This window comes from Peptococcaceae bacterium 1198_IL3148 (assembly GCA_036763105.1).
GTDB lineage: Bacteria > Bacillota > Desulfotomaculia > Desulfotomaculales > Desulfohalotomaculaceae > JBAIYS01.
In genome coordinates this window covers 115,344-164,545 of record JBAIYS010000006.1, presented here as the reverse complement: position 1 = coordinate 164,545, position 49,202 = coordinate 115,344, and the positions used below count along the sequence as shown (strand labels likewise).

At 40.8% G+C, this 49,202-nt stretch carries 50 protein-coding genes and 3 tRNA genes (1 of these 53 only partly in view); 33 read left to right on the top strand and 20 right to left on the bottom strand.

Annotated features, from left to right (window positions below; genetic code table 11):
• Window positions 1–51: 51 nt before the first annotated feature.
• The 4 genes from V6C27_07950 (at window position 52) to V6C27_07935 (ending at window position 1,828) form a co-directional block, all read left to right on the top strand.
• A tRNA-Gly gene (locus tag V6C27_07950) sits at window positions 52–126 on the top strand.
• Between the two features lie 17 nt (window positions 127–143).
• Window positions 144–219: transfer RNA gene (locus V6C27_07945), tRNA-Asp, on the top strand.
• A gap of 6 nt (window positions 220–225) precedes the next feature.
• Window positions 226–300 (top strand) — tRNA-Gly (locus V6C27_07940).
• A gap of 979 nt (window positions 301–1,279) precedes the next feature.
• Window positions 1,280–1,828, top strand: a complete 549-nt coding sequence (locus V6C27_07935; GenBank protein ID MEG6616355.1) for a hypothetical protein — start codon at window positions 1,280–1,282, stop codon at window positions 1,826–1,828.
• Window positions 1,829–1,869: 41 nt separating this feature from the next.
• Here V6C27_07935 and V6C27_07930 read toward each other — a convergent pair whose 3' ends face one another.
• Complete coding sequence (locus tag V6C27_07930; protein ID MEG6616354.1) at window positions 1,870–3,150, bottom strand: ATP-binding protein; 1,281 nt, start codon at window positions 3,148–3,150, stop codon at window positions 1,870–1,872.
• 166 nt (window positions 3,151–3,316) lie between these two features.
• Here V6C27_07930 and V6C27_07925 point away from each other — a divergent pair, with 166 nt between their 5' ends.
• Genes V6C27_07925 through V6C27_07915 form a run of 3 tightly spaced genes read left to right on the top strand, consistent with a single transcriptional unit; the run spans window position 3,317 to window position 4,976 of the window.
• Window positions 3,317–4,093, top strand: coding sequence for a spore coat associated protein CotJA (locus tag V6C27_07925; GenBank protein MEG6616353.1), 777 nt, complete (start codon window positions 3,317–3,319; stop codon window positions 4,091–4,093).
• Between the two features lie 22 nt (window positions 4,094–4,115).
• On the top strand, window positions 4,116–4,388 hold the full coding sequence (locus V6C27_07920; protein ID MEG6616352.1) for a spore coat protein CotJB: 273 nt from the start codon (window positions 4,116–4,118) through the stop codon (window positions 4,386–4,388).
• 15 nt (window positions 4,389–4,403) lie between these two features.
• Complete coding sequence (locus tag V6C27_07915) at window positions 4,404–4,976, top strand: manganese catalase family protein (protein ID MEG6616351.1); 573 nt, start codon at window positions 4,404–4,406, stop codon at window positions 4,974–4,976.
• Between the two features lie 99 nt (window positions 4,977–5,075).
• On the opposite strand, the gene V6C27_07910 is transcribed toward V6C27_07915, so the two are convergent.
• The 6 genes from V6C27_07910 to V6C27_07885 all read right to left on the bottom strand — a co-directional run bounded on the left by V6C27_07910 (window position 5,076) and on the right by V6C27_07885 (window position 11,331).
• On the bottom strand, window positions 5,076–5,660 hold the full coding sequence (locus V6C27_07910) for a DUF6657 family protein (protein MEG6616350.1): 585 nt from the start codon (window positions 5,658–5,660) through the stop codon (window positions 5,076–5,078).
• 17 nt (window positions 5,661–5,677) lie between these two features.
• Entirely contained in the window at window positions 5,678–6,649 is a 972-nt protein-coding gene (locus tag V6C27_07905) for a TIGR01212 family radical SAM protein (GenBank protein ID MEG6616349.1), read from the bottom strand.
• A 139-nt stretch (window positions 6,650–6,788) separates the two neighbouring features.
• Entirely contained in the window at window positions 6,789–7,754 is a 966-nt protein-coding gene (pdaA, locus tag V6C27_07900) for a delta-lactam-biosynthetic de-N-acetylase (GenBank protein MEG6616348.1), read from the bottom strand.
• 171 nt (window positions 7,755–7,925) lie between these two features.
• Window positions 7,926–9,689: a VWA domain-containing protein gene (locus V6C27_07895; protein ID MEG6616347.1), complete on the bottom strand. Its 1,764-nt coding sequence runs from the start codon at window positions 9,687–9,689 to the stop codon at window positions 7,926–7,928.
• 44 nt (window positions 9,690–9,733) lie between these two features.
• Complete coding sequence (locus tag V6C27_07890) at window positions 9,734–10,582, bottom strand: AAA family ATPase (protein ID MEG6616346.1); 849 nt, start codon at window positions 10,580–10,582, stop codon at window positions 9,734–9,736.
• A 197-nt stretch (window positions 10,583–10,779) separates the two neighbouring features.
• Window positions 10,780–11,331, bottom strand: coding sequence for a MarR family transcriptional regulator (locus tag V6C27_07885; protein MEG6616345.1), 552 nt, complete (start codon window positions 11,329–11,331; stop codon window positions 10,780–10,782).
• Window positions 11,332–11,475: 144 nt separating this feature from the next.
• On the opposite strand from V6C27_07885, the gene V6C27_07880 reads away from it, so the two are divergent.
• Window positions 11,476–11,907, top strand: a complete 432-nt coding sequence (locus V6C27_07880) for a peptidylprolyl isomerase (protein ID MEG6616344.1) — start codon at window positions 11,476–11,478, stop codon at window positions 11,905–11,907.
• Window positions 11,908–11,942: 35 nt separating this feature from the next.
• Here the strand turns inward: V6C27_07880 and V6C27_07875 are convergent, their stop codons facing one another.
• The gene (locus V6C27_07875) at window positions 11,943–12,323 is read right to left on the bottom strand and encodes a hypothetical protein (protein ID MEG6616343.1); all 381 of its coding nucleotides are present in this window, start codon (window positions 12,321–12,323) and stop codon (window positions 11,943–11,945) included.
• Between the two features lie 126 nt (window positions 12,324–12,449).
• Between V6C27_07875 and V6C27_07870 the strand changes: the two genes are divergently transcribed.
• The gene (locus tag V6C27_07870) at window positions 12,450–12,692 is read left to right on the top strand and encodes an Rdx family protein (protein ID MEG6616342.1); all 243 of its coding nucleotides are present in this window, start codon (window positions 12,450–12,452) and stop codon (window positions 12,690–12,692) included.
• Window positions 12,693–12,730: 38 nt separating this feature from the next.
• Here V6C27_07870 and V6C27_07865 read toward each other — a convergent pair whose 3' ends face one another.
• Complete coding sequence (locus V6C27_07865) at window positions 12,731–12,979, bottom strand: hypothetical protein (GenBank protein MEG6616341.1); 249 nt, start codon at window positions 12,977–12,979, stop codon at window positions 12,731–12,733.
• A gap of 210 nt (window positions 12,980–13,189) precedes the next feature.
• Between V6C27_07865 and glgP the strand changes: the two genes are divergently transcribed.
• From glgP to V6C27_07845, 4 genes are all read left to right on the top strand, one after another.
• A complete protein-coding gene (gene glgP, locus V6C27_07860) occupies window positions 13,190–15,733 on the top strand; it encodes an alpha-glucan family phosphorylase (GenBank protein ID MEG6616340.1) in 2,544 nt (847 codons plus the stop codon).
• A 524-nt stretch (window positions 15,734–16,257) separates the two neighbouring features.
• Window positions 16,258–18,087 carry a translational GTPase TypA gene (gene typA / locus V6C27_07855; protein MEG6616339.1) on the top strand — a complete coding sequence of 610 codons (1,830 nt, stop codon included), beginning with the start codon at window positions 16,258–16,260 and terminating at the stop codon, window positions 18,085–18,087.
• A 24-nt stretch (window positions 18,088–18,111) separates the two neighbouring features.
• Window positions 18,112–18,567, top strand: coding sequence for a YaiI/YqxD family protein (locus tag V6C27_07850; protein ID MEG6616338.1), 456 nt, complete (start codon window positions 18,112–18,114; stop codon window positions 18,565–18,567).
• Window positions 18,568–19,050: 483 nt separating this feature from the next.
• Entirely contained in the window at window positions 19,051–20,403 is a 1,353-nt protein-coding gene (locus tag V6C27_07845) for a glucose-6-phosphate isomerase (GenBank protein ID MEG6616337.1), read from the top strand.
• Between the two features lie 316 nt (window positions 20,404–20,719).
• On the opposite strand, the gene V6C27_07840 is transcribed toward V6C27_07845, so the two are convergent.
• From V6C27_07840 to V6C27_07830, 3 genes are all read right to left on the bottom strand, one after another.
• Window positions 20,720–21,475 (bottom strand): amino acid ABC transporter ATP-binding protein, encoded by a 756-nt coding sequence (locus V6C27_07840; GenBank protein MEG6616336.1) that lies wholly within the window; start codon window positions 21,473–21,475, stop codon window positions 20,720–20,722.
• A gap of 15 nt (window positions 21,476–21,490) precedes the next feature.
• Window positions 21,491–22,165 carry an amino acid ABC transporter permease gene (locus V6C27_07835; protein MEG6616335.1) on the bottom strand — a complete coding sequence of 225 codons (675 nt, stop codon included), beginning with the start codon at window positions 22,163–22,165 and terminating at the stop codon, window positions 21,491–21,493.
• Between the two features lie 64 nt (window positions 22,166–22,229).
• Window positions 22,230–23,078 (bottom strand): amino acid ABC transporter substrate-binding protein, encoded by an 849-nt coding sequence (locus V6C27_07830; GenBank protein MEG6616334.1) that lies wholly within the window; start codon window positions 23,076–23,078, stop codon window positions 22,230–22,232.
• A 214-nt stretch (window positions 23,079–23,292) separates the two neighbouring features.
• On the opposite strand from V6C27_07830, the gene V6C27_07825 reads away from it, so the two are divergent.
• On the top strand, window positions 23,293–25,134 hold the full coding sequence (locus V6C27_07825; protein ID MEG6616333.1) for a cell division FtsA domain-containing protein: 1,842 nt from the start codon (window positions 23,293–23,295) through the stop codon (window positions 25,132–25,134).
• Between the two features lie 38 nt (window positions 25,135–25,172).
• On the opposite strand, the gene V6C27_07820 is transcribed toward V6C27_07825, so the two are convergent.
• Complete coding sequence (locus V6C27_07820; protein MEG6616332.1) at window positions 25,173–25,934, bottom strand: TatD family hydrolase; 762 nt, start codon at window positions 25,932–25,934, stop codon at window positions 25,173–25,175.
• Window positions 25,918–26,742, bottom strand: coding sequence for a glutamate racemase (gene murI / locus V6C27_07815; protein ID MEG6616331.1), 825 nt, complete (start codon window positions 26,740–26,742; stop codon window positions 25,918–25,920). The genes V6C27_07820 and murI overlap by 17 nt, the downstream gene beginning before the upstream one ends.
• Window positions 26,743–26,882: 140 nt before the next feature.
• Between murI and V6C27_07810 the strand changes: the two genes are divergently transcribed.
• Together V6C27_07810 and V6C27_07805 are read left to right on the top strand one after the other, a co-directional pair.
• Entirely contained in the window at window positions 26,883–27,191 is a 309-nt protein-coding gene (locus tag V6C27_07810) for a helix-turn-helix transcriptional regulator (GenBank protein ID MEG6616330.1), read from the top strand.
• 121 nt (window positions 27,192–27,312) lie between these two features.
• Entirely contained in the window at window positions 27,313–27,972 is a 660-nt protein-coding gene (locus V6C27_07805; GenBank protein ID MEG6616329.1) for a thiamine diphosphokinase, read from the top strand.
• 259 nt (window positions 27,973–28,231) lie between these two features.
• Here V6C27_07805 and V6C27_07800 read toward each other — a convergent pair whose 3' ends face one another.
• Entirely contained in the window at window positions 28,232–29,299 is a 1,068-nt protein-coding gene (locus V6C27_07800; protein MEG6616328.1) for a hypothetical protein, read from the bottom strand.
• A 164-nt stretch (window positions 29,300–29,463) separates the two neighbouring features.
• Here V6C27_07800 and V6C27_07795 point away from each other — a divergent pair, with 164 nt between their 5' ends.
• Genes V6C27_07795 through V6C27_07760 form a run of 8 tightly spaced genes read left to right on the top strand, consistent with a single transcriptional unit; the run spans window position 29,464 to window position 36,557 of the window.
• Entirely contained in the window at window positions 29,464–30,411 is a 948-nt protein-coding gene (locus tag V6C27_07795; GenBank protein MEG6616327.1) for a Gfo/Idh/MocA family oxidoreductase, read from the top strand.
• 12 nt (window positions 30,412–30,423) lie between these two features.
• The gene (locus V6C27_07790) at window positions 30,424–31,389 is read left to right on the top strand and encodes a GNAT family N-acetyltransferase (protein MEG6616326.1); all 966 of its coding nucleotides are present in this window, start codon (window positions 30,424–30,426) and stop codon (window positions 31,387–31,389) included.
• 15 nt (window positions 31,390–31,404) lie between these two features.
• Window positions 31,405–32,364, top strand: a complete 960-nt coding sequence (locus tag V6C27_07785) for a glycosyltransferase (protein MEG6616325.1) — start codon at window positions 31,405–31,407, stop codon at window positions 32,362–32,364.
• 1 nt (window position 32,365) lies between these two features.
• Window positions 32,366–33,217, top strand: a complete 852-nt coding sequence (locus tag V6C27_07780; GenBank protein MEG6616324.1) for a UDP-3-O-acyl-N-acetylglucosamine deacetylase — start codon at window positions 32,366–32,368, stop codon at window positions 33,215–33,217.
• Complete coding sequence (locus tag V6C27_07775) at window positions 33,214–34,296, top strand: DegT/DnrJ/EryC1/StrS family aminotransferase (GenBank protein MEG6616323.1); 1,083 nt, start codon at window positions 33,214–33,216, stop codon at window positions 34,294–34,296. The genes V6C27_07780 and V6C27_07775 overlap by 4 nt, the downstream gene beginning before the upstream one ends.
• Entirely contained in the window at window positions 34,289–34,990 is a 702-nt protein-coding gene (locus V6C27_07770) for a WbqC family protein (protein MEG6616322.1), read from the top strand. Before V6C27_07775 ends, V6C27_07770 begins: the two co-directional genes overlap by 8 nt.
• Complete coding sequence (locus V6C27_07765; protein ID MEG6616321.1) at window positions 34,977–36,008, top strand: ATP-grasp domain-containing protein; 1,032 nt, start codon at window positions 34,977–34,979, stop codon at window positions 36,006–36,008. Before V6C27_07770 ends, V6C27_07765 begins: the two co-directional genes overlap by 14 nt.
• A gap of 30 nt (window positions 36,009–36,038) precedes the next feature.
• Window positions 36,039–36,557: a hypothetical protein gene (locus tag V6C27_07760; GenBank protein ID MEG6616320.1), complete on the top strand. Its 519-nt coding sequence runs from the start codon at window positions 36,039–36,041 to the stop codon at window positions 36,555–36,557.
• Between the two features lie 287 nt (window positions 36,558–36,844).
• Here V6C27_07760 and V6C27_07755 read toward each other — a convergent pair whose 3' ends face one another.
• Window positions 36,845–37,279: a hypothetical protein gene (locus tag V6C27_07755; protein MEG6616319.1), complete on the bottom strand. Its 435-nt coding sequence runs from the start codon at window positions 37,277–37,279 to the stop codon at window positions 36,845–36,847.
• 103 nt (window positions 37,280–37,382) lie between these two features.
• Here V6C27_07755 and V6C27_07750 point away from each other — a divergent pair, with 103 nt between their 5' ends.
• Entirely contained in the window at window positions 37,383–37,643 is a 261-nt protein-coding gene (locus V6C27_07750; protein ID MEG6616318.1) for a hypothetical protein, read from the top strand.
• Window positions 37,644–37,762: 119 nt separating this feature from the next.
• On the opposite strand, the gene V6C27_07745 is transcribed toward V6C27_07750, so the two are convergent.
• Window positions 37,763–37,921: a hypothetical protein gene (locus V6C27_07745; protein ID MEG6616317.1), complete on the bottom strand. Its 159-nt coding sequence runs from the start codon at window positions 37,919–37,921 to the stop codon at window positions 37,763–37,765.
• A gap of 266 nt (window positions 37,922–38,187) precedes the next feature.
• Here V6C27_07745 and V6C27_07740 point away from each other — a divergent pair, with 266 nt between their 5' ends.
• Together V6C27_07740 and V6C27_07735 are read left to right on the top strand one after the other, a co-directional pair.
• A complete protein-coding gene (locus V6C27_07740) occupies window positions 38,188–39,783 on the top strand; it encodes an NAD(P)/FAD-dependent oxidoreductase (GenBank protein ID MEG6616316.1) in 1,596 nt (531 codons plus the stop codon).
• A gap of 57 nt (window positions 39,784–39,840) precedes the next feature.
• On the top strand, window positions 39,841–40,107 hold the full coding sequence (locus V6C27_07735; protein MEG6616315.1) for a hypothetical protein: 267 nt from the start codon (window positions 39,841–39,843) through the stop codon (window positions 40,105–40,107).
• A 49-nt stretch (window positions 40,108–40,156) separates the two neighbouring features.
• On the opposite strand, the gene V6C27_07730 is transcribed toward V6C27_07735, so the two are convergent.
• Window positions 40,157–40,333 (bottom strand): hypothetical protein, encoded by a 177-nt coding sequence (locus V6C27_07730; protein MEG6616314.1) that lies wholly within the window; start codon window positions 40,331–40,333, stop codon window positions 40,157–40,159.
• A gap of 84 nt (window positions 40,334–40,417) precedes the next feature.
• Between V6C27_07730 and V6C27_07725 the strand changes: the two genes are divergently transcribed.
• The 3 genes from V6C27_07725 to V6C27_07715 all read left to right on the top strand — a co-directional run bounded on the left by V6C27_07725 (window position 40,418) and on the right by V6C27_07715 (window position 43,898).
• Window positions 40,418–41,068, top strand: a complete 651-nt coding sequence (locus tag V6C27_07725; protein MEG6616313.1) for an O-methyltransferase — start codon at window positions 40,418–40,420, stop codon at window positions 41,066–41,068.
• A 275-nt stretch (window positions 41,069–41,343) separates the two neighbouring features.
• Window positions 41,344–42,246, top strand: coding sequence for a respiratory nitrate reductase subunit gamma (locus V6C27_07720; GenBank protein ID MEG6616312.1), 903 nt, complete (start codon window positions 41,344–41,346; stop codon window positions 42,244–42,246).
• 32 nt (window positions 42,247–42,278) lie between these two features.
• Window positions 42,279–43,898, top strand: coding sequence for a (Fe-S)-binding protein (locus V6C27_07715; GenBank protein MEG6616311.1), 1,620 nt, complete (start codon window positions 42,279–42,281; stop codon window positions 43,896–43,898).
• Window positions 43,899–43,941: 43 nt separating this feature from the next.
• On the opposite strand, the gene V6C27_07710 is transcribed toward V6C27_07715, so the two are convergent.
• On the bottom strand, window positions 43,942–44,889 hold the full coding sequence (locus V6C27_07710; GenBank protein MEG6616310.1) for a DUF4365 domain-containing protein: 948 nt from the start codon (window positions 44,887–44,889) through the stop codon (window positions 43,942–43,944).
• A gap of 190 nt (window positions 44,890–45,079) precedes the next feature.
• A complete protein-coding gene (locus V6C27_07705; protein ID MEG6616309.1) occupies window positions 45,080–46,354 on the bottom strand; it encodes an Ig-like domain-containing protein in 1,275 nt (424 codons plus the stop codon).
• A 304-nt stretch (window positions 46,355–46,658) separates the two neighbouring features.
• On the opposite strand from V6C27_07705, the gene steA reads away from it, so the two are divergent.
• The 3 genes in view from steA to V6C27_07690 are tightly spaced (at most 12 nt apart) and all read left to right on the top strand, a layout consistent with a single transcriptional unit that may run on beyond the window.
• Complete coding sequence (gene steA / locus V6C27_07700; GenBank protein MEG6616308.1) at window positions 46,659–47,780, top strand: putative cytokinetic ring protein SteA; 1,122 nt, start codon at window positions 46,659–46,661, stop codon at window positions 47,778–47,780.
• A 12-nt stretch (window positions 47,781–47,792) separates the two neighbouring features.
• Window positions 47,793–48,677 carry a copper transporter gene (locus tag V6C27_07695; protein ID MEG6616307.1) on the top strand — a complete coding sequence of 295 codons (885 nt, stop codon included), beginning with the start codon at window positions 47,793–47,795 and terminating at the stop codon, window positions 48,675–48,677.
• On the top strand, window positions 48,678–49,202 hold the 5' portion of the coding sequence (locus V6C27_07690; protein ID MEG6616306.1) for a glycosyltransferase family 2 protein. 159 nt of this gene lie beyond the right edge of the window; only the first 525 of its 684 coding nucleotides appear in the window; the start codon lies at window positions 48,678–48,680; its stop codon lies off the right edge, out of view.

Genomic DNA, 49,202 nt, shown 5'->3' with positions numbered 1-49,202 from the left:
CCTGTCAAGCCGGAGATCGCGGGTTCAAGTCCCGTCAGTTCCGCCATTTATGCGGAAGTGGCTCAGTGGTAGAGCATCGCCTTGCCAAGGCGAGGGTCGCGGGTTCGAATCCCGTCTTCCGCTCCAGTTAAAAAATTTAAAGTGGAACTGTGGTGTAGTGGTTAACATGCCGGCCTGTCAAGCCGGAGATCGCGGGTTCAAGTCCCGTCAGTTCCGCCATTTTATGCGGAAGTGGCTCAGTGGTAGAGCATCGCCTTGCCAAGGCGAGGGTCGCGGGTTCGAACCCCGTCTTCCGCTCCAGTTGGAGAACATCAGGATGATAATTCCTGGTGTTTTCTTTTTATATTTTCAGCATAGGGGTGAGCCAATGGAACTAACCCACCGGGTAGCAAACGATAGCGTTGGACACACTGTAGAAAGCCTGTTGCATAACAAGTTGGGATTCTCTCGCAGCATGATTCGTAAACTTAAGCGGCATGCAGGGGTAGAGATTAATGGGCAGAGGGTGCATTTAAATCAACGGGTGCAATTGGGAGATGTAATTCATATCAATATAAAACCCAGTGAAGCAACCGACATCACCCCCCAGCCAATGGAGATAGACATTATTTATGAAGATGAACACCTACTGGTGACAAACAAGCCCCCCGGTATGCTGGTACACCCGTTAAAACATGAACCATGTAATACGTTGGCCAATGCAGTGTTATATCACTATCAACAGCAAAAACAGCCGTTGTGTTTTAAACCGGTTTCAAGGCTGGACCGAGATACTTCCGGTTTGGTGGTGATTGCTAAAAACGCCTATGTTGGTTATCAACTGGCCCAACAGTTGCATACCAACAAGTTTGTTCGACAGTATACAGCGGTGGTGCAGGGGAGGGTCAGACAACCCCGGGGTGTAATCGCACTGCCCATTACCCGTTGTCCCGATAACAAAATTAAACAAATGGTCTCCATGGATGGGCGGCATGCAGTAAGCCATTATCAAGTGGAACAACATCTAAAGGACAACACGGTGGTTAAGGTAAGGCTGCAAACAGGGCGCACCCATCAAATTAGAGTGCATATGAGCTTTATTGGTTATCCACTTTTAGGAGATAATTTATATGGCGGACAAAGGAACACCATAAATCGTCAAGCGCTACATTGCCATTATGTTATGTTAACTCACCCCATAAATAAAGAGCCACTGCAGCTAACTGCGCCACTGCCGATGGATATGCAGCAATTATTAATTGGTTGACATTAAAATTATATATTTTAGGAGACGGTTCTGATGTCTAAAAATAAAATAGATTATCAAAAACTTTATCAATTAACCGCCGATGTTACCCCACTAAGCGGTGACTGTGGCCAGTTGTGTGGTGGTATCTGCTGTCGTTCTGACAGTGATAATTCTTTAGGTATGTACCTTTTTCCCGGCGAAGAAGTGATGTTTAGCCAAAGAGAAGATTGGCTGCAATGGGAGCAACGGGACCCCCGGGAGGATAATTTCCCAGAATCTTGGCAGGCACCGGTTAACTTTGTTAGCTGCACAAAACCTTGCCCGCGGGAAAAACGCCCGCTAAGTTGTCGCTTTTTTCCTCTGGCGCCGCACTTATTAAAAGATAATACCCTATTGTTAATTCATGAAACCTTAGCGTTACCATATACCTGCCCCCTGATTGAAGACAATATGGCATTAAGGCCAGATTTTATTGAGGTGGTGGCCCAGTGTTGGCAGGAATTATTGAAAAGCCCGGACATCCGCGATTTGGTGGAGATGGATTCTCGGGAAAGGGAGCGCGACGGGCTACTGCCCACCGTTTTGTGGTGGGGTGATTAGCAAAGAGGCTGCTGCAAAACTTTGCAACAGCTTCTTTTGTTCTATTTAAGTGTACCCTCCAAATAATCCACAAACTGTCGCGCAACTCTGCCTGAACGACCGCTGTGTCGCAATTCCCATTGTATTGCTTGGCGATGTAACTCTTCTTTAGGAATATTTAATCCCCTACCGGTGGCCAATCCTTCCACAATGGCTAAATACTGCTGTTGATTAGGCGAAATAAAGGTGACCGTTAATCCGAACCGATCAGACAGTGACAGCTTTTCCTGCATAGTGTCACCGGCATGCACGTCATCCTGTTGGCGTTCACTATGGCTTTCCCTAATTAAGTGACGCCGGTTAGAGGTGGCATAAATTAAAACATTTTTAGGTTTGGTCTCCACGCCACCCTCTAAAACTGCCTTTAAGGCCTTGTATTCCACTTCAAAATCTTCAAATGACAAATCATCCACAAATAAAATGAAGTATTGGTGCAGTGTACTTAGTAGGCGAATAATTACCGGAAAATCTGCCAAGTACTGTTTGGGTACTTCAATCAATCTTAGGCCATCGGTACCATAACTATTCACCAGTGCTTTGACGGTGGAAGACTTACCTGTGCCGCGATCACCATAGAGCAAAACGTTATTTGCTGGGTAACCCTTTATAAATGCTTCGGTGTTATCAACGATTTGTTTTCTCTCCCAATCATAGCCAATTAAATCCGATAGCTTGATGGGATCCGGGTTATTGACACCGATAACATTCTGCTTTTCGCCATCCCACAATAGCGTGTGAAAACGGCCAAATATTCCTACTCCAGCTCGGTGATAGTGATTGATTAATAAATCTACGCAATCTCCCCAATCTGCTGCATTGATTAAGGCGCTCGCTGTATTGGAGGCGCTAAAATTTTGCTTTGATAATTTACCAACATGATAGAGGTTGTCCCACAAAGGAATATTAATTAAATTTTTACATATTTTTTGGGCGTTTAAGTTAAATAAACTTTGCAGAAAGCGGAGGTCCTGGATAGCAGCATTTCGTAGGGATGGACTAATGTTAACCCCGTAAGTGGCTGCTTGCCGGGTGAAGGGGTTATTCGCCATGATTATTAAATTTAAGAGGTGATTTTGCCAACCATCATTTACATAATGATCATCATTTTCCATTGCTGTGCTCAGTATAAAAAACAACTGGCCATACTGGGGCTGAGCATTATTTTTATTAATGCTATTTATAAATGCTAACATTGCCTGTAGCACATCATCATTAAGCAAGTCACGGTAAACGGTGAGTTGGTTTATATAATTTACTGTATCTAATCCGTTGTAACTATCCATTTAGTCCTTCACTCCTGTTGACAATTGATTAAGTTAACTATTAAATTATAAAACTTTAAAGATAATACCACAAGTAAAGTTCCAAATTAATTAATATTGTGTTATTTGTGGCAATCCATGGAATGAGTGCATATTATATCAAAAATGTTTCGAAGGAGGTACCTTTATGCAAATAACCTTCAAGCCAAACAACGATAGACCTCAAAAGAAGGTTAAGGAAGTTCCAGACAAATTATTTGGTTCTCCCACTAAAGAGAAAATTAATATTGAAGAACCTATAGAAGAACCTATAGCAGAAGAAACACCAAAACAAAAGGCCGGATTTGTGGTTGATGACACTGTGCCGGCAGAGGAACAGTTTGTATCTGAAAATGCTGGGCAGTGGGATAATAGCAATCAATGTCCAGGTCAGCCGGATGGTCCTCAATGCCCGGGACACAAACCGGGCTGGGAATACCCAGATTGCCAACCGGGGTATCCCGGCTATCCTGAATACCCTGAAGAAGAGCCAGAATATGATTATCCGGATTATCCAGATTATCCGGAGTGTCCTGAAGAAGAACCAGAGTATGATTACCCAGAATACCCAGATTGCCCTGAAGAAGAGCCGGAATATGATTATCCAGAGTGCCCAGAGGTTGATCCAGATTATGACTATCCAGAATGTCCTGCCCCTGGCCCTGAGCCTGATTGTCCCAATGGTCACAGATGCGAGCCCTATCCTTATCCGGGTAGATACTATCCCTTACAGTGCTTAGGTTACGCTTATATCCCTTGGCAGATATTTGGACGCACCTATTCGCCCAATGAAGCCCTTAGAAGAGGAACGATGTTCCCTGAATTATATAGTCCTTACTATTTAGATAGAAAGCCTCCAGTAATACCTGAGCCTTACCTAAACTACAATCAGCGCCTACGGATGAAGTCTAAAAAACGGCGTTAATTTTATGGAGGGAGGTAAAATAATGTCTAATCAAACTTTAGATAGAAGATGCATGAGATTATTGCAGGAGTTAATGGAATGGGGCTTTGTGCGCTACGAGTTACAGCTTTTCTTAGATACACACCCCAGAGATAGAAGGGCCTTTGAGGAATATTGCAGAGCAGCCCGCAGAGTTCACGAACTAACTATGGAGTATGAACGGTATTGTGGACCGTTAATGCTTCACGGTCATTGCCCCGAGGGCTATCCTTGGCAGTGGATTGAAACACCATGGCCATGGGAAATAGAATATTAGGAGGGAAGCTACCCTATGTGGATATATCAAAAGAAACTTCAATACCCAGTGCGTGTGAGCCAACCGGATGTTAAAATGGCTAAGTTTTTGCTTACACAGTACGGCGGCCCGGACGGGGAGCTTTCAGCAGCATTGCGCTATCTGAATCAGCGTTACACCATGCCCACCAAAATAGCCCGCGGCCTGCTGACAGATATTGGCACAGAAGAATTGGCGCACCTGGAAATGATTGCCACCATGATTTATAAACTGCTAAAGGGTGTACCGGTGGAAGTACTAAGGCGCGAAGGGCTAGGTGGCCACTACGCGATCCATGACAGTGCACTGTTTTATGTAGACCCCAATGGCGTACCTTGGACCGCAGCTTACATTCAAGCCCAAGGTGACCCGGTTGCTGATTTAACGGAGGATATGGCTGCGGAGCAAAAGGCCCGGCAAGCCTATGAACAATTGCTTAGCCTAACGGATGACCCACTGTTGAAAGATGGCATCCGTTTCCTGCGGGAGCGGGAAGTGGTACACTTCCAACGTTTTGGTGAGGCGCTGAACAATGTGCAAGGGTTTATGAATTCAAAGAAATTTTTTTAGGAAAGATAAAGAGAGGCTAGGGGCTGTTACAAATTTTTTTGCAACAGCCCCTTTATGTATTGTTAATAACGAAACCCAGGTGTCTTTTACCTTTGCCCTTTATTTAATTGCTTTAATTTTATCCTTTGTTGCTTGTAATGCTCCCTCGAAACGCTGGTTCAATTGACCAATAACCTTTAACATTTCGTTTCTATACTCGGGATGTTTTTCCATGTCAAAGTCCACTTGCTGACCATATTGGGCTTCCAACTGCTGTCTGGCGGCTTGAAATTTTTGAAATAGTTGAGCCTGTACCGAGGCTTTGGTTTGTTCAACTGCTTGTCGGTAGTAATTAAATAGATGCTGTAGTTCTTCCACAACAGGTTGTAAAGCTAGTTTATCTTCTTTTATCAGATAAAAACCTTCCAACGCTTTAATATTTGAGTGCATGGTGTTATCGTCTTCCGGTAGCGCAATATTTTTTAACAGCGTATCTTCCATGCCTTGGTAAATATATACCAATTTATCTGCAGAGTAACTGGCCAGCTCATCGGTGATGCCATTATTATTCAAAAACTTTCCTGCCAAAACTTGACCCTTTGGTACATATTCCATCCGCTGTAATTCTTCGTCAGATAACCTAGGAAAAGTAGCTGCCCGTTCCAATGCTTTCTCTAAAGCAGATTTTATCTTGCCGTCACCCATAACTATAACCCCCGTTTTTAAAATTCTTTAAACTTAGCTTTAATTGCTTTGCCATTTAAATAGTTGAATTTTTTGCCTTGGTAAGTATCAATATGCTTTAATCTGTTTTCGATGCTTTCTTTAATTAACCACCAACTGATGCCCCAATTGGAGAAGAGGTTTTTCTCTCTGGGACCTTTACCAACTAAACGTTGAATGACAATGTTGGGATCTAAGTATTCAAGAAAAGTAACCACATGGTCTATGTATTGGTCCAGTGATATAATCTCAAATTCGCCCCGTTGGTACATCTCTCCCAGTGGGGTGTTTTTAACCACATACAGTGAATGTAGTTTGACATAATGGATGCCCAGTGCCGATAAAATTTTGGCGTTTTCAATGACATCGTCTTTGTTGTCCCAGGGTAGATCTAAAATGATATGGACACAAATTTCAAACCCCCGGGCTTTAATGCGGTTAACGGCATCGATAAACTCAGCCAGTGAATGGCCGCGGTTTATTTTTTTTAATGAGTGGTAGTTAACCGTTTGTAAGCCCAGTTCGATATTAATATCCAGTGACTGCGGATGATTTTGCTGCAAATCATATAAAAAATCAAGGTAATGATCATTAATGCAATCGGGTCTGGTGGATATGGAAATGCCTACAATATCTGAATCCGATACAGCTGCCTGGATATTGGCCTTAAATTGTGATAACGGCATATATGTATTGGTGAAGGCCTGAAAATAGGCAATGAATTTATGGGCGTTAAAGCGCTTTTTAAAAAAATTTTTATTGGTTTTGATTTGTTCTATCACAGATAAAGTATTGGGCAAGCATTGAAAACCGGCACCTTCTTCATCACAGAAGATACAACCGCCGTTACCGACAGTACCATCTCGGTTAGGGCAATTGCCTGGCATATTAACCGGTAGTTTATATACCTTTTGGCCAAACTTTTGTTGCAAGTGGGTAGAATATACCCGGTAGCGCACTTCTTCAGTCATGATAATGCTCCTTTGTTATAAGAACATTTCTGATACTATCATCCTTAAAAAATATAGGTACTAAAAGTCTGCTTTTAGTACCTATAAATATTATTGCACATTTTATATTAATTAGCCACCTGATATAACAATATTATCATTACCTGCCGATTACACCAAAGGTATAACCCGCGCTTTTTAGGTCTTTAATGATTTGATCTAAGGCATTGGCATTGTCGGAGGAAACGGCGTGCAACAATATTACTGCACCATTATGAATGTTGGACATAACGTGGTTATGGGCATATTGCCAACCCTTTTGTTGATCCACCAACCAGTCTTGATAGGCCATACTCCAAAATACTGACTTATAGCCTAAATCTTCGGTGATCTTCAGAGTTCTTTCACTCCATTCACCCCGGGGTGGCCTAAATAAGTACATGTCATAGTTTATCAATTCATTTAATTGGCTCTCCAGTCCTTGGATCTCTTGTTTTACCTGTTCGGTGGAAACCTCCGGCAAACTGGGGTGATTTACCGAATGGTTACCCACAATATGTCCTTCGGCAATCATGCGCTTTACCAATTCAGGTTGATCTTTCAGGTAAGCAGCAGTAATAAAGAAGTGTGCTTTAACGCCATTGGCTTTCAATACGTCCAATATTTGTTTAGTATAGCCATTTTCGTATCCTTCATCAAAGGTTAAATAGATGGTTTTTTCATTGGTATTGCCTAAATAAAAACCGTTGTATTTAGTGACCACCGGTCCTACCCAACCAACACTGGGTGGTTGATGTTGATCGTTGCGAGTAAAACCCCAACCGTGTTTGGTATTGTCATACTGGGCGTAACTTTGATCAGTATCCGGTTGAACCGGAGGGGTTTGTTCTTTTGGTTCTGCGTTTTTATCAGTTTTGATTTCTTTTTCAGCCACCGGTTCTTTAACCGCTTCATTAACAGGTTTATTTTGCTTTGCCGGTGGTTCAACGTTGTCGTTGGTGGCCTGTTGGGCAATGACATTACTTTCCACCTGGGGTACAGAGTTATCCTGTAACAAAGATTGGTTGGCAAAGGCCAATATACCCAGTGAGAATGCTCCAACGAGAAGTATAATTGGTTTTTTCAATTTCATCACCCCTTTGTCAAACATTATATAGGGAAAAAGTTACAAAAGTTTTACATATTATATAGCATTACACATTTTTTGAGATTTATCTATGATATTTTAAATTAAGCTTTAATAATATTATGACAAAAAAAGGCACTAATTCAGTCAGAATTTAGTGCCTTTAATAAATTACTCCGATTCCACTAAGGTTTTAAGCAGTTTGCCAAATTGGTTTATCACTGTATAGTAATCGCTCCAAGGGATGCTGTGTTGGTAACCATAGGGTGATACCTGTTCACTGATGGATATGTGGATTAATTTGCAACCCATGTTTTGTAAGCGCCGGGCCTGTTCTTTAACTAAATTCTTTTCTCGGCCCGGGTTGGGGTTGCCGTCTGCCAGTACAATTAATATTTTAGGTACCCACTGGCGACCTTCCTTCAGCAACCGATTGGCACAGTGTTTTAGTGCACTGCCTTCGGGGGTAGTACCGTCTGCCTCCACCGTTCCCAGCCGTTGTTTATTGTTCAGAGTGGGGGAGTAAAGTTCCGTTATATCCACCAGTACCTTTTGACTGAATCCATAGACCCAGGTTTGGACTGAATTTATGGGCTCCATGGCCTCCACAAAAAGTGTAGCCAAGTTACGGGCCAAGTCTAAGCGGGTGATATTGTCAGTTATTTTGCTAGTCATGGATGCACTGCAGTCCATCAGTAAAGCCATGTCTAAATTTCGTGTCCGGGTTTCAATAATTTGGGAGCGACTAAATATTTTATTGGAAAATGGTGCTTGGTATAGCGCATCATGATCTAATTCACCACTGGGTAAACCATATTGATTAAAGACTTGCCTGGTATTGGCCCAGCTTAGTTTGTTTCTTAACCGAATAATATGCGGGTAAATGGTTTCGCGAGATTGTCGGTAAATTTCTGGCGCATCCTCAGTAATCACTGGTTTTCTAAAGGTAACCATGGCAGCAGGGGGAGTGTCCGGTTCGTGGTAGCCCTGACTGTTTAGTTCATCTAGGTTAGCTAAATGCACTTCCTCCTGCCGCAGATTTTGTACCATCTGTTGCATGTTTTCTGAGATGCTGGCGTTATTATCCTGGGTATTTTTAGAACCATTATATTTATTTTGATCGTTATACTGGTCAATAAAATTTACCGGCTTGCTGTAGGCAACGTCATGTTGAATAATGTTGCCAAATAACTCGTTATATACTCTTAGTGCCAAGTTTCTGGGGTTTACTTTAAGCAAATGCTCAAACTTTGATGCCGTCAAACGGGCGTCAACCACTTCCGCCGCCTTGCGCACCCTAGCGATATCAGATACATAACCGGTGGTTGATTGTAACATCAATATCAAATCAACGGTTCGTTTGTTCAATTCATAATCCATTAAATTTTCACCTTTAATTTCCGGGGGATGCTTTTTACCCAGATCAAAGGTGTAATAACGATATTTTTTAAAATAACCTTGGTAGCCAGGGTATAATAGCGTAGTTAACCTCTCAACATAAATATCTTCCACCAGGTTGCGCACCGCCCCCATAAAGGGGTTACCTGGTATTTCGGTATAAAAGGTAACATCTGTGTATTGGGCGTGAGCCGCTTCGTGTAAAGCCATGCCGGTGAGCACATCCACAGAATCTGCCAGCGAGTATCCCCCGGGAGGGTTGATGATGGGTTTGGCATTTAACGTAATAATCCCCTGGGAAAGGTCCGTTACCATATCTTTGGATGAAAAGTTTACTTTAAATTTTTGTTTCCCATGCACAATATCCACAATTCTGGCCACAGCATTTAGTACTGCCACCAGAGTATAGGCTTGGGATTCGTCAGCGTCCTGCTGGTCGCTAGTTTCGGTAGAAAAAAGTTTGGCATGACTGGTTACTTTGCTGGGTGTGGCATCCAAACCACTGCCGGTGAGCCAGAAATCTGATAAACTGGCCATTTGCATCACCTCCTGGCGCAATGCTAAACAACTGACGGGTTTGATTAAGGCAAATAAGCTTGGATAACCTGCAACACTGTTGTTTGCTCGCTGTCCATCCCACCGTCCGGTGAATAACGATGCACATAGGTGTATTTCAGTGCTGTTTTCAATGGCTGATCACGGCGAAGCAATGCTGCAGCAGCAATGGCTGGTCTAAAACCGGTGGCTTTGCTGAGACTTTCTTCGTGGTAAAGATCATTTAATTTGTGGGTAATACGGGCTAAGAGTTGTGCCTGCTCTGTATTCACCCCATGGTTATTAACCAGTAGTTCGGTCATGATATCAACCGGAGGCAATTCCAACCTAACGGTTTCAAAACGGTCTTCCACCGCGGCGTCCTCCATAAAAATCCCGGTATGACTACGGCCCCGGTTTTCGGTGGCGATAAATATACACTGGGGGTGTACTTTAACGGTTTCCTTAGTTTCTTCAATAAATACTTCACGGTTATGGTCAAGGATAGTGTATATGGAGTTGTGAATATCCGGTGTTACTCGGTTAAACTCATCTAAAGCAACGATGCCCGGGCGTTGAATGGCATCGACAAATTGTGATTTAACAAAAACAGTTTTACCATCGACAAATTCCCAATGGCCGAACCAATCCCTGGGGGTACGGATTGCCCCGACGTTTACCCGATGAAAGGGCAATTTGTGTGCATTGGCTAACCTTTGGCAAAGTTCGGTTTTTCCTGTGCCAGGATCGCCCGTTAGCATAACGTTTAACTTTGAAAACATTAAGTCTTGTATTACCGATAGTTTCTCGCTATCTATATAAAAACCAGGCAATGTGTCTACATTGCTTCCCCAATCTTGAGGATCAATTACTTTGATGGAATTTTGTGTAGACATTTTGAATCCCCCTTATTAACCAAAATTTATACAAGTATTGTACAGCAAAATAAATTAATTTTTGATGATTTATGTCATACATATGTATTGGCTTAAGTATACTATTTTGGTGTATATTTTGCAATTGATTTATTAAAATTCACATTAAAAAAATGCCAAGATAGAGGCCGGTTAAATACATGCCCTCTTTGGCATTTTTAGTGACTTAAAGGAGATAAATTGTCTTGTTTTTCCTTGGCGGTACACTCCAACGGACAACTGTCTTGGTGCTCGATGCCACACTTCAAACAAATTTCATTATAGTCCCGAATATCAATCAGACCAGATTTAATAAAGGCTTGAATGCCTTGCATTAACGCATCCCTTTGGGTTTCACTCATGCGGTCAATAACTTTTTTCCAACCATTTGTTTCGGCCTGGGTAGCTTTAGAAACCAGTTCTTTTCCGAGGGCTGTTAACTTTAGTACGGTGGCCCGTCTATCACCGGCATGATTAACCCTTTTAACCAGTCCCTTTTTTTCTAACCGATCGGTCATTTTGGTTACTGCTGCATTACTGATTAATAATCCTTCGGCTAAATCACTTAGTAAATTACTGTCATGTTGATTTAGGTATTTTAGGGCGGTAAATTGCGAAGGGGTGATGTCAATTTCTTCACACAGGTGGCGGCGTGATTCTATTTTTATTTTTTCAAAAACCCGCACAAAAAGCTCCGCCAGGTTACGTGACTTTTTTATTTGATTACTCATTATTTTCACTCCTGATAGAGATGACTTATATTAGAGTTTAACTAAGTTAAATAAGATTGTCAATATTTATTATATAGGTAGTATTTGTCAAAAAGTTAGGATATAATAGTATTGTGTGAAAAATGATGGGAGGTTTTACAACCAATGAAAAAGGCAATTATCGAGACAGATAACGGGAACATCGTTATAGAATTATTTGAAAAAGATGCCCCCGGCACTGTGGCAAATTTTGAATCTTTAATTAAAAAAGGATTTTATGATGGTCTTAACTTCCATCGGGTTATTCCTGGTTTTGTGGCCCAAGGCGGCTGCCCCTATGGCACCGGCACTGGTGGCCCCGGTTATACCATAAAATGTGAGACCGAGGGCAATCCTAATAAACACGTTCGTGGTGCATTATCCATGGCCCATGCCGGTAAAGATACCGGTGGTAGCCAATTCTTTATTGTTTATGAACCCCAACCCCACTTGGATGGCGTGCATACAGTGTTTGGTCAAGTAATTGAAGGTATGGATGCAGTGGATAAAATTAAGCCCGGCACTAAGATGAATAAGGTAACAATTGTAGAAGAATAAGGAATAACCGAAAGGAACCGCTTGCGGTTCCTTTTTTAATGGCTAGTTTTTTTCCGTTTTTTCACTTTTCTAGTACTTTGGCCATTAACATTAAAGGGCAATTGTACCTGATCTCCCTTTGGCAAATATCTACGGGAATATGGTAAAGAGTCACCTCGCTGTTTCAATAATAATACGCGTTTGAAATCTAAACCCATTATCGAGCAAACCACAGACAGAATGGATTGTTGCTGGTGGTTTTCTAAGCCTTGGTCATAGAAAGTAAATTGCATGGCCAAAATATCATTCTTCTTTATATGCCGATATACAGTGACCAAATGTACATCGGTAAGATTATGAAGTTGTTCGGCAATGGAGCTATCTTCAGTGTAAGTTGCCCAATGTCCTTTTCCCAAATACCAAATATCATTAATCATCATAGTAAAAATATACTAGCCTGCAGAGCGCTTTTCCTGCCTAATAAATAAAAGTTGGCCTAAATTGATTGATTAATATTTGTTTGGTATGATGGATAAAAATAAAATAAAATAGGGGATGATGTTGTGGCTAACAAAATTATTATTGAGTACTGTATTGCTTGAGGGTATTTAGCTAAAGCTGTCAGTTTGACAGAAAAATTATTGCGGCAATACAAACACAACCTGTCTGGACTAGAGTTAATTCCTTCGGGTGGCGGGGTCTTTGAAGTGAAATTTAACGAAAAACTGCTTTTTAGCAAGAAAAAACTAGGCCGTTTTCCCCAAGATGGTGAGGTAGAACAGTTAGTGCAAGCAGAGCTTGCCTAATAAAGCCGGGAGTTATCCCGGCTTTATTATTTTTAGTATTAAAATATTAATTTATCCAAGTGATCTAAAATATCATTATCCATATCATTAACCAAATGTTTAATTCGATTATAACCGGTGGGTGCAGTTCCATCCATGCGATCTATAAAGTATAGGTCATTGCGTTTAAAAATTTTAACCCGGTTATTCACAGGTCCAATAATGAAGTCTTCAAAAACTTGGGTGTTGTAATCTATATACAGCAACATTTTTACCTTTTTCCTATTTTTAAATCCCGCCCGTGCCATTAGATCACCCCTTTTTTATATTTTGTGAAATTTTTCTATTGTTAATCTAATTAGACATGGCTTTAACAATTCCTCTTTTTATAATCAAAAAAAAAGCAAAAAATAGTATAGTAGAAAATTTGCGAAAAACTTGATGAATTGATGGTACATTTTATTGGCACAATACATATAAATTTTTAATGAAGATTATATTTTCTGGAGGTTGTCGGAATGTATTATTTTAGGGCAGTTACAGTAAATCCAAAAGTACCGGAGCGCATTGGCAGATTGCAGGAATTGGCTTACAACCTGTGGTTTAGCTGGAACCCGTTGGCTACGCAACTTTTTAGAAAAATTAATGAAAAACTTTGGGAGGATGTTTACCACAATCCAGTAAAGTTTTTGATACATGTACAACAGCAAGATCTGAATAGAGTAATTAATGACCAAGAGTTTCTACAGGCGTACGACCAGGTGTTTTTTAGCTATGATCAATACATGAGTGAGGAAAAGTGGTTTCAAAGACAGTATCCCAATCAACAGGGTAATCCCATTGCTTACTTTTCTGCTGAGTTTGGTTTACATGAATCGTTACCCATCTATTCTGGTGGACTGGGGCTATTGGCTGGTGACCATTGTAAAGCAGCAAGTGATTTAGGCCTACCCTTTGTGGCGGTGGGATTGTTGTATAAACAAGGTTATTTTACACAGCGAATTAATAACGAAGGTATTCAGCAATCTGAATATCCTTGTTTAAATTTTGCGGAAATGCCCATTAAACACGTTACTGATGACAAGGGAAAAGATGTGATCATTGAATTGGATTTCCCAGGCCGTCAGGTTTATGTTAAGGTTTGGCAGGTAAAGATTGGTGTGGTCACTCTATACCTGCTGGATGCGGATATACAGATGAATAGTGCTGAAGATAGAATGCTTACAGGACAACTCTATGGTGGCGGTAATGACATGCGTATATCCCAGGAAATTATTTTGGGTATTGGTGGAGTAAAAGCCCTTAGGGCAATGGGGATAACTCCTTTCGCTTGGCACATAAACGAAGGCCATGCCGCCTTTTTGTGTTGTGAACGTTTACGGGAATTAGTAGGTCAAGGGTTGCCCTTAGCCACTGCCAAAGAGGCAGTGAAGGCCAATACGTTATTTACCACCCACACTCCAGTGCCGGCAGGTCATGACAAATTTGAACCGCAAATGGTGGAAAAATATTTGCACAATATCTATGGCCAAATGGGCATGAGCCGAGATGACTTTATGAAATTGGCTATGGATCATGGCAGTAACAAATTTAACATGACACTTTTGGCTATGAATTTATCCAGTTATACCAATGGAGTTAGCAAACTTCATGGGCAAGTATCACGCAAGATGTTCCATCACATGTATCAGCCAATTCCACTGGAAGAAGTGCCAATTGGTTCGGTAACAAACGGTGTGCATACCAAAACCTGGTTGGCCCAAGAATTGAGCAATTTATTTGACCAATATATTGGTGACGATTGGCATAAAGATATATCAAATCAAAGTATCTGGGGAAAAATTAAAAATATACCGGATGAACAACTATGGCATGTTCATAAGGAGTTAAAGAAGAAAAGCATAGATTATTTGCGACAAAATCTTAGAAACCAACGGATACGCAACCGTGAATCCTTAAACCGCATTAAAGACGTAGAAAATTATCTTGATCCCGAAGCTTTGACCATTGGATTTGCCCGGCGGTTTGCCACCTATAAAAGGGCAGGACTTTTATTTAGGGATAGGGAACGCTTGTCACGGATGCTTAACAATCAGGACAAACCAGTGCAGATTATCTTTGCAGGCAAAGCTCATCCGGCAGATCACCCTGGTAAGGAATTAATCAAACTGATATATGAGGCCTCAAATGATGAGCGGTTTAGGGGCAAGATTGTGTTTTTAGAAAACTATGACATCAATATGGCGCGTCACTTAGTTCAAGGTGTAGATGTTTGGTTAAATACTCCCCGCTGGCCAATGGAAGCCAGTGGCACCAGTGGGATGAAAGCTGGGTTAAATGGAGTTTTAAATTGCAGTGTGCTGGATGGTTGGTGGCCGGAGGGTTACAATGGCAATAATGGTTTTGCCATTGGTGAAGATAAAGAATATCCCAGCGAAGAAGAGCAGGATCGCGATGATGTTATGTACTTATATTCAGTTTTAGAGGATCAGATCATTCCCAGCTACTACGGGGATAAGGATGGTTTTTCTAAAGAATGGGTTACCAAGATGAAAGAATGTTTGATGACCATTCCGTGGCAATTTAGCACCGAAAGAATGGTTAAGGACTATACCAATGATTATTATGTTAATTGTATCAATCGTGGTATCGAATTCCAAAGCAATAATTATGAAATTGCCGCTAAAGTGAAGGGCTTTAAGCAGTTCATTATGGAAAACTGGCATCAGGTGATGATTCAGTCGGTGGAGACCAACGGTAAGGACAATATGTTTGTGGGTGAAGAATTGAGCCTGGAGGCACAGGTAAAACTTGGTCCCATTTGGCATAAAGATGTCAGCGTGGAGATAGTTTATGGCAGTGAGGATGGCAGTACTCTCAACAACGTTAATAATGTTCAAATGCAGTATGTAGAACAAATTTCAGAAGGTGTGCATCGTTTTAGAGGAAGTTTAAACCTAGAACAAGGCACCCTAGGCTATACCATTAGAGTACGGCCAGAAAGTCCACATTTTGCCAGTAAGTTTGAGTTGCCGCTGGTAACCTGGGCGGCAAATTTCTAAACTTAAAAAGGGGCTGTTGCACCAGAATTCTTCAGTTTATTGGGCAACGGCCCCTTCTTGGTTTCTGTATAAGACAAGGGACCTGTCCCCCTGTCTTCTTTAATACTCTATTTATATACATATTACGGCAATTAATGAAAAAAATTACAAAGGGCTGTAACGGAATTGGCTGAATTGACATATAGTGTACTAAATTAATAAAAGGAGGTAATTTTTATGGGCTATTATGGCGGTGGTGGATCTGGCAGTAATTCTTGGATTGTCTTTTTAGTACTGATTCTGTTATTAATGGGCTATGGCGGCGGTTATGGCGGCTATAACAAATAATTTTTGGGGTAAAATCCCGCTACACTGAATTGCCCCTGTCAAGTAAGACATGGGAAAAATGACACCAATCATTTACTAAAGGTTGGTGTCATTTTTATGCTGCACTAACACGCTTAACATAAAATACTTGCCAGTATACTCTAAATTTTGATATACTATAATGTACTTTTGTATTTGCCTATTATTAAGGAGGACACATAGTGAATAACCTAGACATACGGAATATAGCAATTATAGCCCACGTAGACCATGGTAAAACCACCTTGGTGGATGGGATGTTAAAACAGAGCGGAATTTTTAGAGAAAACCAGCATGTAGAAGAAAGAGTGATGGACTCCAACGACTTGGAACGTGAGCGGGGTATTACCATTTTAGCAAAAAACACTTCGGTACAATATCATAATACAAAAATCAACATAGTGGATACTCCCGGTCACTCTGACTTTGGTGGCGAAGTGGAGCGGGTATTGAAAATGGTTGATGGTGTGGTGCTGTTGGTAGATTCCTTTGAAGGTCCGATGCCACAAACCAGATTTGTTTTGCGCAAAGCTTTAGAACTTAACTTGCAGCCAATTGTAGTGGTTAACAAGATAGACAGGCCAGATGCTCGGGTAGAAAGTGTTTTAGACGAGGTACTGGAGCTGTTTATCGAACTGGATGCTTCTGATCAACAATTAGACTTTCCTGTGGTGTACGCTTCAGCAAAAAATGGTGTGGCCACGACAGATTTGAGTAAACCCGGTGCAGATTTAAGACCGCTTTATGAGACAATAGTTAACCATGTGCCTGCCCCCGAAGGTGATGCTGATGGTCCACTACAGTTACTAGTTAATAATACTGAATATGATCCTTATCAAGGTCGCATGGTGCTTGGTCGGGTTAACAGAGGAAGCATTAAGTATGGTCAGGCGGTGGCTTTAATTCATCATGATGGCACCATTACCCCCAACCGTGTGGGCAAGCTTTATGTGTTTGAGGGGTTGCAAAGGGTTGAAGTGTCAGAGGCAGGTTGTGGTGAGATCGTTACCTTTGCTGGTATGGAGGATGTGAGAATTGGTGACACAGTGGCGGATAAAGACCAACCAGAACAACTGCCACCCATTACAATTGATGAGCCCACCTTAAAAATGAACTTTATGGTTAATAATAGTCCCTTTGCCGGTAACGAAGGTAAATTTTTAACTTCCCGTGAACTTCGGGCCAGACTTTATAAAGAGATGGAGAAAGATGTTAGTTTGAGAGTTGAAGACACCGATAGCCCAGATTCTTTTGAAGTTTCCGGTCGCGGGGAATTGCACCTTTCCATTCTGATAGAAACAATGCGCCGGGAAGGCTACGAACTGGCTGTTTCTAAGCCAGAGGTTATTTACAAAAGGGATGAAAATGGTAAATTATTAGAGCCAATGGAACTACTTTTTGTGGATATACCAGAAGATAAAATGGGACCGGTGATGGAGATATTGGGTTACCGCCGGGGCGAAATGCAAAACATGAGTAATATTGGCGGCAATCAAATGCGCTTAGAGTTTAAGGTTCCCTCTAGGGGTCTGATTGGTTTCCGGACGCTTTTGTTAACTGAGACCCGTGGTCATGCAGTGATGAACCATGTTTTTCATAGTTACGAACCCTTTAAAGGGGAGATAACCAGTCGGCGGCAAGGTGTATTGATTGCATCGGAAACAGGGGAAACCACTCAATATGGCCTGTATCAAGCCCAGGAGCGTGGCAAGTTATTTGTTACAGCTGGTACCAAGGCTTATCAAGGTATGATTGTGGGACAAAACTCCAGAGAACAGGATTTAGAAGTTAATGTGTGTAAGAAAAAGCACTTGACCAACACCCGGGCCAGTGGGTCCGATGATGCTTTGCGCTTGGAAGAGCCCCAAAAACTAAGTTTGGAAGAATCGTTAGAATTTTTAAGTGATGATGAATTGTTAGAAGTAACACCAACAAGTTTGCGGTTGCGTAAAAGATATCTAAACAAACAGGATCGGGTAAAGGCCAAAAAAGCAAGCCAGTCAGCATAAAAGGTTGACCGTCAGGTGAATGATATGAAAATAATTGTTGATGCCGATGCTTGCCCGAAAGGTGTTTTAGCAATTTGTAAAAAACAAGCTGACCTAAATCAAATTGAGTTGTGGACAGTGGCTAACTTTAACCATCAGGTAAAGTCAACAAACCACATCATAGTGGGAAATGCCTCCCAAGAGGCGGATATAAAAATAGTTAACATAACTGTCAAAGGGGATATTGTCATTACCCAGGACTGGGGGTTAGCTGCGATGATTTTAGGCAAAGGAGCAGCGGCCCTGTCCCCTGGGGGTAAAGTGTTCCGGCAGGATAATATCGATTTTCTATTGGAAGAACGGGAAGTAAAGGCTAAACTGCGCAGATCTGGTGGCAGGACAAAGGGACCGCGAAAAAGGGCTGCGGCAGATGATGAACAATTTGAACGCAGTTTGCTTAGGGTGATTGAAGAACATAGACAGCTTGGCGTGGTAACATAAAATAAGTCCTTGGCTAATCTAAGCCAAGGACTTTTCTTAATGCCAGTATGTGGCGACACTTAAAGTCTGGATTTAATCGAGAGCGAAACGCGAATGTGCAGCAATCACAAGTGGTAGTGGTGGCTGTTAATTCATAACGGCAATCATAATCTGTCACATATGCTAAATCCCAGTCAACTAGATAGACAACTAGGTCGCCAACCTCGTAGGGAGTGTTAAGTTCGATTTTGTTCTTGCTGTTCATAGAAAGTCACTCCTTTCAAGAATGCACATAAAGTATTTTAACATAAAAGTGATAAAAACTCATTAAGCCAAAGATAGAATTTTATAATCCTTGGCTTAATGGTTTTTTAATTTTTGGTAAATAATTGATAAGTACCCACAAATAGGTTATGATGATTCTACACTCAACAAAAAGGTATTAATTATTTAAAGTAGATACATATTTACATATAGTGTAGTGACCAAAGGAGGGGGAGCATGGTGCAAGAAATAAAATTTGATTATTCTAAAGCATCGGCATTTATCAGCCATCGTGAAGTTCAATACCAACAGCAGTTTGTAAACCTTGCCCATGGGATGTTGCACAGTAAGTCTGGTCAGGGCAGTGAATATGTTGGTTGGGTAAACTTACCATTGGAATACAACCGGGAGGAATTTGCCAGAATTAAAGTGGCAGCCGCCCGCATTAAATCAGATTGTGATGCCTTGGTGGTGATCGGCATTGGCGGTTCATACTTGGGTGCCCGGGCGGCCATTGAGTTGTTGGGACATTCCTTCTATAACCTGTTGCCCAAGGACAGCCGACTGACACCGCAAATATTTTTTGTTGGTAATAACATTAGTCCGGTGTATATGAAACATTTATTAGAGGTATTGGCGGATAAAGACATCTGCATTAATGTAATATCCAAGTCTGGCACCACCACCGAACCGGCCATAGCCTTTAGTATTTTTAGAGAGTACTTAGAAAAGAAATACGGCAAAGAGGGCGCCAAAAAGAGAATTTACGTCACCACAGATAAACAAAGGGGAGCATTGAAAAAACTAGCTGATGAAGAAGGTTATGAAACTTTTGTCATCCCCGATGATGTGGGAGGTAGATACTCAGTATTGACGCCAGTGGGCCTATTGCCCATAGCAGCCAGTGGAGCGGATATTGATCAAATTATGGCCGGGGCCGCCGCAGCCGTCCATTTATATGATAATCCCGACCTCAATGAAAATTCCGCTTACCAGTATGCAGCGGTGAGAAATGTCCTATATCGTAAAGGCAAGACCACCGAGCTGCTGGTAAATTATGAACCCTCGCTGCACTACTTTACCGAGTGGTGGAAGCAGTTATTTGGCGAAAGTGAGGGTAAAGACCATAAAGGGATTTTTCCCGCAGCGCTGCATTTCTCAACGGATTTACATTCTATGGGGCAATATGTACAGGATGGCCTAAGAAATATCTTTGAAACGGTAATCCATGTGGATAAGCCAGCTGTAGATATCGAAATTAAGCCAGAGCAAAATAATATTGACGGGTTAAATTTTTTGGCTGGGAAAACCATGGATTATGTTAATAAAAAAGCCTTTGAAGGGACGTTGTTGGCCCATACAGATGGAGGAGTGCCCAATTTAATTGTTTCGGTACCACAAATAAACGAATACTACTATGGCAACCTAGTCTACTTCTTTGAAAAGGCCTGTGGCATTAGTGGCTACCTGTTGGGAGTCAATCCCTTTGATCAACCTGGTGTTGAAGCTTATAAAAGAAATATGTTTGCACTGCTGGGTAAACCGGGCTATGAGGAGGAGAGGGCTAAGTTAGAGGTGCGGTTAAAAAGCTAGTGATTTTGTGCCGTTCGCTGGGATTCCTTTGTTAGTTTACATAATACGTGTTCTAAAGTTTGGTTTTCTAAAACCCTTTATCCAGGTGGTTTTTGCCCTTGCTTCCAAAATAAAGGTTAATTAAAAACCCTGCCGGAGCTGGCTGGATGAGCGTTAGTTCGGTCTGCGAAACTATCCCTAAGTGAGCGGTGCAACAGGGGCAGGGTTTTACCGTAACCCATATCTCAACCCAAAAAATATACATAAAACCAGGCAAAAGCCACCAGCATTATACGCACTAACGCAAAAAATAAACCAGAGGAACCAAAGCCTCTGGTTAAAGTATTTTGCTCAAAAATTCTCTGGTTCGCGGATTACGTGGGTTGGTAAAAATCTCTTGGGGCGTAGCCTCTTCCACGATTCGGCCATCATCCATAAAGATTACCCGATCAGCCACTTCGCGAGCAAAGCTCATTTCATGGGTTACCACCACCATTGTCATGCCATCCCGGGCTAAGTCTTTAATTACCGCCAATACCTCGCCCACCAGTTCCGGGTCCAGTGCGCTGGTGGGTTCATCAAACAGCATTGCCTTAGGTTGCATGGCCAGTGCCCTAGCAATGGCCACACGCTGTTGTTGACCGCCGGAAAGTTGGGCAGGATAACATTTAGTTTTATCCGCTAGGCCCACCTTGGCTAACAACTCTTCCGCCCTGGCGCTGGCTTCCTTTAGCGGGGTTTTAAAAACAGTCATAGGCCCTTCAATAACATTCTGTAGCACTGTCTGATGGGGGAAAAGATTAAATCGCTGAAATACCATGCCAATTTGACTGCGCAAGCGATAAATATTTTTTCTGCTGTCATCCACAATGCGCCCATCGGCCAGCTTAACCTTTCCCACCGGCTGTCCTTCTATAGTAATATAACCGCTGTCTATCGTTTCTAAATAGTTAAGGCAACGTAAAAAAGTACTTTTGCCCGAACCACTGGGGCCAATTATTACCACCACTTCACCTTTGTTAACAGTGAGGCTAACATCCTTTAAGACCTGTAGTTTACCAAAGCTTTTATATATGTTTTCTGCTACTATCATTACCAATTCACCCCATTAATTACCATCGGAAACAGACAAACGTTTTTCCAGACTATTAAATATATAAATAAAGATGGTTGTCATAGCTAGATAGATTAAACCCACAGTGATGTAAATTTCCATTGACCTAAAATAAGTGGTATTCAGCAGCTGCCCTGTGCGCAGTAATTCCACCATCGAAATAACTGAAACCAATGAGGTGTCCTTCATTAAAGCAATAAACTCGTTGCTCATGGGGGGGAGTAAGCGACGATAGGTCTGGGGTAAAATCACCCGCCGCATCGCTTGACCATAGGACATACCTAATGACAGTGCGGCTTCCATTTGACCTTTGTCAATTGATTGAATACCGGCCCGAATAATTTCAGCGATGTAGGCGCCACCACAAATGCTTAAACCCGTAATAGCTGCGGTTTTGGCGCTGAGCTCAATGCCAATGCTCGGTAACCCGAAATATAATATATATAGCTGTACCAACAGGGGAATGCCGCGGATAACCCAGGTGTAAAGGGCACCAATCATTGCCAGTGGTTTAAAGCGTGATATTTTTAGCAGAGCGATAAACAATCCAATTATTGTTCCAAAAAATATTGCTGCTAACGTCAGTTCTAAAGTAATAACTGCTCCTTGTTTAATTAAAAGTGGTACGATTGTTAATAAGAATTCAATATCAATTGGGCCAAATGTCATCGTTTTTTACACCCCATCCATTAGTATAAAGCTTATTAGGGCGCGAAAAATTCGCGCCCCATAATTATTCCGGTTGTGCTATCATGTCTTTGCCGTCAAACCACTTTTTAGATATTTCTGCCAAGGTTCCGTCGGCCATCATTTCTCTTAATGTATTGTCCAGTACTTCTTTTAAATCAGTATCGTCTTTGCGCAAACCAATGGCATAAAGGTCTGCAACCAAAGGCTCTTCAACTATTTTGTAGTTATCAGGCTTTTTACTAACATAATCTTCGGCGGTAGTTACGTCAACAACAATGGCCTCTACCCGACCAATTTCTAAGTCCTGAAAAGCTTCTGGGTATTGAGCATACATTTTGACATTTTCCTCTGCCAGTATACCATCTTCAACAAGTTTTTTACAAGCTTCGTATCCTGAACTACCCGATTGAGTGGCAATAACTTTGCCTTCTAAATCGGCAGCGGTTTTAATTTCTTCGTTATCCTTGGTCACAGCCATACCGATGCTGGCGTTTACATAGGGTATAGAGAAAGCAATTGCCTTTTTCCGATCTTCGGTGATGCTCATGCCATTGATAATGGCATCAAATTTTTTAGCATTTAAAGAACCGGTAACGCCTTCCCACTCGGTGGGCATCCATTCAATTTTAATACCTAAACGTTTTTCCAATTCTTTACCCATGTCAATATCAAAACCAACCAGTTCATTGTTTTCATCCCGGAAACCCATCGGTCTGAAGGTATCATCCAAGCCTACAACCATAACACCCTTTTCTTGAATTTGTTCCCAAGTGGTTTTTTCTGTGGCTGCTTGTTCATTGGTTGCTGGTTTTTCGCCGCCCCCACAACCAACTGCAAATAGTGCCAAACCAATTACCAGCAGCGTTAGTACTAAGTACTTAGTTCTACTCATCTTTCCATCCCCTTTTAAATTCCATTTAACAATCATTTCTCTAACAGTTTAACTAACTAAAGAGCTGAAGTCAATAGCAGATTAGTTGGCAATTGCAAAAAAATTTAGCAGTTAATTCAATTCAATCTTTGATAATAGTTTGTATAAAAAAAGGGAAAAAACGCAGTATGTCGAAACAAAATAACAGAAATGTATATTCGTGGGAAGTGTTGGAATGGGCAGTAATAACTTGATTTTTGCTTTAGATGTGGGTACCCGTAGCATCATTGGGGTTGTGGCAGAGCAAATAGATGGCGATAAATTAAAAATTAAAGCTCAATGTATGTTAGAACATGAATGTCGGTCTATGTATGATGGACAAATCCATGATATTCCTAAAGTGGCCAGCGGGGTATCTGAGGTTAAATTAAAATTAGAAAAGAAACTGAAATGCAAGTTAGATAAAGTGGCCATTGCCGCTGCCGGACGTTCGTTAAAAACAAAACGCTGTCAGGTGGGCATGGATATAGACGAAAATATCGAGGTGGATAGCACCCATATTCATGGTTTAGAAATGACTGCGCTACAGACTGCTCATCAGCAGTTGATGGCAGAACTTAGTGGTGCGGACAATTTTTATTGTGTGGGCTATTCAGTGGTATGCTATTATTTGAACAATTTCCCAATCAGCAACTTAATTGGACATCGCGGGAAAAATATCGGTATTGAAGTGTTGGCTACTTTTTTACCTGATTCGGTGATAAACAGTCTATATGCTGTGTTGCATCGGGCAGAGCTAGAACCGATTAACCTTACTTTGGAACCAATTGCAGCCATAGATATTGTCATTCCCGAAGAGATAAGAATGTTAAATTTGGCTTTAGTTGATATTGGTGCAGGAACATCGGACATTGCCATCACCAGTGACGGCAGCATTACTGCCTATGGGATGGTGCCAGTGGCAGGGGATGAAATTACCGAGGCCATTGTGGATGCCTGTTTGGTAGACTTTAACACCGCTGAAAACATTAAAAGGCAGCTAACCAAAAAGAAAATTACTTATACAGATATCCTGGGAATTGAAACTACCGTTTCTTCCCAAAGTATTATAGATATGATAGATCCGATACTCAGTCAATTAATTGATAAAATTGCCCGGGAGATCATCAGCTTAAATGGAAATAAATCACCAAAAACAGTTTTTTGTATCGGTGGAGGTTCTCAAATACCTAAACTTAATGAAATGTTAGCTGAACGCTTGCAACTACCTCCGGTACGGGTGGCGGTAAGGGGCCGAGACATGTTAAACAATGTGGTGAAAATAAAAAAAGATCCCATTAGTGGCCCTGATGGAGTAACTGTTTTGGGAATAGCCAATATCGCCTTTAAGAAGATTGGTTATGATTTTATTTCCATCACCATTAATAATAAAGATTACAGTTTGTTGAATGCCAAGGACTTAACGGTGGCCCACGCCTTGGGCCTAATTTCTTATAATCCCAGAAATTTAATTGTGCACAATGGCAAAGATTTAACCTTTAAATTAAATGGCCAGTCCAAAACCCTTTACGGCGAGCTGGGCCAACCGGCGCAAATTATAGTAAATGAACAACCGGCCACCATGCAGACAATAATAAAGAATGGGGATGTTATTGATATTACCAGCGCGATACCGGGGAAAGATGCCAGGTTAACATTGGCAGAGTTGTTAAGTAGCCGCGGCTGTAAGATGAATCAATGTAATGTTACCGTTAACGGCTTGCATGCAGAACCGGATTATGTTATTAATTGTGGCGATGAAATAAAAATTGTAAACCAAGATCAACAAATATTAATTAATAACACCGGTAAAGAGCAATGGATAACAGTTGTTTTTAATGGTGAAAAGATCACATTAGTAGACGTTAAGGAGCCGGTATTTGTGGACATATTCAATTTCGTAGATTTTAATTTAACCGGTGGTCAAGGGGTGGTTACTTTAAAGTGTAACGGTGAACCGGTGGAGTACACACAACCCCTTAACCAAGGAGATGTAATTGAAGTATATTGGCAAGATACCAAAATAGTTAATGAATAAAGGGGTTGTTGCAAAACTTTGCAACAACCCCTTTTTAGTTATTGGATACCAAAGACCGCCGCTGCTTTGTTATAGGCAAGATTTTCGATGATTTTGTTATCTACATTCTTCTCTTGGAGGTATTTTACCGCTTTAATTACTCCTGTGGCATCATTTTCAAAAAAATTACTGTAATCAGAGTTGAGCATTCCGTGGGCGTACTGGTCTAAGTTTTCATACAGTGCCTCTGGTGTAACATGCTGTTTGCGAATGGTTATTCCCGGGATGGCACCAAAATCATTAATTTGATCCATGATATCTAACATAGCATGATCAACAATTAAAAGGTTAGCCGGTATACCTACCTGTTGCGCCATTTCAAAGTACAAGTCCACCATTTTTTCACGGTCTTGGAAGGGGGTATGTACAATGCATGGTTTATTGTGGGCTTTGGCCACTTCCAATTGAGCCTTAAACACGTCCTTTTCTAGCTGGGTGAAGTTATTCATACCGATTTCACCAACGGCCACCACCGATGGCTCTTCTAGGAACTCGGGCATTTTGTCAATTACCCTTATCCAATCTTTAGGAATACCAGCCGGGTGTACTGCAATGGCGGTATACAAATCAACGCCTGCTTTTTGCCAAAGGTTACGGTAAAAATTATAGTTTTGTCTAAAATGGTCAAAATAACTTTCGGCATGCTGCGCTCCCGCTACCACTGCACAGCTGATGGCCTTTTTAATACCACCTTCAGCCATTGCTTGTAGTCCTTCATAGGGCAAAGTAGTAACATGAATGTGACTATCTATTAACCGCATTGGCAACTCCTCCAGTTTCTATGTATTTCACCTCTAATGAGGGCTTGTTCCATAATAGCCGCACAACTGGTTGAACAGATTCTACATTGCCACTGGTAAATATCGTTTCCTGACCGTCATTGGTTTGATCATTTTGTAAATCATTGTTCACCAGCATTCTTTTAGTTTGCCGGGCCACCGCTTCGCCGGTGTCAATAACGGTAATATCATTCCCCACCAGTTTATGAATTAATGGACGCAGAAATGGGTAATGGGTGCACCCCAACACTATGGTGTCTGCATTATTGTTTAAAAGTGGCTGCAAATAGTTGGTGAGCATCGCTTCGGTTTCTGGGCCAATTGTTTGCCCCTTTTCAACCAACTCCACCAGACCAGGGCAGGGTTGGGTTACCACAGTGGCTTGATCACCATAGCGTTTTACCAAAGAAGAAAAGCGATCTCCCGATAGAGTTACACCGGTTGCCAATACACCAATGGTGCCTGTCTTTGTGGCTGCCACCGCTGGTTTAACCGCCGGCTCAACACCAATGACTGGTATTTTATAATAACTACGGATGTCGTCCAGCGAAACAATAGAGGCGGTATTACAGGCCACCACCAACATTTTAGCACCTTTAGAAATTAAAAAATCGCAGATTGCAAATACCCTGTCCTTAATTATGGTTGGTAACTTTTCACCATAGGGACAATAGGCTGAATCAGCAAAGTATAACAAGTCTTCATGGGGCAACAGTTTTCGAATCTCCTTGGCTATTGATAAACCGCCAACGCCAGAATCGAAAATACCAATTGGTGAATTAGCTGCCATTTATAACACCTCATTCCAGATATTAATATTATACCCATCAAATCTTTAAGTAGCAACTTTCGCAGTTCTATCTATCAAAAGATACCAGACATTGAGCGTCAATATATTGAAAATAATATAAGTGGAAGGAGGGCAAGAAAATGTATAGTACAAAAGAACTTGGCAATAATGTAAAAAATGCAAGAAGATACCGTTCCAAGAAAAGTGGTATGGAATTTACCAGCAAAGACTTGGCCATTAAAATAGGAGAAACTACAAAATGGGTAAAAAGATTAGAGCGGGGAGAGTTTTATCCCGATTGGGACGCCATCAACTTCATTGCTGATGTTTGTGGAGTGGAGGTGGAAAGCCTAATAGGTGAAAAATTTGCCGATGAGATTGAGTACGAGGACGCCATTAAGGGTGGAAAAATTGCCAGAACCATTAATGATGAAGAGTTGAGAGCATAAGCAAACTACCGTTAACACCTTCTCAATAAATTTTAATATTTATAACAACCTCATTATGGAAAGCAAAAACATGGTAATATAATGTTTGATAAGCTAAATTCCTTTGAGAAGGTGAATAGTTGTGCTAGTAATACTTGCAGGTGGAGAAATTAATAATTATCAAGAACTAAAGAAAGTAACATTACAGGCTGATTATATTATCTGTGCCGATGGCGGTGCCAGGCATGCTTACAGAATGAAAGTTATTCCTGATGTCATCATTGGGGATATGGATTCTTTAAATCCGGCAATATTAGATTATTTTAAGAATAAGGATATTGAAATAATTCGTTATCCCAGTGAAAAGGATGAGGTGGATACCGAACTGGCCATTAGGCAGGGGATAAAACTGGGGTTTAAAGAAATGATATTGTTAGGGGCCACCGGAGGTAGATTAGATCATACCCTGGCAAATATTCATTTGCTTATTAAAGCCGCCCAATTGGCAACCCAGGTAAAAATAGTAGATGAACATCACCGCCTTTATTTGGTTACACCCCAATTGGCCACAGAAATAAATGGAGTGCCTGGTCAGATAGTATCTTTAATACCTCTAACAGAAAAGGTAAAGGGAGTATACACCCAAGGGTTAAAATGGGAACTACATAACGGTACCTTTGCGGTGGGTAATCCCTTTGGTGTCAGTAATCAGCTAACCTCTAATCAAGCCCGCATCAAAATATCTGAGGGTATATTATTAGTGATTGAAATTATTTCTGAAGAAAAACAGAGTGGGAGCTAGACTTCTGTCGGCGCTTACAACTGGTATACAAAAGGGGCTGTTGCAAAACTTTGCAACAGCCCCTTTACGTATGTGCGCCCGGCATGGACGTTATCTATAGGATGAAAGTCCCGAACGGTACGTACGGTGGTGTAAGAGGACGGGAGTTAATCACTCCCTCCTACTCGATTTTTAATAACGAAAATGGTGGCGCATAGGACGTGCGCCACCGGTTGAGAACGAACAAAGGTTACTTAGAAGACACCAGACTTTTTTGTTTTTAACGGCTAATCACTATGGCAAACATAACCAGCGCAACAATTACTGCCACTGCCAGAAGATAAAGGTTACTATCAGTATCGGTGGTTGGCGTTTCTGCTGCTAATGCCATTGCCTCTGCCTCCTCCCTTGGCTTTGTGGCTTCATCATCGGACACATTCTCTGGCACAATAATGCAACTGGCTGGTACAAAACTATTACCATTATGATAACGCTTTTTAGCACGAATTTTAATTTCTGGCCCCAGAATCTCTGCAACCTTTTCTAGAGCAATTGGTTTAGGAAAGGCATTCCGCCAGTCATATGAACGAGCTTTGCCTATTGGTTTAGGTTGAATGATGCAATCATTACTAACAATGACATTATTGTCACCATACCTTTTATAGTGACGTTTGCCCTTGCGCTCTGGCCCGATGATGGTAGGGCTGGGTCTGTATTCTTGCGGTGGCGGATACCATAACTTTTTCTGTGGTTGAGGCTGCAAGGTTTTTACAACTGATATTAATTTTGTGGTACAACTCAATGGCACAATGGGGGTGCTGGCAGTTGCAACCCATCTTTTTCTATTGCGGTTGTAATTAGTGGGTGTAGTGATGTCTGGCACCTTTTCTAACACTGGCGGTTTAGGGTATGTACAATTAAATATTTTAGCAGCATCTTTAACTTGGTGGGCGTGCAAACAACTGGTCGGTAAAACCACCGTGTTGTCACTAGTGAATTTGCGCCGGCCTATTGTTTTAACGGGTCCACCGTCAAAATTATCGATAGTTTTAATCACTGGTGGACGGTGGTACCTGATATTCGATTGCTGTTGATCAGTTGCTCGATACGGAGTGCTGCTGTGAGATGTGATGCAGGAAGGGGGAAAAAAGGTAGTATTTTTTGATTTTATTACACGTTTATATCTAAAGTTTTTGTATGCCGGTGCCAAAATAGCCGGGGCTAAATTATCACTAATTGAACTGTTAACAGTTATTATTTTAACTTTACCATTTGAACAAGGTATAGAACGGTCTGTCTTTAATTTTTTACGCTTTTTTTGTTTTCTTCGTTTTTTACCATTAGCCATATACTAACACTCCCTTCACTATATCTAATGTAACATTTCCCAGAATATTCATAAATTTTATGTTGTGATTGAATACTAATTTTTGGAATTTATTACATTCCATAGAACCTTTTGCATATTACGGAAATATACTACAAAAAGTCTAAATATAAGCGGTGATTTAAATGACTGGTATAGCCTTAATCGGCTGTGGAAAATGGGGGAAAAACTATTTAAAGACCCTTGATGCCCTGCCAGATGCCAGATTGTTGTATGTCTGCGATTTAAGTGAAGAAGCAAGGCAAAGAGTAACTTTAAACTTTCCCAACGTAAAAGTGGTTGAGGATTACCGGATAGCCCTTAGCGATTCAGAAGTGGCTGCCGTAATTATAGCAACCCCCCCATTATCACATTTTGAAATAGCAGCTAACTGTATGACTAACGGCAAAGCAGTGCTGATAGAAAAACCAATCGCCAGTGACGTGGCCGAAACCGTTAAGTTGGCCAATATCGCTAAACAAACCGGTCAAGTGATGATGACTGGGCACTTAATGCTATATCACCCAGCTGTAGAGGCAATGAAGAGTTTTATAGATAAGGGCATTTTTGGTGATATCAAATACGTTACCTTTGAACGTACAAATTTTAACATATATCGTCAAGATATAGATGTTTTAGGCGATTTATCAGTGCACGATTTAGCGGTGTTACTGTATTTGTTTGAACAACAACCCCAATGGGTTTCAGCCCATGGAATTAGCATGGGTACAGAATTGCCCATGGGAATAGTGTCCATAGATATTGGTTTCGCTGATAATGCTCTGGCACATATTCACGCCAATTGGCATTATCATAAAAAAACCAGAAATATTAGTTTGATCGGTACCAATGGCAAGGCAATTTTTGATGACACTGCAGAGCAAAACAGAAAGCTAACACTAATATCTGATGGGAAAATAAGGCCGCAGGTAATTGAGGAGAAGGAACCTTTATCCAGTCAATGTGCACACTTTATAAACTGCGTACGTAACAATGCACCAGCCCGTTCAGGTCCTGAAAATGCTTTGCAGGTAATGAGACTGATGGAGACCATTATATTTTCAATCATCAAGCAGAGAACTATTTATTTATAAGGGAGAACTGAAATGAAAATAAAGGTTTACACTGAAGACTTTTCTTCGCTTTGGGATCGTTTTGTGCAAGATTCAAGAAATGGCACTTTTATGCAGAAACGTGCTTTTTTAAACTATCATCCTGCAGATCGTTTTCAAGATCAGTCATTATTAGTGTTTAACCGTAAGGAGCATTTGTTGGCAGTTCTGCCCGCTGCCATAAGGAAAGAAAATGACCACAAAATATTACTTTCTCATCCCGGAGCATCCCATGGAGGAATAATTGTTGGTCATAATGTCAAATCCAGTTGTGTTACCGAGATAGTAGGTAGCATTAAAAAATATGCCCAAGCAGAAAAAATTGATGCCATTCAGCTCAAAATGGTGCCGCGCATTTATCACAAATGGCCCTGTGATGAAATTGACTTTGCGCTCCGCCACCACGGTTTTAAAATAATAAACACTGAACTGGCCACCGCCATACCATTGCCCTTTTACCATGACAAAAAGGCAGACAGTTCAACCTTAAGAAACATTCGCAAAGCGGTTAAAAATCAAGTTGAAGTCAAAGAAACCCCAGACATTGACGGTTACTGGCAGGTGTTAACAAAAAATTTAAAACTCCGGCACAGTACCAAACCTACCCATAGTTATGAAGAAATTGTTGACTTAATGAAAAGGTTTAAAGATAAAATAAAAATTTTTGCTGCTTACCAGAATAACAAACTTATTGCCGGCACGGTGGTTTTTATACTAAACGAACGGGTAATTAATTGTTTTTATATTGCCCACGACGAGCATTATCAGTCAGTGCGACCGCTAAATTTAGTGTTTGATTATTTAATTAAATGGGGCAAAGAACGCAACTTCACCTACCTTGATTGGGGTATATCCACCGAACAGGGTGGTAAGGTTCTCAACAGTGGATTGATTAATTTTAAAGAAGGTTTTGGTGGCCGAGGTGTTTTGCGCGAAACCTACCGATTAAATTTGTCATAGATGGAGGTAGTATACATGCGAATACTTTTTTTAGAAGATGATCCGCAATATGTTCATGGTTTACCCGATGGCTTTAGAGAATTAGGCTGTGATGTCATGGTGCAAGCCAGTGTCAATAAAGAGGAATTAAAGCTGATTTACCACTTGTTCAAGCCCGATGTAATATTTACATGTGGTTGGGGGAAATTGCACAGTAAAGAAAATCTGAAACTGATTGGCAATTTTACCGAGGATCATCGTTTAACACATTGTTACTGGGCCACCGAGGACCCCAGATGGACTGAGGAGTGGTCACTGCCCTTTGTTGAAATGGCCAAACCGACGCACATATTTACCATTGATCCGGATTCTGTGGATATGTATCGACAAAAAGGATTTATATCAGCATACCTGCCGTGGGCCTGTAACCCCCAATATCATCAGCCAGTGGCACCAAAGGAAGAATACCGTTGTGATATAGCGGTGGTGGCCACAGCAGGCATAACCTGGAGTGGTTTTAGAAAAAAAGCAGTAAATATTTTAATGAAACCCTTGGTAAAAAACGGTTACAACATCAAAGTTTGGGGTAAACGCTGGGATGAGCAACATGAATGTGTATTGGGTTTTACAGTGCCCTCAAAGTATCTGCAGGGTAAACTGCCCTATGAAGAAACCAATGCAGTCTATAGTTCAGCCAAAATAGTGCTGGGCATCCAAAACCGGGTTGATGAACTTAATTCGCGAACCTTTGAGATTATGGGAGCCGGTGGATTTATGTTGGCTCCAGACACTGAGGGGATTAGAAAGTACTTTACTCCCGACAAACATTTGGCGGTATCTGGGTCGGAACAACAAACGCTAGAGATGGTTGACTATTATTTAAAACACGCTGGCAAACGCCAAAAAATTGCTTATCAAGGCCGTCAGCTGGTGATAGATAAACACACTTATCGAGATCGAGCGGCGACAATTTTAAATGTTTTGGGCGGGAAGTAAAATGATGCAGACCACTATTAACCGCAGCGTTTGCTGTCAGGGAATTGATATCACCGGTAAAGCTATAGTCAATATGCAGTTGGCACCGGCTGAAATAAACAGTGGCATTGTATTTGTTCGGAATGACTTACCCGGTAACCCCCAAGTGCGCTGTAATGCCAATAATTGTTTGGTGGAGAGTAGGTGGACTTCACTCCAAGAAAATGGAGTGAGGGTGGACCATACTGAGCATATATTGGCCACCATCGCGGGTTTGGGGATAGACAACATCATCATTCGCCTAGATAACCCCAGTATTCCAGTGGTGGATGGCTATAGCTGTAAAGATTTCACTGAAAAAATTTTAAGTGCCGGCATTAAGGAATTGTCGGCCCCAAAGAAATATTTCCAAGTTAAATCCCCCTGTCTAATTGTCGATCAATTTTACAGTGGAGGACAGCGCTATGAAAAGTTTATTGCTGCTTTGCCGGCGGATAATTTGGAATTAATTTATATTTTGGAATACCCTGATGGTTCATTGCCTGGACAAATGGCACAATATTCAATTGTACCAGAGGTATTTATCAACCAGCTTGCCGACGCCCGTTCCTACATTACAGCCGGGGAATATCAACAAGTTGCTAAGCTAATCGGTAAGGGCATGGACTCGGTGCTGGTTTTTTCTCCAGGCAAATTGGTAGGATTGAGGTGGCCTAACGAACCGGCTAGACATAAATTGGTCGATTTGTTGGGCGACCTCAGTACAGTTGGCTGTCCACTGAAAGGTAAGTTTATTGCCTTCCGCAGTGGACACCAGCTGAATAATCAATTGATTAAAAAAATCACTAAAAATTGGGAAGAGGGAAACAGATGATTCCAATTGTTGAACCGCAACTTGGTATAGAAGAACAACAGGAAATTATCAAAGTATTAAACAGTAAAATGTTAGCTTCGGGTAAATGGGTTGAGCAGTTTCAAGACAGCTTTGCAGATTACCTGAACATAAGGTATGCAGTGGCCACTTCTTCGGGCACCACCGCTCTTCACGCTGCCTTGGACGCATTGCAAATTAGCAAGGGAGATAAAGTATTAACCACTCCCTTTTCCTTTGTGGCTTCTGCCAATGCCATTTTATATTGTGGGGCTACCCCAATATTTGTGGACATCGATCCATTGACCTACAACATTTCTCCAGCGGCACTGGCGGAAACTATTAAAGAACATCCCGATGCCAAGGCTATTTTAGTGGTACACATATTTGGTCAACCGGCTGAAATGGAAACCATTTGTAGATTGGCTAAAGCCAACAATTTATTGCTGATTGAAGATTGTGCGCAAGCCCATGGAGCAGTTTATCAGGGACAAAGGGTTGGGACCTTTGGCGATGTGGCTGCTTTTAGCTTTTATCCCACTAAAAACATGACCTGTGGTGAAGGTGGAATGGTAACCACTAACAATGAAGAGGTTGCCCGCCGAGTGAGGATGCTAATAAATCACGGACAATCTAAGCGGTATTATCATGACATGTTGGGCTATAATTTTCGCATGACCAACTTACATGCCGCCATTGGTTTGGTACAGTTGAAAAAACTTGATGGATTTAATAAAAAGAGAATAGATAATGCCCACTATTACTATCAAAATATCAATAATGACCAAGTAATACTACCCTATCAGGCCAAGGAAGCTCAGCACGTTTATCATCAATTTACTGTGCAATGTGATGAGCGCGACAATTTTATGAATTACCTAATTAATAAGGGTATTGGCTGTGCCATTCACTATCCCATTGCCATTCCTAGGCAAAAATTGTATGTACAGAAATTTAATTATCAGCAGACCTGGCCAGTGGCTGAGCGGTTATGTAATAATTGTCTATCGATACCGGTGCATCCTGGGCTGACAACGGAACAATTGCATTACATTGTAGAGGCAGTGAATGATTATGAGTAAAAGAATCATTGCTATTCATCAGCCTAACTACTTACCCTGGCTGGGTTATTTTCATAAAATGCTCAATTGCGATGTGTTTGTCATTGCCGATGATGTGTTGTTATCTTCAACGTCCATCACCCATCGCAATAAAATTAAATGTGCCAATGGCTCGTTGTTGCTCAGTGTACCGCTGGCATTAAAAAAAGTTTTGATTAAAGATGTGCTGATCTATAACGACCAAAATTGGGCGGAAAGGCATTTTCAAACTTTGCAACATTGCTATGCCCGATCAAAATATTGGAAAGATTATCGTGAACAATTTAGAAATATTTATGCCCGAAGGTGGCATAAACTCATTGATTTAAATATGGAAATTATTAACTTAGTACGCGATATTTTAGATATTCATACACCGCTGGTTCTTTCGTCGGCGCTACCCAACTTGCAAGGGAAAAAAAGTGATCGCATTATAGACATTTGTAAAAAGCTTAACGCCGTTGTGTACTTATCCGGCCAGGGAGCAAAGGTCTACAATGATGAGCAAGCATTTGCCCAAAATGGTATCGAACTGCGCTATCAAAATTTTGTCCACCCTAAGTATCCGCAAATGTGGGGTGATTTTATTGATAAACTGTCCATTGTAGACTTGATATTTAATTGTGGCCCTGATAGTAGGAAAATACTGGAGGGGTGTAGTGGTGAAACAAATTAAAGTATTAGTTACAGGTTCTGGCTCTTTGTATGGTGTGGCTGTTGTGCAGTCCTTGACCAAGAGCCCGTTAAATTGCAAAGTTGTATGTTGTGATACCGATCCAATTACTTTGGGGCTGTATTTGGCAGATCAAGGATACCTAATACCATCGGTTAAGGAACGGGATCAGTGGTTAAAGCAGATTATAGAGATCTGTTTAAAGGAAGAGATTGATGGCATTTTTATTGGATCTTCCCATGAAATTGAAACCTTTGCCCAAAATAGCCATTACATTAATTCATGTACCGGGGCCAAGGTCTTTGTTAACCCTAAATCGGTGGTTGAAAAATGTCAAGATAAGTGGCAAACTGTGCAATTCTTAAAAAACGAAGGGTTTCACTGCCCCGAAACAATACGTTGGCCAGAGGATAAATCACTACTAAACGCATTCTTAGTTAAGGTGGGATTCCCTGTGGTGGCCAAACCGCGCATCGGGGCGGGTTCTGAAGGGATCGCTATTCTCAACAGTGAACAGCAATTGAGTAGTTTTATAAAGGGTAAAGTGCAATATATTATTCAGGAATACCTGCCTGAAAACAATGGAGAATTTACCGTGGGTGTATGTTTAGCATCAAAGGGCAAAGTATTATCCAGCATAGCATTAAGGAGAACCCTAAAGGATGGCATGACTATGGTTGCGGTGGCAGACCACTATGCTGCTCTTTGTCAGTACTGTGAGCAAGTGGCCAAAGCGATAAAGGCCTACGGACCAATAAATTTACAACTGCGCATAAAAAATGGTTTGCCCTACATTTTCGAAATCAACCCTCGATTTAGTAGTTCTACCGGTATGAGAATCGCATTAGGGGTAAATGAAGCCGAGTTGCTAATTCGGGCGGAGATTTTAGGTGAAACGGTGACCAAGCCGACAATCATTAAAGCGGGAGTGATTAGACAGTACCAGGATTATGTAATTAGAGCAGAGCAAATGGGGAAGTTTTCCACCAGCAAGTGGTTTGAAATTCCTTCCCGAGGGTAGACTATTGATAGCGCTCAAGGAGGGAGTTAGATGATGAAAATCGAACCTCAGAGTTCTGATTACTTAACCGCTTACGCGTTAATAGATAATGAAGAGGTTTTATTGTCGGAAGTGGAAAAGTTCCGCCAAATGACCCAGTTGGCTAGGGAAAAGGGTATTTTAAGTGCCACCAAGTTTGAATACAAACTGCTAACCAAAGCTTTAGACCAAGGGCCGGAGCAACTGGTTAAAACCATCCGGCATTTGACCCCCGAGAATGATCAGCGGAAAATGATGCGTTTGGCTGAGCAAGCCAACAAATTTTTACCCTTTGTCACACCAGAGCAGGTGCTATCTGATTGGGCCATCAAACAGATAAATCGCTACTTTGTCAAAGGTAAGTTGCGGGATGAATGTGAAATAAAATTACAATCAATGGTGGAAGCAATGACCGATTCTTTTGTGGTCAACGCCCTTATAGAGGCCACCCGCAACGATGAAGATTGGCAAAGAATGGTAGATCATATAACAAATAATTATCATAAATTAAGTGACTTAAAAAACTTATAATTTAAGGGGTAGTTGCAAATATCTTTAGAAAATACTATTGCCAGGCTGGTGTTGTCTAAGCAACCTTTATTCTTTCTCAGCCGGTGGCGCACGTCCTATGCGCCACCCTGCCTCCGACAACCTCCTTCGCTAACTTTGGTTCGCTGCGCCACTAGATGTCGTTCGCTACCTGCAGCAGGTGCTGGGTTTTTCAATTAACCTTTTATCTAAAAAGCAAAGGCAAAAGGCACCTGGGTTTTGTTATTAACAATATATAAAGGGGCGGTTGCAAAGTTTTGCAACCGCCCTTAGCGAATTAATAAGCGGTTTGTTAAAAAATCATGAATTTGTTCAAATAACAGCCCGGTAATAAACCAAAGGGGCGCCATGTCTAACCGGATTAAACCATTAATTTCCCAGCGGGAACTACCAGAATAATCCCACGGACTATAGCCAGTAAGGCTGCGAATTGCACCTCCCGTAAAATATTCTAGGGTGAAAATTATTAACATCCAGACTACACCCCGCAAAAACCAGTGATAACTGCGCATCGCATTATGAACCGGCTCTAAAAATATTGCCAATCCGTAAATGGGGAACATCCACAAATATGTGTGTGATGAGAGACGGGGATCCCCCTTTAATGCTGATTCAAAGCCAGTCCAGAATACCTCCAGACACCAACCTAGTAATCCGTAGATGAAGAACCTGATTTTTCTCATGGCGTTATTTTTTGTCAACATGCCAAATGTTATGAATACAACCTGTAACTTTTATATATTGATGTTATTAATATTTGGTGATATAATGGCAATCGGCAAAAAATATGTCAACGGAGGTATAATTATGGAACATCCAACCCATACCAGAATTATTTTTGCGGACAGCCCTGAAGAAGCTAAGGAAAAATATCTCGCACTGAACATCAAGCCAGATCATGATCCAAACCCCATTGTAGATGTACGCAAAGTAACTGAGGAAGAAGACTTTGATGCGGAATCTGAATTTAACTTATTTGGCGAAGTTTCCGTTGGACCACCCATTATGAAAGAAATCAATAAAGATGTTAACCGCGCATACGTTATTTACTATCTGGAAAAGCACTAATAAGAAATAAAAATTAGGCCCGCCAATTGGCGGGCCTGTCACTTTAAAAAGATCTTTAAAAGACAAAGGAAAGCAGCGGTCTGCTGCTTTCCTTTGTAGGGGTATATTATATGTTATCGTTAATGGATAGTGTTTAAAGAAATTGGACGTTCAGGGTGTAGTTGAAGTGTATATGTTTTTCGAGCAACGGGCTTATCGATGGCATTTAATATTGGAGCAACTACAAAGTAGATAAACATCATGGTCAGTGGATTAAGGGCCGCTAATAATCTCTTCATGGTATCCCTCCTTGAATCTATTCCTATTGCCATTATAATATTATAAATAATCAGAAAATTAAGTCACCACGAAGACGTGTCAACGTCATTTTACTGACATTTATTACTTATTAAATTTCTCTAATGCTTCAACTGGGAAAACATTTTTTTCTTTTACTGGCGTAGATACAATGTGGAGCTATATCTTACTACAAATTTGCTAAGTTTGACATTAAAAACTATCCATGATAATTTACTTTTACTACATATTCTGAAAGGGATAAGACATGCTTAGAATATCTAACATTAAACTGCCAATAGATCACAATGAAAATGATATCTCGCTGCAAATAATTAAAAAATTACATATAAAAGAACAAGATTTGATAAAATATCATATTTTTAAACAGTCCATTGATGCTAGAAAATCAGAAATGATTTATTTTGTTTACACAATTGATGTACAGGTGAAAAATGAAGAACAAATCATTAAAAAAGTTAAAGATAAAAATGTCTCGGTGGCACCTAAACTGCAATACCAACACGTTAAACCAGGTGTCAGTCCGTTAAAAAACCGTCCGTTGATAGTGGGCGCCGGCCCTGCCGGGCTTTTTTGTGCGCTAATACTAGCCCAAAGGGGATATAAGCCCATTATTTTTGAGCGGGGAGCTGACGTCGATACCCGAGCAAAGGTGGTACAGCAATTTTGGCATACCGGTGAGTTGGATGCTAATTGCAACGTCCAATTTGGTGAAGGTGGAGCCGGTACCTTTTCAGATGGCAAATTAACTACTTTAATTAAGAATAAGCGCTGCCGCAAGGTATTAGAAGAATTTGTACTGGCGGGGGCACCGGAAGAAATTATATATTCCCACAAACCTCATATCGGCACTGATGTCTTAAGGGGAGTGGTTAAAAATATTAGGCAGCAAATTCTAGATTTGGGTGGAGAAGTACGGTTTAAAAGTCAGGTTACCGATCTGATTGTTGATCACAACCGCGTATCAGCAGTGACTGTTAATCATAACGAAAGAATAGAAACAGAGGTATTGGTTTTGGCCATTGGCCATAGTGCCAGGGACACTTTTCAAATGCTCTATGATAAAGGAGTTAGCATATCTCAAAAACCCTTTTCTATAGGGGTGCGCATTGAACATCCCCAGCAGTTAATTGACCGAGCTCAATATAAAAAATTTGCTAACCATCCCAAGTTAGGGGCGGCAGACTATAAGTTATCATATCACTCTCCCAGCGGCCGCTCTGCTTATACCTTTTGCATGTGCCCCGGCGGTGTGGTGGTGGCGGCGGCATCGGAAAATGGTGGGGTTGTTACCAATGGCATGAGCGAACACGCCCGGAATGCAAAGAATGCCAACAGTGCGCTGCTTGTGGGCGTGAAACCAGAGGATTATGGCAGTGAACATCCCCTTGCCGGGGTAGAATTTCAAAGGATTTGGGAAAAAAAAGCCTTTGCTTTGGGTGGTGGTAATTATCAGGCACCGGCACAGCTGGTGGGCGATTTTCTCAGTGACAAACCTTCAGCTAGCTTAGGTGGGGTAAAGCCATCATATACCAGAGGAATTACGTTGGCGGAGCTAAAAAATTGTCTGCCGGGATTTGTTATTCAGACCATGAAGGAGGCGATAGTGGCCTTTGACAGCAAACTTAAAGGGTTTGCTATGGATGATGCGGTAATGACCGGTGTTGAAACCAGAAGCTCATCACCGGTAAAGATTTATCGTAATGAACAATTCCAGACTAACATCAGTGGCTTATACCCTGCGGGCGAAGGCCCCGGTTATGCAGGTGGTATTATGTCTGCTGCTGTGGACGGCATTCAGGTTGCAGAAAGCATCATCTCTCAGTTTAAACCTTTCCAATAAGACTACTTGTCTATTGCTTGCCGCAGGGTTAAAATTAAACTAGAGGGGGAGAGAGATATGGTACTATCAGATGCTAAAAAGTTAAAAGATTTAATTAAACAAGAATTAATGGACATAAAAGAGCACCAAGCAAACCTTAACGATGATTTCTATCTCAGCCAAGTGGAAATTGACTATTTGCATTTTGTGGATATATTTATCAAGGATTATAGCAAAGAACAGATTATGGCCGCTTTAGATGAAATGTATCAGCAGGGGGAGATTGTTGCCATTAAGAATCCCCAAGGACTAATGTTTGACATCAAGTTAAATACTAATGTTTAATGAAATAAAGAGGAAGTCTTAATTATTAAGACTTCCTAATTTAATGTGATTAGTTTAGGTCGGACATGTACTTAATGGCAATTTTTAAATCTTTGAGTTCTTCTTCGCTCAAGGTACATTGACATTTAGGGCACCAAATCATTTCCTTTTCCAAAATATCATTGGGGTTTAGACTAAACTGATGTTGACAATTGGGACAGGTTAAATCAACGTTAATTTCTTTCATTATACACCTCCTAGTAATACTAGTATAACATTTACCATTGATTGTAAAAACACTTTATATTTAATAGAGATTGTGGGGTTTAATATGGGTGACATTGTAAATGATGTGGTGGAAAAATACATTAGGGGTTTACTACCAAAAAGGAATAGCCTGTTTCAACAGATGGAAACCTATGCCAAACAACACGTTGTACCCATTGTGGAACCCGAAGTGGGACAATTGCTTTACTGGCTGGCCCTGACCAATGAATCTAAGAAAGTATTGGAAATAGGTACTGCCATTGGCTATTCAACTTTGTGGTTGGCCAAAGCGGTGCTAAATAAAGGTGGCAAGATCACCACAATGGAAATTAATAAACCCAGATATGACGCCGCTAAAGAAAATTTTAAGGCTGCGGGAGTAGCGGAAAAGATAGAATTAATTTTTGGCGATGCCCGAGAATTGGTGTTTGATTTAACCGGACCCTATGATTTGATTTTTATGGACGCCGCCAAGGGTAAATATTTGGAGTTTCTGGAAAAATGTATTGAAATATTAAGCCCCGGCGGATTATTGATAGCAGAGGATGTCTTTATGCGGGGGATGGTGGTTTCTGGAGAAATTGATAAAAGAAGGAACAAAACCGCTGTTAATCGTTTGCGCCAATACTTACAAACTGTAATGAATCACCCACGCTTAGAAACAGTAGTGTTGCCCATTGGAGATGGGGTAGCCCTGAGTTATAAAACAAAGTAGCATGGAGCCATAAATACCATGCTGCTTATTTTTTGAAATATTTCTACTATTTACAAAATAAAAAGTAATGTTTAAATTAGGCAGATATAAATTAGTAATTTATTTTTTCGTTTCAAATCAAATATCTATACTTTAATCTATTGATTAATTAAGTGAACTAAATTATAATTATTGACGAATGCTTATTGTAAATCTTTGTGTCCAAGGAATTCTCCTGGGTAATTTTTAACACCAGGTTTAAATACAAATTAGAGTCATTTAAGGGGGTATAATAGTTGTTTTTAACGCTCTTCACTTACTTATCCATTATTGCCTTTTTTGGATTGTCCCTGTACAAAGCAGCACAATTTGCTAAAATGCCAATGCATGGACGTTGGGAACTATATCCAGTTCCGAAAGAGGCAGACGACAAAAGACATTATGGTGGTTCCTTTTACGAAGATGTAGAGTATTGGAACAAACCAAGACAAGTGTCCCACGTTGGCGAAATTGTGGACATGCTGAAAGAAATGTTATTTATTAAAAACCTTTTTGTAAACCAAAGACGTCAATGGTGGATTTGTTATGCTATGCACCTAGGTATTTATTTGTTATTCTTATGGGCAGCTATGTTATTTGTGGGTGGAATAATTGAAGTATCAGGCACTGCGGTAACTGCCACTGCGGGCGGCATCGCGGGTTTTGTTTATTACATTACTTTACTTTCCGGTGCAGCCGGTGGCATTTTGCTGGCTGTTGGTGCTATCGGTATGTTCTTCAAGAGAATCTTTGATGAAACCTTAAACAAATATACCAATCCCAACGAGTTCTTTAATCTGTTTTTCTTGTTTGCAGTTGCAGCAACCGGTTTGGTAGTTTGGAGTGGCGACATTGGCTTTAATTATGGTAGAGAAATCATGGTTTCACTGCTGACTTTTTCTCCCATTCAAGCTGATTTTGCTCTGACGGTGCACATTTTATTGTTAGGTGCGGTGATGATCTACATTCCGCAATCAAAAATGAGCCACTATGTAGGTAAGTATTTCTCATTCCACAAAGTATTGTGGGAAAACACACCTAACCTACGGGGTTCGGAAATGGAAAAAATCGTAAAGGAATCTTTCAACTATCAGCCAAAGACAAAGACCTCCTGGTCGGCACCACATATTAACCCCGGTGCAGCTCAAAGTGAAAAGTAAACTAAAATTGGGATGGGAGGATAGATATTATAATGAGCAAAATTAGACCTCAAGATATGGGTAAACCAGTAGAACAAGTTTGTCAGATCGAAAACTTAATGCCTTTACCTGCTCCTTATGATAAGCCGGGTATGGAACCTGACTTTAAAGCTCCAAAGGACAGCTGGAAGGAAAATTATTGTGCTACTTTAGACGGTTTTGTTGGTAATGACACATTAACCAGACCGAAGACCAAGGAAGAACAGGACGAAATGGTTAAAAAATTCCTCAGTGGTCTGGAAAAGCTGTTTAATGCTGATACAAACAGGGGTATGTTACAACCTTTTATGCTCTCCTTTGAGTACTGTGCAAAGTGTAACACCTGTGCCGACGCTTGCCATGTATTTAAGTCCAGTGGTGAAGCTGAAATTTATCGACCAATTTTCCGTTCCGAAGTGCTGCGCAAGATATATCAAAAGCATAAAAAAGGCGGCAGCTTGGTAAACAGATTCTTGGGCGGAGATATCGACATCAACTATGAAACAGTGATGAGGTTAGGGGAGTTAGCATACCGTTGTAACCTGTGCCGTCGCTGTGCCCAAACCTGTCCCCTTGGTTTGGATAATGGCTTACTAGCTAGGGAGATTAGAAAGATATTTAGTATGGAAATGGGCATTGCACCAAAACCATTGCATGAAAGTGGTACTATGAAACAACTGGCCACCGGTTCCAGTACCGGTATCACTAAGGATGCTTTCCTAGACTTGATTGAGTTTATGGAGGACGACCTTTATGAATTGACTGGTAAAAAGTATAAGGTACCAGTGGATAAAAAAGGTGCTGATATTCTTTTAGTGCACAACGCCGGTGAATATATGGCTTGGCCAGAAAACCCAGCAGCATTTACCATTATTATGGAAGAAGCTGGTTTGAATTGGACCCTCAGCTCTGACATGATTGGTTATGACAACGTTAACTACGGCCTATTCTATGATGACGTTCAAGGTAAAAAGATCGGTGCTGCTCAATTAAAAGCAGCCAAAGACCTTGGTGTAAGAAGAATTATACAGGCAGAGTGTGGTCACGCCCACAAGGCATCAATGGTTAGCCAAGACCGCATTGCAGTGGGTGCAGATAACATTCCAAGGGAAAGCTGTTTACCACTGTTGGAAGAATTGGTGGTTAAGAAAAAGGTATTTAAACTGGATCCATCCAGAAACAATTTCCCTGTAACATTACATGACCCATGTAACATTGTAAGAATGATGGGTATTGTGCAACCACAGCGTAATGTTTTGAAAGCAATTGCGCCTCAATTTAGGGAAATGACTCCTCATGGTGTTAACAACTATTGTTGTGGTGGCGGTAGCGGTTTTGCAATTATGAACTCATTTAACTTCACAGACTTTAGAAATAAAGTTTCCAGCAGAATGAAGTTCAAGCAAATCCTTAACGCTTTCCAAGATACCATTGAGGATGAAAACACACCGAAATATGTATGTGCCCCTTGCTCCAACTGTAAAGGTGCAATCAGGGATATTCTAGAGTTTTATCAAGCCACTGCTAAGTTTAATGTACACTATGGCGGTTTGGTTGAATTAATTGTTAACGCTATGGTACAATTTGATAAACCATTTATGGAATTTTTGCGTGACGACGAAGATATGTTTTAAAATAACGGTGGTTAACAAGCCTGGTCTTAGGATCAGGCTTGTTTTAATTTAAAACGCTGTTGGGAGCTTCAATTTTAGTGATTAGACTATGGGCCCTTTCTAATAATATTTCTCCCGAATCCATCAATGCGAAGGCTTTGTTAGCCCCTACCGTTTTACTGAGATCGGTGAAAGCCAGAAAGTAGATATCGGTTAGCCGTAACGTTAATTTAGCGGCAATAAAGTATAGGCCTTCATCCATAGCCCTTAAGATACTATGCATCAGGTTATGCATGGCAGCAAAGCAATTGTTATGTTTTTGTTGGTTTAGCGAAGTTATGTATTCATGGTAGTGTTTTTCACCCATTATCAAATATTGTTGTGATAAGTCTATTTCATCTGTTGAAGAACAAGAGCAGGAGGTGCTGGAACAGATATCGCTGGCACAACTGTGGTGCTGAGATTCCGCTGGCTGACAATGGTTTATTGCTTCCTCTAACGAAGTAGATACCATCAAAAAGGGGAGCTTATATTGATATAACAACATTAGGTTTGTAGCTCTCAAAATAGCGGCGTTAAAGGTATTAAAATCTTGTAAGGTATTAGTCAGGGGTATTTTTAAATTTACAGTCTTTTTACAGCGCCAATTGGGTTGATTTTTCTCCAGTAGGGTTTCAATGTATTCTTGAATAAAAAGCCAATAGGTTCTTTTCATATCTATGTCCACTAACACGATAAAAACCGGCTTGGCGATGTGCTTACTAAAGTATTCCAACTTTCTGGTCTCTATGCAACAAATGATGTTATTTCCGCTGTACTGGGGTTTCGCAGTGCCTTTAATACTTATGGCAAACATTGTTTCCGACGATATATAAAAATCAATACCATTATTAAAACTATTCCCCTGCACTGTCCATGAAGTGGGCAACATGTCCAGAAAAATGCTCTGGGCTTTTGCTTTTGTTTCATTGTTAGTTTTTGTGGTAATGCCATGACTAAAATAGTTTGCCATAATTTTACCCCCTTTGGGCGTAATTCGGGCGTAATTTTCACTATTACTTTATTTTATTATCGCTATTTATATTTATTTTCGCCTTGTTCAAATAATAACAAATCCCAAAGGTAATTGTAAAGTGTTTTCTGAAAAATTATATAAATTTTTTAACTGATTGATACAATCTAGTATTTTAAAGCCCTAAGCCCTAGTGAACAATCACCATGAATCCTTTGGATAGGGTGGCGTACAATTGGTCCATTACCTGTGGCGATAGCAGTATACAACTATAGGTTTGGGGTAGCCCTATTGCATGATGGTTATCTTCACTGGTGTGGGGGAAGGAATGGATCAAAATATCGGTGTTTAGCCTAATCCAGGGCTTGGCTGTACTGTTACTGCGATGGGCTTCGTACATAGTAACCCGAGGTAATTTAGCCAGATCCTTGGTGAACCAACCTTCTATTTTTTTAATTTCCTGATGGCCCTGCATTAACCATATTTGACAGGGCGTTCCGGCTTTAATTTCCAGCCAAGCTTTATTTCCTAAGTCTGTAGTTCGATAATTTATAGTCTTCTCAACAGTTTCATTATAAATAGATGTAATGGTGACTTTAATATTATAGTTGGTGGCTGGAGTAAAGGTGCGATCGGGAATAAATAGTACAGTGTTTTGATCAATTATTGTTTCACCCTTGATGCCCGTTATTTTAGCGTCCTTGATGGGTTGATTGGCGGTAAGTTTTATGTTCCGACTAAGCCACACACTTTGGTCGCCATTTAGTGGATATATATCTGTAATAATTAGCTTAGGTGCGGTGCTAAAGGTAATCTCTTTACGGCTATCTGACGTGAGGCCGTGCACACCCTTTAATCCAGCTTCGATAGTAATTTGATAACTCTTTTGATGCTGTAGCGGATTGCTGGGGATGAATTGCCAACATGTATAATCATTTTTTTTAAGAGGCGTAAAGTGACCTGCTGCATCGCAATTAACCTTTTGCTGCATGCTTTCCTTTAATATAGGTGTATTAAATTGTAACAGGATTGGACCGGTGGTGGGCGCATTTTTATTTGGGCTGATTGTTATCAATTCCGGTTTTACCCTAGTTAGAATGGCACCCTTTTTCGAAACGGTAAAGGGAGGTATTAAAGCCTTGGCTTTATTGAAGCTATAACGGTACTCAATTCCTTGGGGTTTATTTTTTTCACTTATCAATACCCTTAAATGAAAAGGGGAGTGCCACTTATACTCATAATCCACAGTATCATTAGGAATCTCTGACGTGATTTTAAAATTGTTTATTGCGGTATTAACATTCATTGGGGTAAGAAAATAACAGTCAACATTCACCTGTTCTAGTGGATCAACTCTAGTTGTTTTTACCCAAATAAAGTGTCCCATAACTAACCAAATCATTAGTAATGATACTATCGTCAAGGCAAATCTTCTCATTTGTTTAAAGGTAATCTGCAATGCCATTTGTTTACCCCCAATAATTTTACTTATGCAATTAATTTATGAGTCTAGGCATGTTAAAATTACCCAAACGTCTAGAGAAGGGTTAGGAAGTATTTTGGATATTCTGCAAAAGTTTCAATATTAAAAACAGATAGTGACGAACAGAATAACATATGAGAAAATATAAAAATGTAAAATATTACATATATTCCCAACTTTCCTTGACTTGTATTATTAAAAAAAGTACAATGTTAAATGATTGCTAAAAAGTATTGTTACTGCGGAGACCATGGTGAGCTATATTGCATAAAAGGTGGTGTGAACGTTGCAAATAAAAGGTATTGCTCGCATTGACAAAAGAACCAAGGACTTGACCAAGCGTTTGCAACCGGGGGATATTGCTGTGATTAACCACCGTGATTTTGATAAAGTAGCCGCTCAATCATTAATTAGCGCTAAGGTAAAGGCGGTAATTAATGTTGTGCCTTCATTAAGCAATGATTATCCCAATTTAGGGCCGTTAACCTTAATTGAAGCTGGGATACCGCTAATTGATGAAGCAGGGGAAGAACTGTTTGAAATTCTGTCTGAAGGTGAAAAGATAGAAATTCTGGATAATGATATTTTTGTCGACGGTCAGCATGTGGCCACTGGAATAGTGCTAAATAAACAACTGATTTTGGATAAAATGGAGGAATCAAAGCAAAACGTTAATGCCACTTTGGCTAAATTTGTCCAAAATACTTTAGACTATGCACAAAATGAAATAGATCTTATATGTTCAGATTTGACAATGCCCGATGTTAATACCGTCTTTTATAAAAGACATACCTTGATTGTTGTGCGGGGTCACAATTATAAGGAAGATTTGTCAGCCATTAAATCATATATAAATGAAGAAAAACCTGTTCTTATCGGTGTTGATGGTGGCGCAGATGCCTTACTTGAGTTTGGCTATAGGCCAGACATTATTGTTGGCGATATGGATAGTATTAGTGATGATACTTTAAAATGCGGTGCTGAAATTATCGTTCATGGTTATCCGGACGGTCGTGCCCCAGGCCTGGAGCGGATTGAAAGTCTTGGTTTACAGGCTAAGGTGTTTGCAGCAAGGGGTACCAGTGAAGATATCGCTATGTTATTGGCCTATGAAAAGGGGACTGATTTAATTGTTGCTGTGGGCACCCATTCCAATATGTTGGAGTTTCTTGAAAAGGGACGAAAGGGGATGGCCAGTACCTTTTTAGTGCGTCTAAAAGTTGGTTCAATACTGGTAGATGCCAAAGGTGTAAATGAATTATATAAAAGCCCCATGAAAGCCAAATATGTGGCTCAAGTTGTTTTAGCAGCACTGGTTCCACTGGCCGTGGTAATGGTTATAGCACCACCAACTAGAGAATTGCTGAGATTAGTATTTATTCAGTTCAGGATCCTATTGGGAATTTAGGGGGTAAAAATAATGATGGACTTCCGCTATCACATCGTTACTTTGGTAGCGGTGTTTCTGGCTTTAGGAATTGGGATAATCACTGGTAGCGCCCTTTTGGGAAACGATGCCATAGTTCAGCAACAAAAGGAATTAACTGATCGTTTGGAAACTCAATTGGATGAAATGCGCATGGAAAATAAAAGTGTACAAGCTAAACTTAATGAACTTGAGGTTGATAGAACCGTTCAAAATCAGTTTGAAAAGCAAATACTACCGGCGTTAATTTCTGAAAGACTTACCGGCCAAAATATTGCCATTATAGAAACCAATAATTACGGTATGCGAGATGAATTGTTAAACACTTTGGAGACCGCCGGTGCTAAAGTATCATCCACCACCACGGTGCTAAATGGCCTCAATCTAGGTGCTAAGAAGGATGAGGTTGCTACCAACTTAGGGTTAGCAGGCAGTGATGATGAGATAATCAAACAATTAGTAACTGCCATGGCCGAAGGGATTCTAACGGGAGAAAAACAAGCGGTGATCAATACTTTGGCCCAAGCGGAAATGATTAAAAGCGTTGGCGAATATGGCGTGCCGTTAAATGCGGTGATAATAATCGGTGGTAGCCCAGATAAATCTTTAATTAATACTAAGTTGTTGGACGGCACATTAATTAATTATTTCTTAGAAAAACAAGTGCCGGTTTATGGCGTAGAAGAGACCAATGTGGCCTTCTCCTACATGAAAGATTATCAAAAATTTAGCATCAGTACGGTGGACAATATTGAAACTGCCCCCGGTCAAGTGGCTTTAGTATATGCCATGACAGGAAAACCAGGTAATTACGGTGTTAAATCCACTGCCCAGCGGTTGTTACCATCCATGGAGGCGGTGGCAGGAGGAACGCAATAAATGATCACTACCCAACCCACGGTGTCAGTAATTATACCGGCATATAATGAGTCAGAACACATTTATCAAACTGTCCAAGCAACCATGGCAATTTCTCAAGTTACCGAAGTGCTGGTGATTGATGATGCCTCGGTTGATGATACAGCAATATTGGCGGAAAAAGCAGGCGCAAAGGTAATCAAATTGGAGAAAAACAGCGGTAAAGGTGGCGCCTTAAATCGCGGCGTAAAGGAAGCAACGGGCGACATTTTGTTATTGCTTGATGGTGATTTAGGTAGCACCGCCAGTTATGGCGGAGCGTTATTGTCACCGCTATTACAAGATGAAGCGGATATGACCATAGCTAAGTTTCCCAAAGCCCAAAAAAAGGGAGGCTTTGGTCTGGTAAAGGGTTTGGCCAAAGCTGGCATAAAATATTTCACCGGGTTAGAGGTGGAAGCACCTTTATCGGGACAAAGGGCTATGACAAAAGCTGTGGTTAAAGACATTTTACCCTTTGCTTCGGGGTATGGGGTAGAGGTTTCA

What these genes read in the sequence shown, in the direction of transcription:
- V6C27_07800 (MEG6616328.1), bottom strand. Translation starts at nt 29,299, where the DNA reads ATGGCTAATGGTAAAAAACGAAGAAAACAAAAAAAGCGTAAAAAATTA.
- V6C27_07725 (MEG6616313.1), top strand. Translation starts at nt 40,418, where the DNA reads ATGGGTGACATTGTAAATGATGTGGTGGAAAAATACATTAGGGGTTTA.
- V6C27_07905 (MEG6616349.1), bottom strand. Translation starts at nt 6,649, where the DNA reads ATGACTGAAGAAGTGCGCTACCGGGTATATTCTACCCACTTGCAACAA.
- V6C27_07760 (MEG6616320.1), top strand. Translation starts at nt 36,039, where the DNA reads ATGATGAAAATCGAACCTCAGAGTTCTGATTACTTAACCGCTTACGCG.
- glgP (MEG6616340.1), top strand. Translation starts at nt 13,190, where the DNA reads ATGTATTATTTTAGGGCAGTTACAGTAAATCCAAAAGTACCGGAGCGC.
- V6C27_07865 (MEG6616341.1), bottom strand. Translation starts at nt 12,979, where the DNA reads ATGGCACGGGCGGGATTTAAAAATAGGAAAAAGGTAAAAATGTTGCTG.
- V6C27_07715 (MEG6616311.1), top strand. Translation starts at nt 42,279, where the DNA reads ATGAGCAAAATTAGACCTCAAGATATGGGTAAACCAGTAGAACAAGTT.
- V6C27_07740 (MEG6616316.1), top strand. Translation starts at nt 38,188, where the DNA reads ATGCTTAGAATATCTAACATTAAACTGCCAATAGATCACAATGAAAAT.
- V6C27_07735 (MEG6616315.1), top strand. Translation starts at nt 39,841, where the DNA reads ATGGTACTATCAGATGCTAAAAAGTTAAAAGATTTAATTAAACAAGAA.
- V6C27_07930 (MEG6616354.1), bottom strand. Translation starts at nt 3,150, where the DNA reads ATGGATAGTTACAACGGATTAGATACAGTAAATTATATAAACCAACTC.
- V6C27_07875 (MEG6616343.1), bottom strand. Translation starts at nt 12,323, where the DNA reads ATGATTAATGATATTTGGTATTTGGGAAAAGGACATTGGGCAACTTAC.
- V6C27_07820 (MEG6616332.1), bottom strand. Translation starts at nt 25,934, where the DNA reads ATGCGGTTAATAGATAGTCACATTCATGTTACTACTTTGCCCTATGAA.
- V6C27_07710 (MEG6616310.1), bottom strand. Translation starts at nt 44,889, where the DNA reads ATGGCAAACTATTTTAGTCATGGCATTACCACAAAAACTAACAATGAA.
- V6C27_07825 (MEG6616333.1), top strand. Translation starts at nt 23,293, where the DNA reads ATGGGCAGTAATAACTTGATTTTTGCTTTAGATGTGGGTACCCGTAGC.
- V6C27_07795 (MEG6616327.1), top strand. Translation starts at nt 29,464, where the DNA reads ATGACTGGTATAGCCTTAATCGGCTGTGGAAAATGGGGGAAAAACTAT.
- V6C27_07890 (MEG6616346.1), bottom strand. Translation starts at nt 10,582, where the DNA reads ATGTCTACACAAAATTCCATCAAAGTAATTGATCCTCAAGATTGGGGA.
- V6C27_07885 (MEG6616345.1), bottom strand. Translation starts at nt 11,331, where the DNA reads ATGAGTAATCAAATAAAAAAGTCACGTAACCTGGCGGAGCTTTTTGTG.
- V6C27_07810 (MEG6616330.1), top strand. Translation starts at nt 26,883, where the DNA reads ATGTATAGTACAAAAGAACTTGGCAATAATGTAAAAAATGCAAGAAGA.
- murI (MEG6616331.1), bottom strand. Translation starts at nt 26,742, where the DNA reads ATGGCAGCTAATTCACCAATTGGTATTTTCGATTCTGGCGTTGGCGGT.
- V6C27_07850 (MEG6616338.1), top strand. Translation starts at nt 18,112, where the DNA reads ATGAAAATAATTGTTGATGCCGATGCTTGCCCGAAAGGTGTTTTAGCA.
- V6C27_07750 (MEG6616318.1), top strand. Translation starts at nt 37,383, where the DNA reads ATGGAACATCCAACCCATACCAGAATTATTTTTGCGGACAGCCCTGAA.
- V6C27_07895 (MEG6616347.1), bottom strand. Translation starts at nt 9,689, where the DNA reads ATGGCCAGTTTATCAGATTTCTGGCTCACCGGCAGTGGTTTGGATGCC.
- V6C27_07840 (MEG6616336.1), bottom strand. Translation starts at nt 21,475, where the DNA reads ATGATAGTAGCAGAAAACATATATAAAAGCTTTGGTAAACTACAGGTC.
- V6C27_07935 (MEG6616355.1), top strand. Translation starts at nt 1,280, where the DNA reads ATGTCTAAAAATAAAATAGATTATCAAAAACTTTATCAATTAACCGCC.
- V6C27_07745 (MEG6616317.1), bottom strand. Translation starts at nt 37,921, where the DNA reads ATGAAGAGATTATTAGCGGCCCTTAATCCACTGACCATGATGTTTATC.
- V6C27_07755 (MEG6616319.1), bottom strand. Translation starts at nt 37,279, where the DNA reads ATGTTGACAAAAAATAACGCCATGAGAAAAATCAGGTTCTTCATCTAC.
- V6C27_07695 (MEG6616307.1), top strand. Translation starts at nt 47,793, where the DNA reads ATGATGGACTTCCGCTATCACATCGTTACTTTGGTAGCGGTGTTTCTG.
- V6C27_07830 (MEG6616334.1), bottom strand. Translation starts at nt 23,078, where the DNA reads ATGAGTAGAACTAAGTACTTAGTACTAACGCTGCTGGTAATTGGTTTG.
- V6C27_07880 (MEG6616344.1), top strand. Translation starts at nt 11,476, where the DNA reads ATGAAAAAGGCAATTATCGAGACAGATAACGGGAACATCGTTATAGAA.
- V6C27_07780 (MEG6616324.1), top strand. Translation starts at nt 32,366, where the DNA reads ATGATGCAGACCACTATTAACCGCAGCGTTTGCTGTCAGGGAATTGAT.
- V6C27_07790 (MEG6616326.1), top strand. Translation starts at nt 30,424, where the DNA reads ATGAAAATAAAGGTTTACACTGAAGACTTTTCTTCGCTTTGGGATCGT.
- V6C27_07920 (MEG6616352.1), top strand. Translation starts at nt 4,116, where the DNA reads ATGTCTAATCAAACTTTAGATAGAAGATGCATGAGATTATTGCAGGAG.
- V6C27_07730 (MEG6616314.1), bottom strand. Translation starts at nt 40,333, where the DNA reads ATGAAAGAAATTAACGTTGATTTAACCTGTCCCAATTGTCAACATCAG.
- V6C27_07705 (MEG6616309.1), bottom strand. Translation starts at nt 46,354, where the DNA reads ATGGCATTGCAGATTACCTTTAAACAAATGAGAAGATTTGCCTTGACG.
- V6C27_07915 (MEG6616351.1), top strand. Translation starts at nt 4,404, where the DNA reads ATGTGGATATATCAAAAGAAACTTCAATACCCAGTGCGTGTGAGCCAA.
- V6C27_07785 (MEG6616325.1), top strand. Translation starts at nt 31,405, where the DNA reads ATGCGAATACTTTTTTTAGAAGATGATCCGCAATATGTTCATGGTTTA.
- V6C27_07910 (MEG6616350.1), bottom strand. Translation starts at nt 5,660, where the DNA reads ATGGGTGACGGCAAGATAAAATCTGCTTTAGAGAAAGCATTGGAACGG.
- V6C27_07925 (MEG6616353.1), top strand. Translation starts at nt 3,317, where the DNA reads ATGCAAATAACCTTCAAGCCAAACAACGATAGACCTCAAAAGAAGGTT.
- V6C27_07775 (MEG6616323.1), top strand. Translation starts at nt 33,214, where the DNA reads ATGATTCCAATTGTTGAACCGCAACTTGGTATAGAAGAACAACAGGAA.
- V6C27_07770 (MEG6616322.1), top strand. Translation starts at nt 34,289, where the DNA reads ATGAGTAAAAGAATCATTGCTATTCATCAGCCTAACTACTTACCCTGG.
- V6C27_07835 (MEG6616335.1), bottom strand. Translation starts at nt 22,165, where the DNA reads ATGACATTTGGCCCAATTGATATTGAATTCTTATTAACAATCGTACCA.